The sequence below is a fragment of the Pseudomonas sp. GW822-FHT06B12 genome (assembly GCF_058799675.1).
Genome location: NZ_JBXALR010000017.1, coordinates 34,233 through 91,903 on the forward strand (window position 1 = coordinate 34,233; position 57,671 = coordinate 91,903).

Sequence of the window (57,671 nt, forward strand, 5' to 3'; positions counted from 1 at the left end):
ATATATTGTCTTCAATGTTGGTCTTAAGTGGCGCACCCCCCCCCCCCCCCCCCGTCATGGGGCCCTTCGAGGCGTCTGTTGTCGTAGATATGATGTACAAATAGGGGTTCTCGAATCGTCCAATGGGCCAGCTGTTGCGGTGTTTGAGAATTGTCTTAGAGTCATTTCCAGTGGTTGAAGATAGCCTTGGTTGCTCTTCAGTGAGTCGAAGATGTTGATAAGCGCTCACGGGGCTAACCTGTCAGGTTTACCGCATGTCAAACAAAGCGCTACGCATATTGATCGCTGATGGGCAGCATTTTCAGCGAATAAAGATAGAAAAAATGCTCAATCAACTGGGCTATTGCCGAATTGCTCCCTTGAGTTCATTTCAAGAGGTGCAGTCGGTGACCCGCACTCAAGGTCAGCCTTTTGATCTGTTGATAATTAACACCGCCCTGGTGTGCTCAACGGAATTCAATTTGTTGAAGTACTGCCATGAAAACCCTCGGATTCGCCATACGCTTATCTATGAGGGGTGGCGCACGGAATGCTCGCTGGTGTCGGTATCCGTGAGTCAGGCCATACAGGTTTGCCTGTCCCAGACGCCAGATTTCGACTCCCTCAAACGTTGCATGGATGTGGTTGATCCAGCGCCTCGCAACTCTTCATTGGAGAGGACTTCCGGGTTATTGACGGCGATTTGAGGTTCTCTATACACGGTCGTTGGCCGGCAATACCCAAAGTCACTTTTATCGTGATCCACCCATAGCAATTAAGAATCGCCTCATGTCCCTGCGGTTTCGGCCTGCTTATGGTGTGAGGATGAAACTGAAGACTTGCCTGCACCAGAACATCTCAACCCTCTTCTCGCCCGGGGGCGCTCCGAATGCTTCCGTGTGCCGACAAAAAAATACAGTTCAACTGACTACGTTATGTCTGATGGGTGTGTTTGTTTTCGAAATGGCTTTAGAGGTGAAGGCTGCTGAGTCAGTCAGCACACTTTCCAGCACACGACGCCTGCAGGATCAACAACTGGAAAGGCTTCAATCGCAAGCCTTGAAACGACCCGACGTGCTTTCCAGCTCACCTCAAGAACCGGGCGAAACCCTGGAGTTCCCGAGTGAAACGCCTTGCTTCGTTATTCACTCGGTCGAGTGGCGGGGCGCCGCGGAGTTTCCATGGCTGCCTCGTACCCCGTCGATCCAGGGGCATTGTGTGGGAGGGGAAGGGCTCGGCATCTTCAGACGTTGGGTGGCGAAGCAATTCATGGCTCGCGGGTATGTGACGACACAGGCCGGCATTCCGGCGCAGGACCTGGCCAGCGGTCGCCTGATCATCGATATCATCCCGGGCCGCATCGCAGAGGTTCAAGAGCAGCCCGACAGTCTTGGCTGGACACGTCCTGTGTTCCCGGCTGCGAAAGGTGCGTTGTTGAATGTTCGCGATCTTGATCAGGCGCTTGAAAACGTCCGTCGCCTGCCGGGGCAGGCCGTCACAGCTTTCGACCTGATACCAGGCTCGGCCTTGGGTGAGAGCAACATCGTCATACAGCATCCGCAAGACGCACGCCGTGTCTTTGGCCTATTGACCACAGACAACTCCGGTATTGACGCCACCGGCCGCAATCAGCTGGGTGCAGTTGTGGCGATTGACTCTCCGGCAGGCCTCTACGATCAGCTTCTACTCACCTACAACTCGGACGCCGAGTTCAGCAATCACACGCTCGGGTCCTACTCAAAAAGTGCGGCCTGGAATATTCCGATGGGGTATGCGTCGTTTTCTCTGGGTGCCAGCGAGTGGAGAAGCAAGCAGGAGCTGCTCAAGGATGTCGACGGCAGCAGTGTGCCATTCACCGCAAGAACCCGTCGCCTCGATGCGGGGTTCGGCTACGTGGTCTATCGCTCCAGCCATAGCAAGGGCACGTTCAACTCCCGGCTGGTGCGTCGGGAGGATCGGTCGTGGGTCAGCACAACCGAACTGCTCCAACTGCATCGGGATATCACCAGCTACGAATTCAGCTTCGCCCATCGTCAGCAGCTGACAGGCAGTACGGTGAATGTCGAATTCGGGTTGCGTGGCAGCCTGCCAGGGATGAGCGAATCGCCAGGTTCTGTCTATGAAGAACAGGACTGGAACGGGCGATATCGGATCTTCACCGCCAGGGCATCGGCCGAGACGGCATTTATCGCGGGCGGCAAACGCCTGGGTTATCAGAGCGCGGCCTTTTTCCAGTACGCGCCCGTTCCGGCGCCTCCTACCGAATACCTGCAGATCGGCGGCCGCTACACGGTGCGTGGTTTTGACGGCAATACCACGGTTGCCGGCCCTGGTGGCTGGACCTGGCGCAATGAAATCGCGACGGCTGCCTTTTGGGGGAGCCAAGTCTATACGGCTATCGATGCCGGCCAGGTATCGCCCATTGGCAGCCAGCAGCCTGGTGGACGAACACTGATCGGCAGCGCGATCGGCCTGCGTGGCAATGCAAACACCTTCGGCTACGACCTCGCGCTCGGGATGCCACTCAAGGCGCCCGTTTTCTTGCACAGCCGCACGCCATCCCTCGACTTCTCGGTCACCAGCCGCTTCTAGGCCGACTCCATCGCGCGCGACTTTCCTATCAACCCAACCATGGAGGGCACCGACACACGCCAACCTATTGCGTCAAACAGCGCCCGTGTGAACCCCACGGTCGCTTCTGCGAATCCAGACATTGAGGTCATTATGACAATAACTGTTCAACACTCTATTCAACGTAGCCGAGCGCCATCGAGGCGTACCGAACTGGCGCTGGCACTCATGGTAGCGCTGCCGATGCTGCAGCAGACTGCGTACGCACAGCCGGGGGTTGTTATCGACCCGAGCGCTTCGCAGCAACCCACGCTGTCTGCCGTCAATGGCACTCCGGTATTGAACATCGTTGCACCGAACGGCTCAGGCATTTCGCACAACACGTTCACAGACTTCAACGTGGGGCAGGCCGGGCTGATTCTCAACAACAGCAGTACCGGGACACAGACAACGCTTGGTGGGGCGATCGCTGGTAACAGCCTTCTGAACGGGAACTCTGCGGGCGTTATTCTGAACGAAGTCACCGGCCGGGCAGCCTCCAGCCTGAATGGGGTGATTGAGGTCGCGGGGCCAAGTGCGCGGGTGATTGTCGCCAACCCCAACGGCATCTCGGCCAATGGCGCGGGCTTCATCAATGCAAACCGTGTGTCACTTGTCGCCGGTAAGGCTGTGTTTGACGAGAGTGGTAATTTGTCCCGCTTCCGGACGGAGAACGGCCAGATTCATCTTGAGGGCACCGGGCTCGATACATCCGGCGCCGATGAAGTCGACCTGGTCGCACGTACCTTGCAAGTCAATGCCAAGTTGCAGGCCCAAAAACTCAACGCCGTGGCTTTGAAAGGCGAGGTGGATGCTGCCAACCCGACGATTGTCACCCAAACAGGGGCTGCCGATAGCCAACCCGAGATCGCCATTGATGTTGCTCAATTGGGCAGCATGCACGCCGACTCGATCCGTCTGGTCGGGAAGTCCGCCGGGGTGGGTGTGAATGTGGACGGTAAGGTCAAGGCTCTCACCGGTAGCTTGTCTGTCTCGTCAGACGGCAAGGTCTTGATTGCCTCCACGAGTGAAATGGAGGCAAAACAAGCACTTTCCATCGTCGGTGATATGCACAACAAGGGCCTTGTCAAAGGCGCAGGCGTTTCGATAACCGGTAACTCTGTTCAGAGTGAAAAGGCGTCATTGCTGGCGGACGGTTCACTCTCGATGGTCGGCAACTTCAGTAATAGCGGTGACGTTCGTACTAGCGGTTCGATGATTTACACCGGGTCGCTGGAGAATCGTGGCACTGTACAAAGTGGTGGCTCGATGAGTTACACCGGTTCTCTGCAAAACCATGGCACTGTCCGCAGTGGTGGGGCAATGATGATTACCACCAGCCAGGTGGTCAACGACAAGGTCATACACAGCGATAGTTCCATGAACATCGTGACCAATAATCTGCGCAATGACCAGGCAGGTTCGATCACCAGTGCAGGCCGGTTCTCCAGCGTCATCGGGAGTCGGATGAATCAAGGTGTCATGGGCGGTGGTTTCCAGCAGCCGCCAGCCAAACCGGTTGCACCGGTGACCACTACGCCGAACGTCACTCCAGGGGCAGTAGCCGGTAGCGCCTCTTCCGGTGCGGCGCCAGCTCCGCAGCAAAACATCGGAAACAGCAAGCCGAATGGCAGTACGATTGCGCAGAATCCGGCGCCAGCCATAAACCAGCCGATCACCTATCCCTCTTTCGGGTTCGCCCCCGTTCAGTGGCAAGCACCGGTTGTGACCTACCCGATGTTTACCTGGTCCGGGTATCAGCCGGTGGCCTACCCGTCGGCACCTGCCTGGAAACAGCCAAGCTACCAATTCGCACAACTGCGTTACTGGTAATTTGATTCGGTCGGGCGGGTTGATGTCTTTCGATCCGCCTGGCTCGATTTCTGCACCTGATGGTGCTTTTTGAAGCTTGCGACAGTCATGCAGGCAGAGAGTCCAAGCAGATATGTCGGAGCAAGGTAATCCGGGCGGCGCATTGAAAAGGTCGATGCGCCGCTGCCTATTGGTTACTGCTCCGCCAGTTCAGGCACCTTCACCGCCGCTGGCTTCAACACCAGCCACAACGCCCCCGCGATCAACAGCCCGCCATACAGATGCGCCATCGACAGCGGTTCATCGAGAAACAACGCGCCCCACAACACCCCGAACGGCGGGATCATGAAGGTCACGGTCATCGATTTGACCGGGCCGATCGAGCTGAGCAAACGGAAATACAGGATGTAGGCAAACGCCGTGCAGCCCAGGCCCAACCCCAGCAACGACAACCAGACACTCCAGCCACCCCAGCTAACGGGCGGTTGGCTGATGACGCTGTAGCCGAACAGCGGTAACACAAACAGCGTTGCACCGAGCATGCTGCCCAGTGCCGAGAGACGGCTGTCGAGGCCACCTTGATGGTCGAGCCAGCGCCGCGCCAGGAACCCGGCGAAGCCGTAGCAGGTGGTCGCGAGCAGGCAGGCGAGTGCGCCGATCAGTAATTCCATATCGAAAGCCACGGGACCGGCGCGGGTCAGGATGGCGACGCCAAACAAGCCGAGAGCAACCCCGGCAATCTTCGAGAGGGTGAGTCTTTCGCTGAAGAACAGGCCGCCGATCAACACGCCCATCAGCGGCGTGGTGGCGTTGAAAATCGCCGAGTAACCGGCCGGCAACACTTGAGCCGCCACCGAGTACAGGGTCGCTGGAAGACCGGAGTTGATCATCCCGAGTAGCAGCACGGTTTTGAACTTGCCACGGAAGTCCCAACTGATCCGCATCAGCGTCAGAATCACCAGCAATCCGGTGGCGGCGATCGAAACGCGGAAAAAAGCAGTGGGGATTGTGCCAATCACTGGGGCGATGATGCGCATGAACAGAAAGCTCGCCCCCCAAATAGCGGCAAGTGACAACATACGCAGAATATCGACGGGGTTCACGGCTCGTTCCTTCCTTTATCAGGGCGCAAGTGTCACCGTCGGAGCCGTCCATGGCAATGGTTGCAATGCGTAACAATTGACCTCTAAGCTCAGCCTCCAACGATAAGAACCATCCCGTAGAGGTCTCCACATGCCGCAGCCATGGCCCGCCGCCGATATTGCCCAGATGATCCTCGACGGCTTCGACGATTACCGCGAGCATTTCCGCCAGATCACTGACGGCGCCCGGGAGCGCTTCGAACGGGCGCAGTGGCAGGAAACGCAAGTCGCCTCGGCGGCGCGGATCAACCTCTATGAAGTAAAGGTCAGTGAAGTGGCGGGGCGTCTGCATGCCGCCTTCGAGGCTGATGTGTTGATGGATGTCAGCTGCTGGCCGCTGGTCAAAAGCGCCTACATCAGCCTGATCGACCTGCGTTTCGACGATGAACTGTCCGAGACCTGGTACAACTCGATTTTCTGCGGGCTGTTCAGCCACGACCTGATCAGCGACGGTTGCATGTTCATCCACACCACCCGGCCCAGCTTGCACCGGGCCCGGGCCGCGCAGACCCGCACTTACAAACCGCAAGGTCAGTTGACGAACATGCTGGCGAGCATTTTTGCCGACTACCGCTTCAGCGAAGACTACGCCGACCTTGCCGGCGACCTGCGCAGACTTGAAACACAGCTGCGCGAGAACCTGCCCGACTGGGTCTGCAAGGATCCGGAACTGAGCGTCGAGCTGTTTTCCTCGGTGCTCTACCGCAACAAGGGCGCCTATCTGGTAGGGCGGATCTTCACCACCGATGAGCAATGGCCACTGGTGATTCCGTTTTTGCACCGCGAAGGTCGGGGGATTCAGATCGACGCGTTGATCACCGATGAGTCCGAAGTGTCGATCATTTTCTCGTTCACCCGTTCGTACTTCATGGTCGATGTGCCGGTGCCGGCGGAGTTCATCGGTTTCCTCAAACGCATCCTGCCGGGCAAGCACATCGCCGAGCTGTATACCTCGATCGGTTTCTATAAACACGGCAAGTCGGAGTTCTACCGGGCGTTGATCAACCACCTGGCTAACACCGACGATCAGTTCATCATGGCGCCGGGTGTACGCGGCATGGTCATGAGTGTGTTTACCCTGCCGGGGTTCAACACCGTGTTCAAGATCATCAAGGATCGTTTCTCGCCGTCGAAGAACGTCGACCGTGCCACAGTGATCGAGAAGTACCGCTTGGTAAAAAGCGTCGACCGGGTCGGGCGCATGGCCGATACCCAGGAGTTCGCCGACTTCCGTTTTCCGCTGAGCAAGTTTGATCCGGCGTGTCTGGCCGAGTTGCTGGAAGTCGCCGCGTCGACGGTACAAGTGGAAGGCGACACGGTGCTGATCCGCCACTGCTGGACCGAGCGGCGCATGACGCCATTGAACCTGTACCTGGAAAACGCCAACGACGCTCAGGTGCGTGAAGCGCTTGAAGACTATGGTCTGGCGATCAAGCAACTGGCGGCGGCGAACATCTTTCCCGGCGACATGCTGCTGAAAAACTTCGGCGTCACCCGACATGGGCGGGTGGTGTTTTATGACTACGACGAGATTTGTTTTCTCACCGAAGCCAACTTCCGCCACATACCGCAGCCGCGTACGCCGGAAGATGAGATGGCCTCCGAGCCCTGGTATTCGATCGGGCCGCTGGACGTGTTCCCCGAGGAGTTCCCGCCGTTCCTGTTTGCCGATTCCGCGCAGCGGCGGTTGTTCGATCAACTGCATGGCGAACTGTACAACGCCGACTATTGGAAAGGCCTGCAAGAGGCGATTCGCGCCGGCAAGGTGATCGATGTGTTCCCATACCGCCGCAAAGGCCTCGATAACGAGTAGCTCTCTGCGATTGCTGCGCAATCGATCGCGAGCAGGCTCGCTCCCACATTTGACCGTGGTGCCCCCGATTTTGTGGTCGCTATAGATCCAATGTGGGAGCGAGCCTGCTCGCGATCGGCCGCGCAGCGGACGTAAAATCTGCGACAATCCGCCCCCTGCGCCACTAGACGACCTTTGCGTACCTGATGACTGACGAATCGCCTTCCATCGACAAACTGCTGAAAAACCTCGATCACGCCATGCTTGCCGACCGCCACCGGCTGCGGCGGCAGTTGCTCGAGCTGCGCCAGAAGCCCGACGACGCCAAGCTGGCCCTGTGGGTGGCGCGCATGCAAGCGTCCTGCGACCAGGTGTTGGCGCGGCGCGCCAGCCTGCCGCTGATTCGTTACGACGACAGTCTGCCGATCGCCGCCAAGCGTGACGAAATCAAGGAAGCGCTGCTCAAGCATCAGGTGCTGATCATCGCCGGTGAAACCGGCTCGGGTAAAACCACCCAATTGCCGAAAATCTGCCTGGAAATCGGTCGCGGCCAGCACGGCCTGATCGGCCACACCCAGCCACGCCGGATTGCTGCGCGCAGCGTGGCGAGCCGGGTTGCCGAAGAACTGGCCACACCGCTCGGTGCCTTGGTCGGTTATCAGGTGCGGTTCGAGGATCAGAGCGATTCCAACACCCTGATCAAACTGATGACCGACGGCATCCTGCTGGCGGAAACCCAGAACGACCGCTACCTCGAGCGCTACGACACGATCATCGTCGACGAAGCCCACGAGCGCAGCCTGAACATCGACTTCCTGCTCGGTTACCTGAAAACCCTGCTGCCGCGCCGTCCGGACCTGAAAGTTATCATCACCTCGGCGACCATTGATCTGGAGCGCTTCTCCAAGCATTTCGACGATGCACCGATTGTCGAAGTCTCGGGCCGCACCTTCCCGGTGGATACCTGGTACCGGCCGTTGACGCTGGAGCAGGACGAAGAGGGCAATCGGGTCGAAGACGACTTGACCGTGGACCAGGCGATCCTCGCCACCCTCGATGAAATTGCTGCATTCGAACGCAGCGAGCGCCGCAGTCCTGGCGACGTATTGGTGTTCCTGCCCGGCGAGCGAGAGATTCGTGACGCGGCGGACATGCTGCGCAAAGCCCAGCTCAAGCACACCGAAATTCTGCCGCTGTATGCACGCCTTTCGCCGGCCGAGCAGCAACGGATTTTCCAGTCCCATCCGGGCCGTCGCGTGGTGCTGGCGACCAACGTCGCGGAAACCTCGCTGACCGTACCGGGCATTCGTTACGTCATCGACAGCGGCACCGCACGCATCAGCCGCTACAGCTACCGCGCCAAGGTCCAGCGCTTGCCGATCGAGGCGATTTCCCAGGCCAGCGCCAACCAGCGTAAAGGTCGCTGCGGGCGGGTCGAGCCGGGTATTTGCATTCGTCTGTACAGCGAAGAAGACTTCATCGGTCGCCCGGAATTTACCGATCCGGAAATTCTGCGTACCAACCTCGCGGCGGTGATTTTGCAGATGCTCCATCTGCGCCTTGGCGAAATCACCGATTTCCCGTTTATCGAGCCGCCGGATGGCAAGGCCATCAGCGACGGTTTCAACCTGCTGCAAGAACTCTCCGCAGTCGACCGCAACAGCCAACTGACGCCGCTGGGCCGGCAACTGGCGCGTCTGCCGGTGGACCCGCGCATGGGCCGGATGCTGCTCGAAGCGGCGAAGCTCGGCAGTTTGCAGGAAGTGCTGATCGTCGCCAGTGCGATGTCGATCCAGGACCCGCGCGAGCGTCCGCCGGAGCGTCAGCAGGCCGCCGATCAGGCCCACGCACAATGGAAGGACGTGGACTCGGACTTCGCCGGGCTGGTCAATCTGTGGCGTGGCTTTGAAGAGCAACGCCAGGCCCTGACCGCCAGTCCGCTGCGTAATTGGTGCCGCAAGAATTTCCTGAATTACCTGCGCCTGCGTGAGTGGCGCGATTCCCATCGCCAGTTGAGCCTGATCTGCCGCGACATGCAGTTGAGCCTGAACAGAGAGCCGGCGGACTACCCGAAACTGCACAAAGCGGTGCTGTCCGGTTTGCTCAGTCAGATCGGCCAGAAGACCGAAGACGGCGATTACCTGGGCGCGCGTCAGCGGCGTTTCTGGATTCACCCGTCATCGGGCCTGGGCAAGAAGCGTCCGCAATGGCTGATGACCGCCGAACTGGTGGAAACCACCAAGCTCTATGCGCGCATGGTGGCGAAGATCGAGCCGGACTGGATCGAGCCGCTGGCCGGGCACCTGATCAAGAAGAACCACTTCGAACCGCATTGGGAGAAGAAGCGCGGACAGGTCGTGGCCTTCGAGCAGATCACTCTGTTCGGGCTGATCGTGGTCGGTCGCCGCCCCGTGCATTACGGGCCGATCGATCCTGTCACCTCGCGTGAGCTGTTTATCCGTGAAGCGCTGGTGCGCGGCGAGATTCAGTCGAAAGCCAAATGCCTGAGCGCCAATACCTTGCTGCTGGAACAGCTCGACGAACTGGAGGCCAAGGCCCGTCGCCGGGACATTCTGGCGGACGAGGAAACCCTGTTTGCCTTCTACGATGCGCGCTTGCCGGCAGAGATCCATCAGACCGCGACCTTCGACAGCTGGTATCGGGTCAACAGCCAGAAAGACCCGCAACTGCTGATCATGCGCGAAGAAGACGTGCTGGCCCGCGAAGCCAGCGAAGTCACTGCCGCGCATTACCCGGACACTCTGCGTCTGGGTGACCTGACCTTGCCGTTGAGTTACCACTTCGAGCCCAACCATCCCCGTGATGGCGTGACCCTGCGCGTGCCGGCACCGTTGTTGCCGGCGCTGCCGCCGGAACGCTTGGAATGGCTGGTGCCCGGTGTGATCGAAGCCAAGTGCATCGCGCTGGTGCGCAACCTGCCCAAGGCCTTGCGCAAGAACTTCGTGCCGGTGCCGGACTTCGTCAAGGCGGCATTGCAACGAGTCACTTTCGCCGAGGGCTCGTTGCCGCAGGCGCTGGGTCGTGAACTGTTGCGTATGACCGGTGCGCGGGTCAGCGACGAGGCTTGGGCCGAAGCTGCGCAGCAGGTCGAAAGTCATCTGCGGATGAACCTGGAAATCGTCGATGGCCAAGGCAAGTTCCTTGGCGAAGGCCGGGATCTGCCTGAGCTGACCGCACGTTTTGCCGAGGCCAGTCAGGCGGCATTGGCTGTCCCGCAGACGGCGAAAAGCCAACAGCCGGTGGAAGCGAAAGTCTTTGCTGCCGTCGCCGAGAAAACCCAGCAGAAGATCGCCGGGTTGTCGATGACGGTTTACCCGGCGCTGGTGGAAGAGGCGGGCACGGTCAAGGAAGGGCGCTTCTCGACCCTGGCTGAAGCCGAGTTCCAGCATCGTCGGGCGTTGCAACGTCTGCTCATGCAACAACTGGCGGAGCCGGCGAAGTTCCTGCGCGGCAAACTGCCGGGGCTCACCGAACTGGGCCTGATGTACCGTGAACTGGGGCGCATCGACAGTCTGGTGGAAGACATTCTGCTGGCGAGCCTCGACAGTTGCATTCTCGACGGCGAAGCCAGTTTGCCGCGTGACGGCGCTGGTTTGGCCTCGCTGGCCGAGCGCAAACGCGGTGCGTGGACCGAGCATGCCGAGCGTCTGGCGAAACTGACGCTGGAGACTCTCAAGCTCTGGCACGGTTTGCAAAAGCGCTTCAAGGGCAAGATCGACCTGGCGCAAGCGGTGGCCCTGAATGACATCAAGCAGCAGCTCAGTCACCTGGTTTATCCGGGCTTTGTTCGTGAAACCCCGATGCAGTGGCTCAAGGAACTGCCGCGTTACTTGAAAGCCGTCGAGCAGCGCTTCGAGAAGCTTGGCGCTCAAGTGCAGAAGGACCGGGTCTGGAGCGGTGAATTGTCCGGTCTATGGACCCAGTATCAGACCCGCGCCAACAAGCACGCCCAGGAAGGCAAGCGCGATCCACAGCTTGAACTCTATCGCTGGTGGCTGGAGGAGTACCGGGTTTCGCTGTTCGCCCAGCAATTGGGGACCAAAGTGCCGATCTCCGACAAACGTTTGAACAAGCAATGGGCTCAAGTCGAACCCTAGAATCGAGGCTTGCACAAAACCCTGTGGGAGCGAGCTTGCTCCGGGCGGCGCTCCGACGATGAGGCCATCACCTTCAACGCCTATGTTGAATCTTAGGCCGCCATCGCGAGCAAGCTCGCTCCCACATTAGGTACGCCGTTACTCTTGCGACAGGGGCCAAATGCCAATGTTTATGGCAAACTTCGCGGTTATAAACACCGCCCCCGCAGATTTGAGCCTTCGCAGCCGGGCGGATCGGAATAAAGCGATGCCAGGTCGATGCCCTTTGAGGGGATAAGGCCCTTTATGTGTTGGTACGTCGGTGCCAATGCTTTCTGCCTGAACGGATTAGAGAAACGACCATGCATAATGTCGTCATCAGCGGCACCGGCCTGTACACCCCGGCCAACAGCATCTCCAACGAAGAGCTGGTGCAGTCTTTCAATGCTTATGTAGCTCAGTTCAATGCTGACAACGCTGACGCTATCGAGCGCGGTGAAGTGCAAGCGTTGACCGAATCCAGCGCAGCCTTTATCGAAAAAGCCTCCGGGATCAAAAGCCGCTTTGTCATGGACAAGGAAGGCATTCTCGATCCAAAGCGCATGGCGCCTCGTTTGCCTGAGCGTTCCAACGATGAATGGTCGGTGCTCTGCCAGATGGCCATTGGTGCTGCCGAGCAGGCCCTGCAACGCGCCGGCAAGACCGCAGCGGACATCGACGGGGTGATCGTCGCCTGCTCCAACCTGCAACGCGCCTACCCGGCCATTGCCATCGAAGTCCAGGAAGCCCTGGGTATCGAGGGTTTCGGTTTCGACATGAACGTCGCCTGTTCCTCGGCGACGTTTGGTATTCAGGCCGCCACCAACAGCGTACAGCTGGGCCAGGCCCGGGCGATCCTGATGGTCAATCCGGAAGTTTGCACCGGTCACTTGAACTTCCGTGATCGCGACAGCCACTTCATCTTCGGTGACGCCGCCACTGCGGTGATCATCGAACGTGCCGATCTGGCCACGTCCAAGTACCAGTTCGACATTGTCAGCACCAAACTGCTGACCAAGTTCTCCAACAACATTCGCAATAACTTCGGCTTCCTCAACCGCGCGGCGGAAGAGGGCATCGGTGCCCGTGACAAACTCTTTGTCCAGGAAGGCCGCAAGGTGTTCCGTGACGTTTGCCCGATGGTCGCGGAATTGATCGCAACCCATCTGGACGAGAACAAGCTGAACGTCAGCGACGTGAAGCGTTTCTGGCTGCACCAGGCCAACCTCAGCATGAACCACCTGATCGTCAAGAAGCTGCTGGGCCGCGAAGCCACCGAAGAAGAAGCCCCGGTGATTCTCGATACGTATGCCAACACCAGCTCCGCCGGTTCGGTGATTGCGTTTCACAAGAACCAGGACGATTTGCCAGCAGGTTCGCTGGCGGTACTTAGCTCGTTTGGTGCTGGTTATTCGATTGGCAGCGTGATTCTGCGCAAGCGCTGAGTTCAAGATCGCAGCCTGCGGCAGCTCCTACACGAGAAGGGCAGAAGGCCAATCTCCGTAGGAGCTGCCGCAGGCTGCGATCTTTTTCTATCAGGCACCACACATTCGGACGCGAGGTATCAATGGCCGCAGCTGACGACACGCAACTGCTCGAACGCCTGTTGGCGGGCGAGCAGAAGGCTTTCAAAGAGTTGGTCAGCACCTACCAGGGCGCCATGCGGGCGGTGGCCTATGCCATCGTCGGTACCCGGCATGCCGACGAAGTGGTGCAGGATGCCTGGCTGTCGGTGGTGCGCAACCTGAGCGGATTCGAGGGGCGTTCCAGCCTCAAGACCTGGTTGTTGACGATCACCGCCAACGCGGCAAAAGGTCGATATAAACAAAACCGTCGGGAAGTGCTGCTCGATGACCTGCCGTCACCCCACGGCACCATCGATGATGATCGTTTCTCCCCGGGAGATGGCCACTGGCTGGTGGCGCCGTTCAGCTGGCACCAGGACACCCCTGAGGCGCTGCTCACCGAAAACGAACTGCGTGAGTGCCTGGAAAATACCTTGCTCAGCCTGTCGGAACTGCAAAGCAGCGTGCTGCTGTTGCGTGAGCGCCAAGGGCTGGAGCTGGAGGATATCTGTAATCTTCTGGAGATTTCGCTCTCCAATGTTCGGGTGCTGCTGCACCGGGCACGGTTGAAGGTGTTTGCGACCGTGGAGCATTTTGAGGAAACCGGCGAATGTTGACCTGTAAGGAACAAGTGGCGCGGTCCAGCGATTATCTCGATGGTCAGTTGAGTTTTCGTGAGCGGCTGATGATGCGTCATCATTTGATGTTTTGCCCCAATTGCCGGCGGTTCATTCGGCAGATGCGCTTGATGCAGGCGACCTTGCGCGTCATGCCCGAAAAACCGGTTCCCGATGTCGACGAACTCGCCGAACGCCTGGCCGCCGAACGTCAAAAGGGTAAAAAATAGTTTCAGGTCGCACCACCGTCATACTTCGTCTTGACCCCGCCTCGGCGGGTTTTTTTATTTCGGCAAGTGCCGGGGATGGGCGATACTCGGCGGGTCTGTAGGCAACAACCGCTGGGGAACAGGATGCCGTTACACGTTTTGGACAGTCTGTCCGCCATCGCGCCTCAAGAGTGGGATGCGCTGGTGCCCGCGACTCAGCCGTTTCTGCGTCACGCCTTTCTGGCGGCGCTGGAAGACAGTGGCAGCCTGGGGCCGCAGTCCGGCTGGCAGCCGGAGCATCTGCTGCACATCGAAGACGGTCGTCTGCTCGCGGCATTGCCGAGCTACCGCAAATGGCATTCCTATGGCGAATACGTGTTCGACCATGCCTGGGCCGATGCTTGCGAGCGCGCCGGGATCGATTACTACCCCAAGCTTCTGACGGCTGTACCGTTCAGTCCGGTCAGCGGGCCACGGTTGTTGGCGGCTACCGTGCAGGATGGTTTCGAACTGCTGAACAGCGTGCCGGGTTATCTGGAAATTGAAGGACTCTCCAGCGCCCATATCAACTTTACCGACGCCTTTACCGATGCGGCATTGGCCGAGCAACCGGGCTGGTTGCAACGCATCGGTTGCCAGTATCACTGGCAGAATCGCGGTTATCGGGATTTTCAGGACTTCCTCGACGCACTCAGTTCTCGCAAGCGCAAACAGATGCGCAAGGAACGTGAACAAGTGGCGGGGCAGGGCATCGAGTTTGAATGGCTTGAGGGGCATCAGCTCGACCAGGCACAGTGGGATTTTGTCTACGCCTGCTACGCCAACACCTATGCGGTGCGTCGGCAGTCGCCGTACCTGACGCGGGAGTTTTTCAGTCTGTTGGCCGAACGCATGCCCGAAGCCATTCGGGTGGTCCTGGCCAAACAAGGATCACGGCCGGTGGCCATGGCCTTCAGTCTGGTCGGTGGCGATAGTTTTTATGGCCGATATTGGGGCTGCCTGGCGGAGTTCGACCGCCTGCACTTCGAGACCTGTTTCTATCAAGGCATGGAGTACGCAATCGCTAACGGCTTTCAGCGTTTCGACGCTGGCGCTCAGGGCGAGCACAAGTTGATTCGTGGTTTCGAGCCGGTGATCACCCATTCCTGGCACTACTTGCGGCATCCGGGATTGAAATCGGCAGTGAAGGATTTTCTTGAGCGCGAACGTCTGGGTGTCATGGGATATGCAGAAGAGGCGAAGAGCGCCTTGCCCTACCGGCTGGGCTGACGTCAGAGGACTCTGGCGTTTTTTTGATGCTGAAAAATGACCTTCAGAATCGCAGGTCTTATGTGGGAGCGAGCTTGCTCGCGATGCAGGCGCTGAGGTAAATCAGATACACCGCGTCATCGTTCTTCGCGAGCAAGCTCGCTCCCACAGGATCTGCGTTGATCTCGACACTCAGTCGATCCCGACAAACCCACCGGTCTGGTGCTGCCACAACCGCGCATACAACCCGCCGTGGGCCAGCAGTTCGGTGTGGCTGCCGCTTTCGGCGATCCGGCCTTTTTCCAGCACTACCAGGCGATCCATCCGTGCGATGGTCGAAAGCCGGTGAGCGATGGCGATCACGGTTTTGCCCTGCATCAGGGTTTCCAGGCTTTCCTGAATCGCCGCTTCGACTTCCGAGTCCAGCGCCGAGGTGGCTTCGTCCATGATCAGGATCGGCGCGTCCTTGAGCAGCACCCGGGCGATGGCAATCCGTTGGCGCTGACCACCGGAGAGTTTCACCCCACGCTCACCGACGTGAGCATCGAAGCCAGTGCGCCCTTCAGCGTCCGACAGCAACGGGATGAATTCGTCGGCGCGGGCCTTGCGGACCGCCTCCCAGAGTTCTTCGTCGGTGGCGTCGGGTTTGCCGTAAAGCAGATTCTCGCGGATTGAACGGTGCAGCAGCGAGGTGTCCTGGGTGATCATCCCGATCCGTTCGCGCAAGCTTTCCTGGGCTACGTTGGCAATGTTCTGGCCGTCGACCAGAATCTGCCCGCTCTGCAAGTCGTAGAGGCGTAGCAGCAGGTTCACCAGGGTCGATTTGCCTGCGCCTGAAGGGCCGATCAAGCCAATTTTTTCACCGGGTTTGATGGTCAGGTTGAGGTCGCCGATGATGCCGCTTTTCTTGCCGTAGTGAAACGCCACGTGCTCGAAACGCACTTCGCCACGGGCCACTTCCAGGCGCGGTGCCGGTTCGCGGTCGGTGACGCTGATCGGTTGGGCGATGGTTTGCAGGCCGTCTTGCACCATGCCGATGTTTTCAAAGATGCCGTTGACCACCCACATGATCCAGCCCGACATGTTGACGATGCGGATCGCCAGACCGGTGGCCAGGGCAATCGCGCCGACCGAGATCAGCGACTGGGTCCACAGCCACAGCGCCAGGCCCGTAGTGCAGACGATCAGCAGGCCGTTCATGCTGGTGATGACCACGTCCATGCTGGTGACGACGCGGCCGGCCAGTTGGGATTTTTCAGTCTGCTCTGCGATGGCTTCGCGGGCGTATTGCTGTTCGAAGTTGGTGTGGGCGAAGAGTTTCAGCGTGGTGATGTTGGTGTAGCCGTCGACGATCCGGCCCATGAGTTTCGAGCGCGCATCAGAGGACACCACCGAGCGTTCTTTCACCCGTGGCACGAAGTAGCACAGCGCGCCGATGTAGCAGGCGATCCAGGTCAACAGCGGGATCATCAAGCGCCAGTCGGCTTCAGCGAACAGCACCAGCGAGCTGATCGCGTAGATCAGCACGTGCCACAACGCGTCAACGGCCTGCACCGCCGAGTCACGCAGGGAGTTGCCGGTTTGCATGATCCGTTGGGCGATACGCCCGGCGAAGTCGTTCTGGAAAAAATTCAGGCTCTGTTTGAGCACGTAACTGTGGTTTTGCCAGCGAATCATGCTGGTCATGCCGGGGCTCAGGGTCTGATGCACCAGCAGGTCATGCAAGCCGACGAATATCGGTCGCAGAATCAGTGCGACCACCGCCATCCAGGCCAGCTCGACGCCGTGGATTTTAAAAAAGTCTGCATTGGGTGTGCCTTGGGCCAAATCGATGATTCGACTCAGGTAACTGAATAACGCCACTTCGATCAGCGCGCCGATCAAACCGACGACCAACAGCGCGGCAAAACTCGGCCAGACCTGGCGCAAATAATAGGTATAGAAGGGGAGAACCCGGCTCGGCGGAGCCGCCGTCGGGGCGTCACGGAAAATATCGATCAGTTTTTCGAAACGACGATAAAGCATCAGATAAACGCCCGCGTACGGGCTCTCCTTTTTTCGATGTGAGCGGCTCGGTGATAATACCGTTGCCGCTCAGGACTCCTTGTGCAGTTTAGTCGATGCGCTTGGCCGACTTGATCAGCACCGGGTCGATGGGCACATTCTGCATGCCCTGTTTGGTGGTGGTTTGCGAGTTGACGATGACGTCGACGACGTCCATGCCTTTCACGACTTTGGCGAACACCGCGTAACCGGCATCGCGACCCGGGTCGAGGAAGTCGTTGTCCTTGACGTTGATGAAGAACTGGCTGGTGGCCGAATCCGGATCGGAGGTGCGCGCCATGGACAGCGTGCCTCGCACGTTATGCAGGCCGTTGCTGGCTTCGTTCTTGATCGGTGCCTTGGTGTCTTTTTGCGCCATCTGCGGGGTGAAACCACCGCCCTGGACCATGAACCCTGGAATCACACGGTGGAAAATGGTGTTGGTGTAGAAACCGCTGTCGACATAGGCGAGAAAGTTTTTGGTGCTGATCGGTGCCTTGACCGGGTCCAGTTCGATTTCGATCTGGCCGTTGGTGGTGTCGAGCAAGACGTGCGGAGCCTTGGCAGCGTCTGCGGCCATCAGGTTGGCGGCGAACAGAACGGAGCCTGCGACAAGGGCGATTTTTTTCAGCATGGGTCAATGATCCTGGGTAGTGGTGTCGACTGCGGTTAGAAATTCAAGCAGGGTTTGGTTGAAACGTTGCGGCTGGTCCAATGGCGTTGCGTGGCGTGAGTCTTCGATCACCACCAGCCGCGCATCGGGCAGCAGTTTTACATAGGCTTCTTTCAGCGCCACCGGTGTGTAGTCGCGGTCGGCGCTGACGATCAGGGTTGGACAGGTGACTTTCGCCAGTCGTTCCTGAACTCCCCAACCAACGATGGCATTGAAGCTGGCGAGATAAGCACGTTTGTCGTTTTTTGCCCAGCGCTCGGCCATCTTTTGCCGCAGGTCTGCCTGTTCGGGTTTGGGAAACAGCTTGCCGCCCAGGGCCGTGCCGATGGTGCGCAGACTGAGGATGCGCATCAGGCTCCAGCGCTTGAACCATTGCCAGTAATCATCCGTCGTGCGGACTTTGACCTCGGGTGCGCTGTTGACGATGCACAGGCTTTTAAGCAGCGATGGCTGATCCACCGCCAGCTGAAAACCGATCATCCCGCCCATGGACAACCCGACCAGATGCGCCGGGCCAAGGTTCAGGTGTTCGATCAGCGCGACCAGGTCGGCGCTGAAGCCGGCAATGCTGTAGCGCTCGCGGGGCTTGTCGGAGCGACCGTGGCCGCGTACGTCCGGGACGATCACCCGGTAACGGGTCGAGAGCTCCGGGACCTGTTTTTCCCAGTCCAGCGTACTCGAGCCCAGCCCGTGAACCAGCAGCAGGGGTGTGCCGTGGCCATATTCCTCGTAGTGCAAGGTGCAACCTTCGTGTTCGAAATAGGCCATGGCGCAACTCCTTGTCAGGCTTGTTCTGGTGCAGCGAAAGGCGCATCCAGCGGCGCGGTGTCGAAGGTGCGCAGCAGTTCGATGAGGATCTGCGTCGCCGGGCCCAAGGGTTTGTCCTTGTTCGAATACAGATAGAAGCTCGGGTTTCGACTGCCGCCCTGGTCCAACGGTAGCAGCTTGAGCGTACCTTCCTTCAGTTCCCGTTCAATCATGTGCCGGGGCAACCAGGCGAAACCCAGGCCGCTGCTGACAAAGGTCGCGGCGGTGGCAAGGCTGCCGACGGTCCAGCGCTGTTCAGCGCCGAGCCAGCCGACGTCCCGTGGCTGCTGCCGACCGGAGTCGCGGATCACCACTTGCATCTGGGTTTCCAGATCCTGGAAATTCAGTTCGCGGTTCAGACGATGCAGCGGGTGTTCGGGGTGGGCCACGGCCACGAATTCTACATCACTCAATTCCGCGCCAAGGTAACCGGGAATGCTGAGACCGGTGATGGCCAGGTCGGCTACGCCTTCGAGCAAGACTTCCTCGACCCCGGACAATACTTCTTCGCGCAGACGCACCCGGCAGCCGCGGCTTTGCGGCATGAACGCGGTCAAGGCGCGGACGAGGCGGGCGCTCGGGTAAGCGGCGTCGACCACCAGCCGCACTTCCGCCTCCCAGCCTTGCTCCATGTGGTGCGCCAGATCTTCAAGCTGACTGGCCTGTTTGACCAGTTGCCGCGAGCGGCGCAGCAGCACGCCACCAGCTTCGGTCAGCACTGCTTTACGGCCGTCGATGCGCAACAGCGGCACGCCGAGCTGGTCCTGCATGCGCGCTACGGTGTAGCTGACGGACGACTGCGAGCGGTGCAGCGCTTCGGCGGCCTGGGCGAAACCACCGTGGTCGACCACGGCCTGGAGTGTTCGCCATTGATCAAGGGTCACGCGGGGCGCTTTCATGATGAGCTCCTCTTGTCCTAAGCTGGCAGCTTCCATTGGAGGCTGCCGAATGAAAAAAATCTGTTGTGTGGTGCTGGCGATGCTGCCGCTGACTGCGTTTGCCTACCCCATCGATGTACAAAAAGAACTCAACGGCCTGAAAATCGACTACACCACCTATGACACCGCTCGCGATATGGGCGCCATTAAACTGAACAACTACAGCGGTAAAGCCGCCGAATGCACGGTGGCATTCCGCAATGGCCCGGAAACACCGCGTACTCGCCGCGTGAGCCTGGAGGCTGGGAAAAGCGCCGACCTCTCGGCCAGGTTCAACCGCGAAATTATCAAGCTGTACATCACCCTGACCTGCAAACCCAAATAGGGTCGTTGCACCAGCGGGGCAGATACGCTCCGCTTATAAACGAATTTATTGATGGTTTATAGCAGTTATTTGTGCTTTTTCATCGATACGACTCTGTTTAATCTCCACTCCATCGACTTACAGCATTCACCGATGGAGGCTACATCCCATGTCCCGCGTTCTGATCATCGAAAGCAGTGCCCGCCAGCAAGACTCGGTATCACGTCAGCTGACCCAAACCTTCATCAGCCAATGGAAAGCTGCGCACCCGACGGACCAGATCACCGTTCGCGACCTGGCGACCCATCCGGTTCCACACCTGGACGCCAACCTGCTGGGCGGCTGGATGAAACCTGCCGAGCAACGCAATGAAATCGAGCAGGCGTCACTGGAGCGTTCCAACGAACTGACTGACGAGCTGCTGGCCGCCGACGTGCTGGTGATGGCCGCTCCGATGTACAACTTCGCGATCCCAAGCACGCTCAAAGCCTGGCTTGACCATGTGCTGCGTGCCGGTGTGACATTCAAGTACACCGCCACCGGTCCTCAGGGCCTGCTCAACGATAAAAGGGCGTTTGTCCTGACGGCTCGCGGCGGGATCCACACCGGTAGTACGTCGGACCATCAGGAACCGTACCTGCGTCAGGTCATGGCGTTCATCGGTATCCACGACGTCACTTTCATTCACGCCGAAGGCATGAACCTGGGCGGCGACTTCCACGAGAAGGGCCTGAACCACGCCAACGCCAAGCTTGCACAGGTTGCCTGAGCCGTTAATCGCCAGATAATCACCTGATGGTTAAGTAGCTCCCGAACCCCCTTCAAGCCGGTTCGCGCATCGAACCTCCCTTTGCACTTGTTGCTCATGAGTGCTCTAGCCCGATTGAACGCTTTAGCGAGATCGGGCTTTTTTTTGTCTGCGATTTTGTGGCCGGGCATGAACCTGTGGGAGCGGGCTTGCTCGCGAAGACGGAGTGTCAGTCGACATCATTGTTGAATGACACACCGCTATCGCGAGCAGGCTCGCTCCCACAGGTTTTGGTGTGTTGTCTGATGATTCGCAGTGAATAGCCAAACCCGCTATCGTCGCCGCCATTCGAAACGAGGCGAGCATGGGCTATCTACTTTTTGTCACGCTGATTCAGGCGTTTTCCTTCAGTTTGATCGGCGAATACCTGGCCGGGCATGTCGACAGCTATTTCGCGGTACTGGTGCGGGTGTTGCTGGCGGGGCTGGTGTTTATCCCGTTGACCCGCTGGCGTCAGGTGGAACCGGCGTTCATGCGCGGGATGCTGTTGATCGGCGCGTTGCAGTTCGGCGTGACCTACGTCTGCCTGTACCTGAGCTTCCGGGTGCTGACAGTGCCGGAAGTCTTGCTGTTCACCATCCTCACGCCGTTGCACGTGACTTTGATCGAAGATGCGCTGAACCGCCGCTTCAATCCCTGGGCACTGGTGGCGGCACTGGTTGCGGTACTCGGCGCGGCGGTGATCCGCTATGACCGGATCAACCCGGACTTCTTTATGGGTTTTTTGCTGCTGCAACTGGCCAACTTCACCTACGCCGCAGGCCAGGTGCTGTACAAACATCTGGTGGCGCGCCATCCGAGCGACCTGCCGCATTATCGACGCTTTGGTTACTTCTACCTCGGCGCGCTGGCGGTCGCCTTGCCGGCGTTTCTGCTGTTCGGCAAACAGAACTTCCTGCCAGAAGCGCCGCTGCAATGGGGCGTGCTGGTGTTCCTCGGATTGGTGTCCACCGCGTTGGGCCTGTACTGGTGGAACAAGGGCGCCTGCCTGGTGAATGGCGGAACGCTGGCGGTGATGAACAATCTGCATGTGCCGGTGGGGTTGCTGATCAACTTACTGATCTGGAATCAGCATGAAGCGTTGGGGCGGCTGATGTTCGGTGGATTGGTGATTCTGGCGGCGGTGTGGATTAGTCGCTTGGGTGTACAAAAGCGGGTAGCCGCCCACTAAACCTGTGGGAGCGAGCTTGCTCGCGATGGCTGAGTGTCAGTCGACATGAATGTTGCCTGTCACACCGCTATCGCGAGCAAGCTCGCTCCCACAGGGGATATGTGTAGCTACATCGAGCACTTTTCCGGCTCGGGGATATGGCTTGCGCCGAGCACCGCTGGGAGCAAGCCGGCCCTTAGGTCTCCGCCGCTCGGCTGCTGATACAAACTCAGCCCAAACTCCGGCAACACCGCCAGCAGGTAATCGAAGATATCGCCTTGGATCCGTTCGTAATCGGCCCACGCCGTGGTGCGGGTGAAGCAATAAATTTCCAGTGGTATACCTTGGGCGGTGGTCTGCATCTGGCGGACCATGCAGGTCATGTTCGGCTGAATCTCCGGATGGCTCTTCAAGTACGCCAACGCATACGCGCGAAAGGTCCCGATGTTGGTCATCCGCCGGCGGTTGGCCGACATCGCCGCGACGTTGCCCTGGGCCTCGTTCCAGCTCTTGAGTTCGGCCTGCTTGCGACTGATGTAGTCGGTGAGCAAGCGTACCTGCGTCAATTTCTGCTCTTCGTCGTCGTGTATGAAGCGCACGCCACTGGCGTCGATGAACAGGCTGCGCTTGATCCGTCGGCCACCAGACTGTTGCATGCCGCGCCAGTTCTTGAACGATTCGGACATCAAGCGCCAGGTCGGGATCGAAACGATGGTCTTGTCGAAATTCTGCACCTTGACCGTATGCAGGGTGATATCCACCACATCACCGTCGGCGCCGACTTGCGGCATTTCGATCCAGTCGCCGACCCGTAGCATGTCGTTGCTGGTCAGCTGTACGCTGGCGACGAACGACAGCAGGGTGTCCTTGTAGACCAACAGAATCACCGCCGACATGGCACCCAGACCCGAGAGCAGCAACAGCGGCGAACGATCGATCAGGGTCGCAACGATGATGATCGCGCCGAACACGAACAGCACCATTTTCGCCAGCTGCACGTAGCCTTTGATCGAGCGGGTGCGGGCGTGTTCGGTGCGTGCATAGATGTCCAGCAAGGCGTTTAGCAGGGCGCTCAGAGCCAGTACCAGGAACAGAATGGTGAAGGACAGGGCGACGTTGCCGAGAAAAATTTGAATGGTTTTGCTCAGTTCCGGCACCAGGTTCAAACCGAACTGGATCACCAGCGACGGGGTCATCTGCGCCAGGCGATGGAACACCTTATTGTTGAACAAGTCGTTGAACCACTGCATCGCCGGTTGCCGGCCAAGCAGTTTGACGGCGTGCAGCACCACATAACGCGCCACTCGTCCGAGCAGCAAGGCGATCACCAGCAGCACCATCAGCGCCAGGCTGGAATGCACGAGCGGGTGCTGGTCGAGAGCGCCCCAGAGGTCTTGGGTATTGAGCCAGAGCTGTTTGAGATCCATGGGCTAAAACGATTCTTCTATAGGACGAGACGGGGCGATTAGAGCATTTAAGACGCATCGAGTTACGTTCAGGGACAAATCCGCTAACAAAATAGCCATTGTTTGCGTCCGTTTGCATAAAGAAACTCGGCCTTCGCGCTCGAAACCGTTACCCTATGCAGCTGATTTTTTGTATTTCTTCGAGGTAGCACCCGTGTTTTCCCAATTCGCCCTGCACGAACGCCTGCTCAAAGCCGTGGCCGAGCTTAAATTTGTCGAGCCAACGCCTGTGCAAGCAGCGGCTATCCCGCTCGCGCTCCAAGGGCGTGACCTGCGGGTGACTGCGCAAACCGGTAGCGGCAAAACCGCTGCATTCGTATTGCCGATCCTCAACCGTTTGATCGGCCCGGCCAAAGTCCGCGTCAGCATCAAAACCCTGATCCTGCTGCCGACCCGCGAGCTGGCCCAGCAGACCATCAAGGAAGTTGAACGCTTCGCGCAGTTCACCTTCATCAAGTCCGGCCTGATCACCGGCGGTGAAGACTTCAAGGTCCAGGCAGCCATGCTGCGCAAGGTCCCGGACATCCTGATCGGTACGCCGGGCCGGATGATCGAGCAACTGAACGCCGGCAACCTCGACTTGAAAGAAGTTGAAGTGCTGGTGCTCGACGAAGCCGACCGCATGCTCGACATGGGCTTTGCCGAAGACGTGCAGCGTCTGGTCGAAGAGTGCACCAACCGTCAGCAGACCATGCTGTTCTCTGCCACTACCGGCGGTTCGGGCCTGCGCGAGATGATCGCCAAAGTCCTGAACAACCCTGAGCACTTGCAGCTCAATGCCGTCAGCCAGTTGAACGACACCACCCGTCAGCAAATCATCACTGCTGACCACAACCAGCACAAAGAACAGATCGTTAACTGGCTGCTGGCCAACGAGACCTACCAGAAGGCCATCGTCTTCACCAACACCCGTGCCATGGCTGACCGTATCTACGGCCGTCTGGTGGCGCAGGAATACAAGGCATTCGTCCTGCACGGCGAGAAAGACCAGAAGGATCGCAAACTGGCGATCGACCGCCTGAAGCAGGGCGGGGTGAAGATCCTCGTCGCCACCGACGTTGCCGCTCGCGGCCTGGACGTGGAAGGCCTGGACCTGGTGATCAACTTCGACATGCCACGCAGCGGCGACGAATACGTTCACCGCATAGGTCGTACCGGTCGTGCCGGCAACGATGGCCTGGCCATCTCGCTGATCTGCCACGGCGACTGGAACCTGATGTCGAGCATCGAGCGCTACCTCAAGCAGAGCTTCGAGCGCCGCACCATCAAGGAAGTCAAAGGCACCTACGGCGGACCGAAAAAGGTCAAGGCCTCGGGCAAAGCCGTTGGCGTGAAGAAGAAAAAGGTCGACGCCAAGGGCGACAAGAAGAAAACCGGCGCCAAGGCACCGACTAAGCGCAAGATCGCCAACCGCCCGAAGACCGACGCCCTGTCGCTGGTCAGCAAGGACGGCATGGCACCGCTCAAGCGCCGCAAGCCAGAAGCGCCGGCCGCTGAATAACGCGCCACGGCGATTCACCAAAAAACCCGGACTCTGTCCGGGTTTTTTCATTTTCAGCCCATGGCGATCTTGAGATCGAGCCTGACGTCAGCGCCGTCAGGAGCCTCGTACGTGTCAATCACGACACACTCTGCAACAAATTTGTAACAAGCTTATTGACGTCAGAATGATGGCAACTTAACATTGCGCCATCATATTGATATCACTTGTCGTCTCGAGGGATCGAACATGTACCTGCACCCCCTCGGGAAGAGGTTGTGTGCGGCTTTGCCGTGTCTATTGCTGTGTTTCACCAGCGTAAACCTTGCCCACGCCGCACCCACCCCTGGTGAAACCGACCTGATCCGCGAGCGTCAGGATCGCCTGCTCGAAGAGCAGCGCCGACGTCTGGAAGAACTCAAGGAATTGCCCGGTAAGGTCGTCAAACCAACGGCTCCGGCAGCTCCAGCCGATACCCGCTGCTTCCCGATCAAAGACATCGAACTCAAAGGTGCCGATAGCCTCTCGGCCAGTGAGCGCGAGCGTTTGCTCAAGCCTTACATCGGCCAGTGCCTGGGCGTCACTCAGCTCAACGAGCTGCTAAAAGTCATCACCGATTACTACCTCGAGAAAGGTCTGGTGACCAGTCGTGCCTACTTGCCGCAGCAGGATTTGTCTGCCGGTCATTTGAAGGTGCTGGTGGTCGAGGGCAAGCTCGAAGGCATCAAAGGCGCAGACGGCAGCAAGCTGTCGGACCGTGAATTGTCCATGGCTTTCCCTGGCAAGACCGGTGACTTGGTCAACCTGCGGGAGATCGAGCAACTGGTCGATCAGTTGAACCGCTTGCCCTCCAATCAGGCGCAGATGGAACTGGCTCCCGGCAAAGCAGTGGGTGGCAGCGAAGTCCTGGTCAAGAACACCCCGCAAAAGCCTTGGCGCGCTGGCTTGTCGCGCAATAACGAAGGTCAGCGCAGCACCGGCGAGCAGCAGTGGGGCACGACCTTTGACTGGGACAATCCGCTGGGGCTGGCGGACCAGTTGGCGTTGCGCGGTGGTCACGATGCGGTGAGCGATCATAACCACACCTCCAGCAACGCCATGCTCGATTACAACCTGCCGTGGGGCTGGTGGAACTTCAACTACAGCTACAGTCACAGTGATTACCGCTCGCTGATTGCCGCCAATGGTTACGACTTCAAGCAGACCGGCGACAGCCAGACTCACCAGTTCAAGGCCGAGCGAGTGATCTATCGCGATGCCGTGAGCAAGACGTCCTTGAGCACCGGCGTGTCCCACTTGCGCAGCAACAACTTCATCGAAGGCAGCAAGCTGGCCCTGAGCAGTAACCATCTGAGCGAAGCACAGTTCGGGATCAACCACGGGCGGCGCGTCGGCTCAGCCTTCGTCAACCTCGATCTCGGCATGCAGAAAGGGATCGGCGCTTTTGATGCCCAGAGCAATGGTCACCCGGGCCCGGGCGAGCCGGATGCGCGGTACCGCAAATACACCGGCACCCTGAGCTACTTGCAGCCGTTCAAACTCTGGGGCGAGTCGTTGAGCTTCAGCAGTTTGATGACCGGCCAGCGTAGCGAGGACGTGCTGTTCAGCCCGCAGCGCACCAGCCTTGGCGGGTTGTCGTCGATCCGTGGTTACAAGGACCAGTCACTGTCCGGTGACAGCGGCGGCTACTGGCGCAACGACCTGCGCTGGAGCCGCCCGGTGAACTGGGAATGGTTGCGTCCGGTGTTCGCTGAATATGGCACCAGCCTGGGCTACGACCAGGGTGTGATCAGTCATGGCCGCTACAACGGCGAGCAACATGGGCGGATGTCGAGCGACTCGATCGAACTGTTCGCTCGTGGTCAGCACGTGTCTGCCAGCGTGACCTTCGCCCACTCCCTGGAGCGGCCGGATGCGTTGACCGAGCGCGAAGCACCGATCTATTTCCGCGTGGATTTCTCCCTCTAATTTATCGCTCTATCGAGACCTGAATATGGACGTTCGCCAACTGGCTTTTCTGGCCGGCCAGCCCTCTGCTGCCGTAATTCCACGCGAACGTTTCATGGGCATGCCGAAACGCGGCCTGGCGTTCCTCCTCGCCAACGTCATGTTCTGGCAGCCGATGTGGGCGCAGGCGGACGGCATCGTGGTCAGCGCGCCGGGCACCAGCCTGGATCGCGCCGGCAATGGCGTGCCGATCGTCAACATTGCCACGCCCAATGCGACGGGTCTCTCGCACAACCAGTTCCACGACTACAACGTCACCCTGCAGGGCTTGATCCTCAACAACGGGTCAACCCAGACCTCGGCCACCCAGCTGGGCGGGTACATCGTCGGCAACCCGAACCTGAAGAACAGCGGTTCGGCGCAAACCATCCTCAACGAAGTCAATGGCGGCAGCCCGAGCCAGTTGAACGGTTACACCGAAGTGGCGGGGCAGTCGGCGCGGGTGATCGTCGCCAACCCGTATGGCATCAGCTGCAACGGCTGCGGGTTTATCAATACCCCACGGGTGACCTTGACCACCGGCAAACCGGTGCTCGACAACGGTCGACTGGACCGCTTTCAGGTCGATCAAGGCAGCGTCTCCATCGACGGCGCCGGACTCAATGCAACCAACGTCGACCGTTTCGAAATCATCACCCGCAGCGCCAAGATCAACGCCCAGATCCAGGCCAACAACCTGACCATCGTCGCCGGTCGCAACGACGTCAATGCCGAGAGTCTCAACGCCACGGCCCGCGCCGACGACGGCAGCGCGAAACCGGAACTGGCGATCGACTCTTCGGCCCTCGGCGGCATGTACGCCGGCGCGATCAAACTGGTCGGCACCGAAGCCGGCGTCGGGGTCAAACTCGACGGTAAGCTGATCGCCAGCGGCGGCGATATCCAGCTCGATGCCAACGGCCGCCTGAGCTTGGCCGACACCTCGGCGGCCAATGGCGCGGTGACTATCAAAGCCACCAGCCTCAATGCCCAGGGACCGGTTTACGCCGGCAGCGCCCTCAACGTGCAAACCCAAGGCGACCTGAGCAACCAGCAATCCCTCGCCGCTCGCGACAGCATCAACCTGAGCGCCGGCGGCCAGTTGACCAACAACGGCGTTATCGAGGCCGGGGTCAACGCCGACACCAGCCGCAACGCCAGCGGCGACGTCAACCTCAGCGCACAGAACTTCAACAACAGCGGCAAAAGTGTCATCGCCAGCCGCAACCTGACGGTCAACACCGCGCAGACCCTGAACAACCAGGGCGGAACCCTGAGCGCGCAAAATCGCGCTCAGGTGACGGCCGGCACACTGGATAACCAGAACAAAGGCCGTGTGCTGAGTTCCGGCGGCCTGAGCGTTACGGCGAATCAACTGCTCAACGCCCAAGGTGGGCTGCTCAACAGCGCCGGAAGCCTGGACACTCATGCGGGCTATCTGAATAACAACAGCGGCGAGCTTTCCAGTCTCGACACCCTGACCCTGCAAATCGCTTCGCTGGACAACGTGGCTGGTCTGGTCTCGGCAGGCAAAGCCTTGAGCATTACCGCCAGCGCGGGGGTGAATAACCAGGGCGGCAAGCTGAGCAGTCTCGATGCGCTGAACCTGCATGCGGGTCAGGTCGATAACAGCAACGCCGGGCGGATTGTCAGTAACCGGATGCTGACCGCCAGTGTCACCGGTCTGGACCAACACAACGGCGGTCAGCTCACCAGCAGCAGCGGGCTGACCCTGGATCTGAACCAAGGGCAACTGAACAACCAGGGCGGGCTGATCAATGCGCCGCTGCTGGTGCTGAACAACCTCAAGGACGTCAACAATCAGGGTGGTGAAATCTCCAGCGCCCAGGCCTTTACTCTGGCCGCCCGAAACCTGGACAACAGCAACGGCAAACTGATCAGTAACCAAGGACTGACCCTGCGTGTCGACCAGGCGCTAAGCAACATCAAGGGGCTGATCTCCGCCGCCGGGCTCGATGCCCAGGCTGGGAGTCTGGATAACACAGACGGTGTTTTTACCAGTAAAACCGGCCTGAGCCTGACCCTCGTTGGAGCCCTTAACAATCACGCTGGTGAAGTCTCCAGCGCCACCAGCACCACGCTCAAGGCTGTGAGTCTGGATAACAGCGACGGTCAGGTCACGGGCGATGTGGCACTGAACATTGGTTTGATCGGAGCGCTGAACAACCAGAACGGCGTACTCGGTTCCGGGAAAACCGTCAGCATCAGCGCCGCCAGCCTGGACAACAGCCATGACGGAAGCCTGGTCAGTGATGACAGTCTGACTGCGCATATCGCTGGGCTGTTCGACAACCAGAACGGCAACCTGAGTGCCAAAGGCGTGGTCGATCTGCATACCGGCAGCCTCGACAACCGCAATGGCAGCCTGATCGGCAAGGATCGCCTGACCCTGCAAAGCGATTCTCTGGACAACCGCACAGGCAAGGTCCGTGCAGACAAGGATCTGCAACTCAACGTTGGCCAGCTGGATAACCGCGAGCAAGGTTTGCTCAACAGCCAGACCACGATCAACTTCAACGGCACTCATCTGGATAACCGTGGCGGCTTGCTCAGTGCGGTCGGCCCGGTGCGGCTGGACGCGGTCAGCGTCGACAACAGCGGTGGCCGCGTCTCTAGCAAAAGCGACCTGACGGCCAACATCGGGCAACTGACTAACCAGAAGGGCGAGCTGGTCGCCCAAGGGATTCTGACGCTCACTGGCAAGGGGCTCGATAACCGTAACGGCGGTTTGGTCGGCGCGACAAAAGCGCTGAAACTCAGCGTCGATGATGTCGATAACCGCGGCGGAGAAATTTCCAGTGCCGTTGACGTGAGCATCGAAGGCCAGAGCCTGAACAACAGCGATAACGGCAAGGTGCTGGCCGGGACGGATCTGGGCTTGAAAGTGGCGCAGATCATTAACCAGACCACGGGCCTGTTGTTCAGCAAGGGCGCCACGACTGTCCAAGGCAAGAGCCTCGATAACAGTGGTGGTAGCCTCGTCACCCAGCAAGGGCTGGACATCCGCCTGGACCAGGCCTTGAGCAACATCAAAGGTCTGATCAGCAGCGAAGGCACCCTGAATGCCAGCGCGGCCAGTCTCGATAGCACCAGCGGTAGCCTGTCGAGCGCTGGGGCGCTGACGGTGACAACGACTGGAGCCCTGATCAACACCAGCGGTTCGATGACCACCGATGGCGGTCTGACTCTCAGCAGTCAGAGCCTGAACAACAGCCAGAACGGCTTGCTCAGTGGCAAAAGCGCGACCCGTGTCACCACCGGCACGTTCGACAACACCCAGGGCGGTCGCTTGATCAGCGGTGACACCCTCGACCTGAGCGCAACCCAGGTCAGCAATGGTGTCGCCAGTCGTATTGCCAGCGACAAGGCACTGACTGCCAGCGTGACCGGTTTCGATCAGCAAGGTGGTGAGCTGTTCAGCAAGACTTCATTGAGCCTGGACCTGAATCAGGGCCAGTTGAACAACCGGAACGGCCTGATCAATGCGCCGTTGCTGATGTTGAAAAACCTCAAGGACGTCAACAACCAGGGCGGTGAAATCTCCAGTGCCCAGGCTTTCACGCTGGCCGCGCAAAACCTCGACAACAGCAGCGGCAAGTTAATCAGCAACCAAGGGCTGACCTTGCGCATCGATCAGGCACTGGCCAGCGTCAAAGGCCTGATCTCCGCCCAGACCCTCGACCTCCACAGCGCCAGCCTGGATAACAGCAACGGGATCATCAGCAGCCATGGCACGCTGGGAATGACGGTGCAAAACCATTGGGTCAATCAGGGCGGAACGCTGATTGCCGACGGTGACATGCAACTGAACGCCGACAACCTCGACAACACCAACGGTCAAATCGCCGGTAAATCGCAGGTCACGGCCAACATCGCCACCCTGAACAACCAGGGTGGTCAACTGATCGCCACGGGCGGGCTCCAGCTGACAGGCGCAACCCTCGACAATCGCCAGGGCGGTCTGGTTGGCGCGACCAACGCGTTGCAACTGACGGTGGGCGCTGTCGACAACCGTGGCGGTGAACTGTCGAGCAAAGCTGATGTGAGCCTGACCGGCAGTACGCTGGATAACAGCGATGGCGGTCAGGTGCTCGCCGACGGTTCGTTGGCGCTGACGGTCGATCGGGTGATCAACCGCGCCAAAGGTTTGCTGTCAGGCAAGGCCGGACTGAATCTGACGGGCAGCAGTCTGGACAACAGCGGCGGCTCGCTGACGACTCAGCAGAACCTCGCTGTCGAACTTGCGGGCGATCTGGATAACAGCCAGGGCTTGCTGAGTGCCGAAGGCACCCTCGGGGTCAAGGCTGCCAGCCTGACCAACACCTCGGGCAGCGTTTCCAGTGCGGGGGCGCTGACGCTCACCACCAAGGGCGCCGTGACCAACCAGGGCGGCGAGATCGTCACCGACACCGGCCTCACGCTCAACAGCGCTAGCCTCGACAACCGCAATAAAGGCAGCATCAGCGGTAAAGGCGCGGTACTCATCAACACTGGAGCGTTTGACAACAGTCACGCCGGGCGTCTGAGCAGTGGCGACAGCCTGAACCTGACCGCCACCCAACTGACCAATCAGGACGGTGGTCGTATCGCCAGTACCGCCGCCCTGACCGCCAGCGTAACCGGTCTGGACCAGCAAGGGGGGCAACTGTTCAGCAACACGTCGCTGGATCTGGACCTGAACCACGGTCAGTTGAACAACCAGAACGGTTTGATCAACGCACCGTTGCTGATGCTCAAGAATCTCAAGGATGTCAGCAACCAGGGGGGCGAGATCTCCAGCGCCCAGGCGTTTACCGTGGCCGCCGACAGCCTCGATAACAGCAACGGCAAACTGCTGAGCAACCAGGGCCTGACCCTGCGCATCGATCAGGCGCTGACCAACGTCAAAGGCATGATCGCCGCCGCGGCCCTTGATGTACGGGCTGCCAGCCTGGACAACAGCGGCGGTACGCTGACCAGTCGTGCCGATCTCAATCTGAACGTCGATGGTCAGCTCACTAACCAGAATCAGGGCCTGATCAACGCCACCACCGACCTGAACATCAACAGCAGCGGACTGAACAACCAGGGCGGTTCGTTGCTGGGTAGCGCCATTGCCATCGACCTTGGTGCGGCCACCGGCGATCTGAACAACAGCGCCGGTCTGATCACCACCGCCGGCACACTGAGCATCAATCACCTGCGGGACCTGACCAACCAGAACGGTGAAATCTCCAGCAGCCAGAGTGTCAACCTGAGCGCCCGCGCGCTGGACAACAGCGCAGGCAAACTGATCAGCAACAACTTGCTGACGGTCAACGCGGCCAATGTACTCAACCAGGGTGGTCTGGTATCCGGCTGGCAAGGGCTGAGCCTTAATGCGTCAAGCCTGGACAACCGCAACAACGGCACACTGTCGAGTCGTAGCGGCGATGTCGGTGTGACCGTCAGTGGCGCGATCCTCAACAGTGGCGCAGGCGCGCTGGTCAGCCAGAAAGCCTTGGCCGTCAGTGCGGCGAGCCTGGATAACAGCAACGGCGGGATTCTTTCCAGCGGCAGCAATCAGACCCTGACCGTCAGCGGTCTGCTGAACAACGCCCAGGGCGGTTTGATCGACAGCGGTGCAACCCTGGCGATGCAGGCGATGACCCTGAGTAACGCCAGCGGCACCGTCAATGCGCAACAAGCCCTCAGCTTCACCGGCACCACATTGGACAACAGCGGCGGCAGCCTGGTGGGCAACGGCGCAGTGACGCTGGACCTGCTCGGCGCCCTGACCAACACCAACGGCAAGATAGCCAGCGCCGGGCCGCTACTGGTTCAGCGCTCATCGCAAATCAACAACCAGGGCGGCCAACTCGCCAGCCAAGGCTTGATGACGCTGCTCACCGGCGGCCTCGACAACCGCAATCGCGGGACCGTCGCGGCCAACGATCAGTTGACCTTGACCACGGGCGGAGCGCTGCAGAACAGCGCCGACGGCCTGATCTACAGCCAGAATGGTGGTCTGCAAGTACAGGCCGCCAGCCTCAGCAACGCCAAGGGCACGCTGCAAAGCCAGGGCGCCCTGAACCTCACCGTGGGCGGCGATATCGACAACCAGAGCGGTCGGATCCTGGCCAAGGCCGGTGACCTGTCCATCAGCGCCGGCAACCTCGACAACCGCGGCGGTGTACTTGCCAGCCTGCAAGGTGCCTTCACTGCGCACCTGACGGGAGTCTTGAAAAACGGCTACGACCTGAACAACAACCGTCAGGGCGGCATCACCCAGGCACAGCGTTTGAACCTGACGGCCTTGGGCGGCATCGATAACTACGGCGGGCGCATCTCGGCGCAAACCGGCGACGCAGTCATCGCCACGGGCGCGGGCAACTTCGACAACCGCAACGGCGGTCTTTACGCCAAGGGCCAGGTCAACGTCACTGGCAACAACTTCGACAACAGCGGCGACAACGACGGCCAGATCGCCGGCAACCAGATCACCCTGAACCTCAACGGCGCCCTGAACAACCGCTTGGGCATCATCGAGAGCGACACGACCCTGGCGATCAAAGCCGCCAGCCTCGACAACCAGACCGGCCAGTTGCGTGCATTGGGCAGCAGCGGCAAAACCGATTTCCAGATCGGTGGTCTGTTCGACAACCGTAACGGTACTCTGGAAATCGCCAACACTGACCTGACCCTCGGCGCCGGCAGCTTCCTCAACACCGGCGGCAGCCTGCTGCATGTCGGCACCGGCACTTTCGACATCTCTACTGCAAACGTCACGGGGGCCGGCGGCACCATCGTGACCCGTGGCGGCCTGACTCTAAACGCCGATGCATTGACCAACAGCAACGTGATCCAGGCCGGACGCCTGAACGTCAACGTCAACAGCCTCACCCAAACCGCCAGCGGCCAACTGTTGGCCACCGACAGTTTCAACGGTAGCGGTGTCAACTGGTTCAATGAAGGGTTGATTGCCAGTGACGGCAACCTGAACTTGAGCCTGGGTGGTGCCTACTGGGGCGCTGGTCGTCTCAGCAGCCAAGGAGCCCTTGGCCTGAGTGCCGCGCAAGTGAGCCTCAATAGCGTTACGTCGACCATCGCGAGCGGGGGAGACGCCACGATCCATGTCGGCGGCCAGCTGGACAACGGAGGTCGGCTGACTTCCAGCGCCGGGATGACGGTCATGGCGGGCGGGGTGAGGAACTTCGGGACAATGGGGGCAGGGGGAGACCTGACGCTCACGACCGGCACATTGACCAACTACGGCGGTTATACCGGCGGCGCTTTGATTTTCAGCGGCGGCAATATGTCGTTGCGCGTTGCGGACTTGAACAACAACGATGCCAACGTTTATAGCCTGGGCAACCTGAGCATCGACCGAGATGGGCAGGGCGGCCTGGCCAACAGCATCGTTAACAGCTCTGCGTCGATTCAAAGTGACGGCAGCATGAGCCTGGCGGCGAGCACGATTCAGAATATCCGGTCGGAGCTGAATGTTGACAACAAGGGCATCTACACCGCCTCCATTACCAACACCGACTGCAACATTATGCTCAACGCCGACTGTGACGGGGGCAAGGAGCACTACGCCTGGAAAATCGTCCAGCGTGACAAACTTGAAGCCAGTGGCAGCGCTGCTTCCAGTATCGGAGCCGGCGGTAACTTGTCCATCAATGGTGGGCAATTGCTCAACCAGAGCAGCAGCATCGCCTCTGGCGGTAACCTCAACGCCACACTGAACAGCCTGACGAACAGCGGGGTTGAAACCGGCGAGACCGAAACCTCTCGGATTTTCCGCTCCGAGCGCACCAGGGATCCGGACGGTTGGTTCAATGCCGCCGGAGCTTTTACCAACCAGTACTGGTATCAGAGCAGCGGTTACACGGGCAACATCAGCGGTCTTGAGGCAGCGATGGCCAGTTTCATCGGCACAACCGAAGCCGAATTGCCTGAGCTGCGCCAAGTCACCAAACTGGTCTCTGGTGATCAAAGTTTCGCGGCGATCATCCAGGCGGCAGGTGCGGTCAACATCAATGCGCAAAACACGATAGACAACAGCGTCATACGGCCGGGCTATACCTATGTCGGCAGCGGTCAGCGAACCGACACCGGCGCTTCCAGAAGCCCGTACTCGACCCGTATCACGCTGAACCAGCAGTTGCCACCGAACCTCGCTCAGCAACAAGTCAACCCGCTGGCGCTCCCGGGCTTTAGCCTGCCGACCGGCCAGAACGGTCTGTTCCGCCTGAGCGGACAAGGCACCAGCACTCCGGCCGCCACCGGTCCGCAAAGCTGGACCATGGGCGGCGCCAGCCTTGGCGCGGCACAACGTCAACAGGCGTTACCAGCCAGCCAGGCGCGGGATATCCAGATTGGCAACATCGCCCAGGCTTCCGCCAGCTCGGTTGAGGTGATAGCGGCTGCCCGCCAGGCGGCCAATATCGATACCAGCGCCAGCGCGATCAACGCGGCGGTTCCGGGTGCGAACCCGGCCTCGGGCGCTGTGTTGCCAGGCCGTTCTGCGATCAACGATGCCATCAGCCAAGCGGCTCCTGTCGCCGGCCAACCGACTCAGCCCGGTGCCTTCACGGTCAATCGTGTCCAAGGCTTACCCGCCCGCACCGTTCCGTCCAACCCACAGAAGTACCTGATCGAAACCAACCCGGTACTGACCGACCTCAAGCAGTTCATGAGTTCGGACTACCTGCTGGCGAACCTCGGCTACGACCCGGACAAAAGCGCCAAGCGTCTGGGTGACGGCTTATACGAGCAAAAGCTGATTCAACAAGCCGTGGTCGCCCGTACCGGCCAGCGTTTCATCGATGGTCAGACCTCGGACGCGGCACTGTTCAAGTACCTGATGAACAACGCTGTCGCCAGTAAAAACGAACTCAACCTGTCGCTGGGCGTGAGCCTGACCTCTGAGCAGGTCGCGGCCCTGACCCACGACATCGTCTGGATGGAAAACGCCGAGGTCAACGGCGAGCAAGTGTTGGTGCCGGTGCTGTACCTGGCCAACGCCAACAACCGGCTGGCCGCCAATGGCGCCCTGATCCAGGGCAGCGACGTGACGCTGATCGCCGGCAAGGACCTGAACAACGCCGGCACCTTGCGTGCCAGCAACAACCTGTCGGCTGCCGCTGGCAACGACCTGGTCAACAGCGGTCTGGTGGAAGCCGGTAATCGGCTGGACCTGTTGGCGGGTAACAACCTCGTCAACAAGGCCGGTGGCATCATCGCCGGGCGTGACGTCAGCCTGACTGCGATCAAGGGCGACGTGATCAACGAACGCACGGTCACCACCCATGAAAGCGCCAGCGACTACCGCAGCGAGCAACGGGGTTTCGTCGACAGCGCAGCTCGCATCGAAGCGGCCAACAACCTGACCATCAACGCCGGACGCGATATCAACAACACCGGCGGCGTGTTGAAAAGCGGCGCCGACACCACGATCAGTGCCGGTCGTGATGTCAACATCGCCTCCGCCGAGCAGGTCGACAGCAACGAGGCCGGCCCCAACTACCGCAATCAAACCATCACTCAGTACGGCTCCAGTGTTGACGTTGGCCGTGATCTGAAAGTCGACGCCGGGCGTGACCTCACGGCTATCGCCAGCCAGATCGACGCCAAGCGCGACATCGCCATGAGCGCCACCGAAAACCTGACCCTGGCCTCGGCAGCGGACGAGCAGCACTCGTACAGCCAGAGCAAGAAGGTGAAGAGCCAGGAAGACCATGTGCAACAGGTGTCCACCACTCTCAATGCGGGCGGTAGTGTTGCGCTGAGCGCAGGTAAGGACCTGACACTTATTTCCAGCCGCATCAGCGCTGGCGACGAAGCGTATCTGGTGGCGGGCGACAACCTTCAACTGCTGGCCGCACAAGACCGCGATTACTCGCTGTATGACATGAAGAAAAAGGGCAGTTGGGGCAGCAAGAAGACCCAGCGAGATGAAGTGACTCAGGTCACGAACGTAGGGAGTGAAATCAAGACCGGTGGGGACCTGACTCTGGTCAGCGGTGGGGATCAGAAGTATCAGGTTGCGAAGCTTGAAAGCGGTAAGGACATCACGCTGCAAAGCGGTGGGGCCATCACCTTTGAAGGGGTGAAGGATCTGCATCAGGAGAGTCATGAGAAGAGCGACAGCGATCTCGCCTGGAACTCCATGGAAGGCAAAGGCAACACGGATGAAACCCTGCGTCAGAGCCAACTGCTGGCTAAAGGCAATCTGGTGATCAAAGCCGTCGACGGTCTGCACATCGACGTCAAGCAAATCGACCAGAACACTGTCAGCCAGACCATTGATGCGATGGTCAAGGCCGATCCGCAACTGGCTTGGCTCAAGGACGCCGAGAAGCGTGGGGATGTGGATTGGCGGCAGGTTAAGGAGATGCACGAGTCCTTCAAGTACAGCCATTCCGGGCTGGGCCAAGGGGCGATGCTGGCGATCATTATTATCATCACGGTGCTGACGGCGGGAGCGGCGAGTGCGGCGGTGGGGACTGCGGCTAGTGCAACGGCTGGCTCTGGAACCGCAATGGCTGCTGCCAGTTCGACGGTCGCAGCGGGCTGGGGCAATGTGGCCGCAACCGCAATGTTGACCTCAGCTGCCAGTGGTGCCGCGATCAGCACAATCAACAACAGAGGCAACGTTGGGGCTGTTCTCAAAGATGTCACTTCTAAGGAAAGCCTTAAAGGTTATGTGGTTGCCGGAGTCAGCGGTGGTATAGGGAATGCGAGCGTTGGTGTTCGACTAGCGGTTAATTCTGCGTTGAAAACAGTCGTCAATGGCGGGAAGTTCAAAGACAACCTCGCCCAGGCCGCGATCGGAATGGCCGCAGATATGCTTAGCGGGGCGATCTACGACAAGGTCGGCGATCGTTTGTTAGGTAGCGGTTTGCCGACCAAGGTTGCAGTTCACGCCATAGTAGGTGGTTTGATCGGTGAGGCGGCAGGCGGAGACTTCACTACTTCGGCGCTGGCGGCTGGAGCAAACAAAGCGTTGGTCCAACTGGTGGGGGACAAGATTTTTCCTGGCGAAGCTCATAATCAAGTGCTGGCCATGACTTCTCAACTGCTGGGTATGACTGTTGCGGCGGCGGCCGGTGGTAGTGATAAGGATCAGCAAGTAGCAGGATGGGTAGCACAGCAGGCGACGGTTAATAACTACCTGAACCACAAGGAGGTTGAGGGCTTAATAGAAGAGTCCAGAACCTGTGCCGCCACTAACACCTGTGAGCAGGTTAGAAATAAATACGCAGATTTGAATGATGCCAACGAGAAACGGCTGAAGTCGTTTTGCGACGCTGATCCAAGCGGGTGTAAAGCAGCATTTCAAGACTTGGTGGCGGATTACAACAAGACGCACGAACTCATTTCTCAAGCGCGGGTATCCGACGATATTCCGGAGGAGATGAAGCGGGTACTTGCAACTGCTCAGTTGATGAATCAAACCACTCAAATTCGCCTTGTAGAGGCTGGGATAGCGTCGGGAGCAGCGCAAGCTGCTAGCGATTTTGCAGGGCGGTTTGGTGTAGATGTCAAGCCCGAAACGGTGGGGGATTTTGCCAAGTGGTCGGCTATACTCTTTGGGGCAGGGAAGGCTGCCGGCAGCCCTCCCTCGAAAACAGCAGTTCAAGAGCTTGAGGTGGACTCTTATCAAAATTTGAAATTAAGAGAAGTGGTTGGAGATGGCCTAGAGCATGATCATATCCCTTCATTTGCTGCGTTACGTACGGCGAAGGAAACTGAGTTGGGACGTCCCCTTACTGAAGTGGAAACGAAGGCTCTATATCAAAATGCTACTGCTGTAGAGGTGCCGAGAGATGTACATATTGCGGGTACTACTTATGGCGGGAAAAATACGCCTGCGCAGATTCAGCGAGATGCGGCGGATCTCTGCGGTGCTGTTTGTCGTGATACAGACGCATTGCGAACAAGTTTAACGAGTCGAGGTTATGACTCGAAGCTTGTGGAGGAGACAGTTCAAAAAATCGTGGAAAGAAATCGTCAAATAGGGGTTATTAAATAATGAATATTTGGTCGGATTTTGTTCTGGCCCTTGGTCAAAAAGAGGCTGGGGACGTAGTAGAAAATGTGTTTCGGCGGATTGGAGAGTCTCCGAGTGTTTCAGAAACTCCAGATAGTTATAATGATCCGTTAGGGAAAACTAAGTTTTATAAATTTTATGAGTCGGGTTTGGAATTTGGATTTCGTTCTGGGAAACTGAATCATGTGCATTTTTTTGTGCAAGATCATGAGGGGTATTCAGCTTATAGGGGGGGTATGCTTGGTCGAGTCGCGCAAGTCTGGAACTGTAAAGAAGTTGTTAGAGAGTTAGGTATTGCTAGTAGAGCGGGGGAGGGTAGGGTCGATATGCTCATCGGCTATGTACATCAATGGATGAGGTATGAGTATGGGGAATATGCGCTACGTATGGAGTTTTCTCAAAATGGTGATTTGTGGAAGGCAACTTTAATATCGACATAAAGATCGCTTCTATGAGCTGGACGAAAAGAGGACACCCATTAGCCGGTCTCAAGTCAAGGCTAATAGGTGTCCCCTTTTGGGTGCAGATCAATTGCAGCTTGGAAGGCTCCACCATCGGGCCCACTCCGAAAACGAGCTTTACCCTCAAATAAATCGTACCCCGCGATGAGGTACATAGTTATCGCGGGGTACGGCGTTGAGCACCATCGTTTTGCAAAATTTTGCACGCACGGCCTGAGGCTCTTCAGCTCATCCCCGCAACGTGCGGGAACAGTGTGTGCGTTACTTCAGTGCTGCGCCCGAATCTGGCGCCCCAACACATCCATCACATCGCAGCCATCACGCAGCAGCATGGCCGCTGCGTGGGCGATTTGCTGCACGTCTGCGCCTTTGGCATGGGCAATGTCGAGGCTGGCCAGGCTTTCCATCATCTGCGTGACCGCCAGAAAGCGTGTGGCGGCGTTGCTGTGCAACACCTCCAACGGCGCCTGAGTGGCGACCAGCAGCACCGGGATGTCGCAATCATTATTGGTCATCGGCATGTGCGGGTTCATGCGTCATCTCCCGGTTGGGCGGCGTGCAGTCCGTCGATCGAAGCCTGGAGCAATGATCGGGCGGTGCCGAGCATCTGCTGGCTGGCCCAGCGTAACGAGACGATGTGTTCCGGGCGGGTGGCGGTGGGGGCTTGATGGGCGAGGGCTTCGGCGCAGCTCAGGTAGACCGAGGCGTGTTCGAGTGCGTCGAGTAACGGGATGTCGGGTTGGACAGCGAACAGGTGATGGTCGACGTGGTCGCAGCGGGCGAAGGGGGTAAATTTTGTGGTTGGATCGGTCATGGGTGTAGCTCCTTAGTGATCAAGAGCTGCCACGTGGTCGCCGTCAAACGATGGGTGGCAACTGTGCGCAGGTTGACGGACCGGTCTAAGGCACCCGGCGCACTCGAAAGTGCCCCGCGCACAGTCACCATTAAGATTTGCGTCGAGCACAGAAGTGCACGGGCAAAGTTGAAGGACAGTGCGCGCCTTAAAACCACCGAGCCGTCAAACCCGATCACGAATGAGTCGTGACAGGCGCGAGGATAGGGAGTGGGGCGAGGTCAGTCAATCGGCCCAGGTCTGACGCAGGTGGTTTGTTTGTAGGTTTGTTCCGGGACTGGCGTTGATGCCAGCGTCCCCGATGCCACAACCTCAAGCACAGCCTCATCAGGCGCAGGATTACCCGGCAGCTTCACTGCCTTCACGGTCAATCGTGTCCAAGGCTTACCCGCCCGCACCGTTCCGTCCAACCCACAGAAGTACCTGATCGAAACCAACCCGGTACTGACCGACCTCAAGCAGTTCATGAGTTCGGACTACCTGTTGGCGAACCTCGGCTACGACCCGGACAAAAACGCCAAACGTCTGGGTGACGGCTTATACGAGCAAAAGCTGATTCAACAAGCCGTGGTCGCCCGTACCGGCCAGCGTTTCATCGATGGTCAGACCTCGGACGCGGCGCTGTTCAAGTACCTGATGAACAACGCTGTCGCCAGTAAAAACGAACTCAACCTGTCGCTGGGCGTGAGCCTGACCTCTGAGCAGGTCGCGGCCCTGACCCACGACATCGTCTGGATGGAAAACGCCGAGGTCAACGGCGAGCAAGTGTTGGTGCCGGTGCTGTACCTGGCCAACGCCAACAACCGGCTGGCCGCCAATGGCGCCCTGATCCAGGGCAGCGACGTGACGCTGATCGCCGGCAAGGACCTGAACAACGCCGGCACCTTGCGTGCCAGCAACAACCTGTCGGCTGCCGCTGGCAACGACCTGGTCAACAGCGGCCTGGTGGAAGCCGGTAATCGTCTGGACCTGTTGGCGGGTAACAACCTCGTCAACAAGGCCGGTGGCATCATCGCCGGGCGTGACGTCAGCCTGACTGCGATCAAGGGCGACGTGATCAACGAACGCACGGTCACCACCCATGAAAGCGCCAGCGACTACCGCAGCGAGCAACGGGGTTTCGTCGACAGCGCAGCTCGCATCGAAGCGGCCAACAACCTGACCATCAACGCCGGACGCGATATCAACAACACCGGCGGCGTGTTGAAAAGCGGCGCCGACACCACGATCAGCGCCGGTCGTGATGTCAACATCACCTCCGCCGAGCAGGTCGACAGCAACGAGGCCGGCCCCAACTACCGCAATCAAACCATCACTCAGTACGGCTCCAGTGTTGACGTTGGCCGTGATCTGAAAGTCGACGCCGGGCGTGACCTCACGGCTATCGCCAGCCAGATCGACGCCAAGCGCGACATCGCCATGAGCGCCACCGAAAACCTGACCCTGGCCTCGGCGGCGGACGAGCAGCACTCGTACAGCCAGAGCAAGAAGGTGAAGAGCCAGGAAGATCATGTGCAGCAGGTGTCCACCACTCTCAATGCGGGCGGTAGTGTTGCGCTGAGTGCGGGCAAGGATCTGGGGTTGATTGCCAGTCGGGTGAGTGCGGGGGATGAGGCGTATCTGGTGGCTGGCGCCAACTTGACACTCCAGTCTGCCGAGGACAGCGATTACAGCTTCTACAGCAAAACCAAGAAAAGCTCATCAGGCAAGAAGAGTCAGCTCGATGAAGTTGCCAGCACGACCAACATCGCCAGCGCGGTGACCTCAGGGGGCAACAGCGTTTTGCTGGCCGGTAAAGACCTGCTGATCAAAGGCAGCGAGGTCGCGGCGGACAAAGGCGGCGTTCAACTGGTCGCGGGCAATGACGTGCAGATTGTTGCGGTCACCGACTCCAACAGCGCCCGCCATGAGAAGAGCTCCAGTAAAAGCAGTTGGGGCGGTTTGAAGTCGAGCAAGATGCAGGACCAGCTCGCTGAAACCCAAACCAAGGCAGTCGGCAGTGTTATCTCGGGCAATACCGTGGATGTCGCCGCCCGTCGTGACGCCACCATCACCGGTTCGTCCCTGGTCAGTACCCAGGATCTGACGGTACAGGCCGGGCGCGACCTGACCATCAATGCGGCTGAAAACACCTTCACACGCAATGAACTGCACAAGGAAAAGAACCGCGACCTGATGGGGATAGTCACCGCCAACAACCTGGGCCTGGATGACATTACCGGCAACCAGCACCTGTCGGTCAGCAGCCAGAACCATACCGGCAAGTCGTCTCAAACCACGTTGACGGGTAGCACTATCGGCTCCAGTGAGGGCAACGTCAGCCTCACCAGTGGCCGTGAACTGAGCGTGATCGCCAGCGACCTGGTCAGCACCAAGAACATGAGCCTGATCGGTTCCAAGGTGACCATCGCTGCCGGTATGGAAAGCGCGAGCCAGAGCAGCACCGACAAATCCAGCAGCCTGGCTGTGGGACGGGTGGTTGGCGGCGCGATTGTAGATACGGTCAATACCATTCGCAGTGCGGTCAAAGCGGCGAACAACGCCGACGATCCGCGACTCAAGGCGGTGAAGCTGGCTCAGGCGGCGATGGCGTTCAATGGTCTGGGCGGTATGGCGGCCGGTGCCGATGGTGCCGGCGCGGATTATGGGGACAAGCAAGGTTCGGCCAGTAACGGTTCGCTGATCAAGATTGGCACCGAGCTGGCGAGCACTCACAGCAAAAGCACCAGCGAGTACGACAGTCAGACCGCCAAGCAAAGCACGCTCAATGCCGGCAAAACCCTGGCGATCATCGCCGATGGCGGCGCGCCGGGAACGGCGGGTGATATTCATGTTATTGGCAGCAGCTTGAAAGCCGCCGATACCGTATTGCTGGCTAAAAACAACATCACCCTGGAAAGCGCACAAAACACGGCTAACTGGGCCAATGACAGTAGTAACAACAGAACCGCCATTGGCGTCAGCTTCAACCTCGGCGAGCAGAATGGGTTCACCCTCGACCTGGGGGCATCAATCGCCAAGAGCATGGGCACCGGTGGTTCCGTTACTCAAGTCAATAGCACTCTGGATACCGGCTCTCTCGCCCTGCACAGTGGGAATGACACCACCCTGGCAGGCGCGCAGGTGCGTGCTGATAGCATCCAGGCGCAGGTCGATGGCAACCTCACCATTACTTCGCGTCAGGACACCGAGACCCAGAAGAGCAAACAGGGCAGTGCCGGTTTCGGCGGGAGCATCTGCATTCCGCCGTTCTGCTACGGCGCACCAGTGACAGCTTCCGCAAGCCTGGCCGCTGGCAACATGAACAGCGACTACAAGGCCGTGACGGACCAGAGCGGTTTGTTCGCCGGCAAGGGTGGCTACGACATCACTGTCGGTGACAAGACCACCTTGCAGGGCGCGGTGATAGCCAGTGAGGCGTCCGCGGACAAGAACCTGCTCAGCACCGATCGTCTGATCGTCAGCGACATCAAAAATACCAGCGATATCAAGAGCCAGTCGGCTGGTTTCACGGCGTCCTATGGAAGCAACTCCGGCACGATCCTGGGCGGTAGCGTTCCGCTGTCGCTGACAGATGCGGACCACAGCAGCACCCGCAGTGCGGTCAGCGAAGGCACGATCATCGTGCGTAACGCCGAGGGTGCGAATGATCTGGTCGGGCTGAATAGGGATACCGCAAACGCCAATCAGAAGCTGGATAAGCCTGATGAAAAGGCGATGCAGGAGCGGATTGATCTTATTCAGAGCACCGTTGCGCTCTCTAACAGCATCATCAGCGAAGTAGCGAAGGCACAAAAGCAGGCCGCAGACGAAAAAGTAAATTCGGCGGCTTCCGATGAAGAAAAACAGACGGCCATTGCTGAAGCCAAACGCTGGGATATTGGTGGCGACAAACGAATCATGGCTGACGTTGCTGCCGGCCTGATCGCTGCAAGCATGGGGGGCGTGAGTGGAGGTACGGCGGTCGGTATCGTCGCCAATACCACCGCTGCTGATACCTACAAGAAAATTGGCGACTATGCCAACGATCAATTAAAAAACGCGATCAAAAACAAGGATGAAAGCTCACAAGCAGCCTGGGCCGAAGGTGGTGCAGCACGAGTCTTACTGCATACCCTGGCGGGTGCTGTGCAAGGTCTGTCTTCCGGGAATGCACTGAGTGGCGCCAGCGGCGCGGCTACGTCTGCGGCGTTGATGCCAATCATCACCGATGCATTGAAAAAGAGTGGCGTACCCGATAGTCAGTTGAAAGCTCTCTCCACTCTTATTGCAGGGAGTGTTGGGGCCGCAGCATCGGGCGGAAATACCTTAGCGCAGATATCGGCGGCCAGGACCGCAGCCAGCGTTGATTTGTATAACCGTCAGATGCACCCCGCGGAGATTCCGCGGCTTGAGGCGCAAGCGGAAGCGTTGGCCAAGGACGCAGGCATCACGGAAGCCGAGGCGGAGGCGCGCTTGGCGAGAGCATTGGTGTACTACACAGATGCGGGCTGGCGTAAGGTCGTTGACTCCAAAGCGTCGGCACCCGATGACATCACACTCAAGCATTTGGGCATTGCATTAGCGCCGTTGGCGGATACCTACGATGTCACTGCGACGGTCAACGGTTTTCCACTGCTCAGTGATAAAAAAAGCTACACCCCAGAAGAAACCGTTCGGCTGCTTCAAAATTACAGCGTCACTCACCCGGAAGCGTATGCGGATAACCGCCTTAACGGCGAATATCTGAACCCAAACTTCAATTTTTTACCAACAGTTGAGAGCTATCGTAACCAGGATTTTTATGACAAAAATCTGAATTTCCGTGACAGTCTTGGTGCCTATACTGCAGGTGTTCTGAAGGGGTCTGCACAGGGGTATTGGGATGCTACTACAGGTGCAGCTACCAATTTCTGGGCACTGGGCAATAGCCTTTTCAACCACCCCGCAGATACAACGAGCCAGATCGCAAACGGTCTATTGTTCTCGATGGCGAGCCCCGATAGGCTGTGGAGCAGCTATCGTGAGAATAAGAATGACGTAGAAATACTGACCTATCTGTATCAGCTGCAGGGCGACACAGCTGCTAGCGCGGCGGTTCGAGCCAAATATGATGCGCAGATGGCAGTCAATCTGCTGCTGCCGGAAGGTCGGATTGGAAAGCTGGCTGAGGTTGGGGCGGGTGCAAAAGGGCCTGTATCGAGTAATCTGAATCCGAGCAGTGCCTTCACAGACGCCGAAGCCGGTGCTTTAGTAGATAGAAATGTTGCAAAAGGCGCAGTTGATCTCAATGCGCAAGCCTCACTATCTGTAAGCAAAGTTACTGCTCCGATTGATTTTGATGGTCATATACTTAGTGCTGAAGTAAAGCCAAATGGCAATGTCGTTGGCGGACATTCAACAGTAACGGGTGATGTTCAAGTGATTCCTGGTACAGCCTCAACACCGAATGCGCAAGGTGTTTATAGCGCTAAAATTCAGGTGGCAGATCCAGCTAATCCAGGACAGTTTTTGCCTAAGACGAACAATGGCGGTATGTCTACACTGTTTCCCGATTCTTGGACCGCAGATCGAGTAAAAGTTGAAGTGGACGGGGCCTTCCAAAACAGAATAGTTGTAGGTAATAAATGGACCGGAACGACCCCTAGTGGTGTCCGAGTCGAGGGGTATATAAGTCCGAAAACTACTGTCTATCCAAAACTTTAGGTGCGTAAAATGAAGTTGCATTTTTCATGGGAAGAGTCAGTTGGATCTCTTTCACCGAGCTGTAGTTCAAGCGTTGTCAATAAAGACGGCGTTAGCCCGCTAGCCTGTCTCTTAACTGACGATGGAGGGCAAATATTTCTGGATACCGTGTCGTGGTTAGATGAGGGTATGAATCGAATAGAATCAGTTAAGAAGTCTAAGGTTGATTTTGCAGATTGGAGTCGCGATGCCTGGGGAGCTGAATTAACGAAGGAGCAGGTAAAAATTTACTCACTCCATGATGAAAATTATTTCGAGCTACTTAGTCTAGGCTCGTTTGAGATGGCTCTATTGGCATGGCTTAATTTTATCAAGCTGAAACCAGCGGTGGGGATGACTCAGGAAATTGAAATCTAAACTGCCATTTAGTGGAGCGCGAAAAGGGGACAGACCCTGAGAAATCTCCGCTTTTTCTTACGACAAATCAAGAACCTAGGAATTGAAGAGACCTGCACGGGTCGGCAGCTTGTATTGCACCACACAAAAACAAGATCCCGATCCCATGTAGGCCATCCGATTTTTACACAGCGCGCTCGCTCAAGCACTTCCCACTGTCCATCCTCGCCGTCTGAAAACGTTGATGTGTTGTGTCGGCGCATTACTCCGAGGTCGTCGGCTCACTCTGACAGGGCTTGGGCGTTTCATGCCGGGCCGGGCCTACCCCAAACATGCCATCAAACGAGTGGACCGGCTAATGGGCGTCCCCTTTTTGTACTTAGGGATTATATTTATGCGGAAAAGGGGACAGATTTATTTTCCGCTGATTTGCTAGGCTGAAAACTCCATGGAAGGAGGTTGCTCATGCCCAGGATGGGACGCATTGTTTTGCCGAACTACCCGCATCACGTTGTCCAACGCGGTCATAACCGTCAGGTGGTGTTTGCTGCTACCGAGGACTATCAGCGTTATCTTGCCGACCTTCGAGAACTTAAGGAGGTATTTGGGGTAAGGGTGTATGCCTACTGCCTGATGACCAATCATGTCCATTTGTTGTTGGCGCCAAGCGAATCGGTGGCAGGACTGGGGCAGCTAATGAAGGCGCTGGCGGCGCGTGCCACTCGCTACCGCAATCGGTTGGAGGGTCGTACCGGTACGCTGTGGGAGAGTCGGTACAAGTCCAGTGTGGTGCAATCCGATACTTATCTGTTGGCATGCTGTCGCTATATTGAATTGAATCCGGTACGCGCATGCATGGTAGCTGATGCGGCGGACTACCCTTGGTCGAGTTACCGGGCGCGTGTGGGCCATCTGCCTGATAGCGATTGGCTAGATACTGACGCCTGTTTTGATGTGTTGGGTGATACCAGCCTGGAACGGTACAAAAATTATGAGGGTTTTGTACGACAAGCTGTTTCCAGCGAAGAAGTAAGGCTTATTCGTGAAGCTCTACAGCGTGGACAGCTAACCGGGACGGGACGTTTTATCGATGAAGTAGAACAGATTGCGGGGATTCGAATAGAGCGTCGAGGTCAAGGCCGGCCAAGGGAAAAGCCTGGAGTGGGAAAATAAATCTGTCCCCTTTTTCCCGAAAACAATTAATAACGCAAAAGGTCGTCCTATAGATAGGGCTACAGATGCTGAATACAAGATACTTGATAATGTTTCAGATATGCTGGGTGGCAATAAAGGTGCTAGTGGAACAATAGATATCTTTAGCGAATTAAAGGTTTGTGCTAGCTGCAGTGATGCTATTTCACAGTTCAAGGCTCGCTTCCCAAATATTGATGTGAATGTGCTCGCTAATCCTAATGGTCGTAGAGTGCTGAGGGACTGATTTATGTCTGTGTTGTTGAGTTATAAGGAAGTGCAGCAAAGGATATTTTTCTATTATCCAATCTACTGTCGACTTAAGCTTAGAAAGAATAAGAGGTCGGGGTTTTCTTGGGCTGAGGGAGAGTTGGAAGTTGGGTATGCATTAAATGAAATGGACGGTAGTTTTAATAGTCCAATAGAAGAGCTTATGCTTTATACTGCTGGGCTTATGCTTTCTGCTGGCAGAGAACCTAAAGCTGCATATGATATTGCTTCGAAAGACATAAAAGAGCTAATCGATATGCATGGATTGGCAACGCTCTTAGCGCAGCTTTCAGACTCTGATGCAAAAGAAGTTAAGTTGGATTTGGAGCTTTTAGGTATTATTTGATAGTGGAAAGGAAAAGGGGGCAGATTTATTTGTGGGCGAATTTTGTTGTCGTAAATAAAACTGTCCCCTTTTTTGCTTAATTTTGTTTGCCCCAAATTTCGTTAAAGCTCAGCAGATAAAGGCGTGCGAAAAATTAGGTGTTAAGGTTGTGGATAGCGTTGAGCAACTTTTTGAATGTGGTGCAAGCAAAGGAGGTTTGTAATCATGGGGGGCTCTGCAATGATCATTTCTTCGGAGATACTGACTACGGATGAATTTCAGGGGTTTATACGTAGTGTTGGTGGTTCGATCAAATATGGCAAGTCCCCTCGGGGGGGAGTGAGTGAAGGTGAGTCGGATATATGGCTAGCGATGTTGTCAAAAGACGTTTTTGAGGATTTTTGTGATGCTGAGGATATGCTGGAATGGCAGAGCGTACTGGGAGCGGTTCCACAGACGATAATTGAGATTGGATTAGATTTTACTCAAAAATCTAGATTGATGTGTCTAGAAGTTATATTGAGTTTTGGTAAGCTCTGGAACTGTGTATTGCACGATGTAGATGACTCTGTTCTGTCTTATAACATGGTTTGTGAGAGATATAACAAGTTAGTTGGTCGATTCTAAAAAGGAAGGCATGAACTAGGATGGATCCTGAGGGGGGCCTCAGGGACAAACCACATTTCTTAAGGATTAACTAAGTTTGCTTTTGGCCGATTTTTTTTGTGTTTTTCAGATGGTGGAGAGCTTGATGCGTAATACTGAATCCGAAGCATTGAAGCCGTTATACGATTTGGCCAGTCCGGGCAAACGCTTGGCTGGATATTTTATTGATCTGTCTATTGTGTTTGTTCTGATGTTTTTGAAAGGATTGATTGGTTATATACTCATGGCGAGTAGCTCCTACGGCGTCGCGATTTTTTACAACGTGATAAATAATATTCTGCTGGTTCTCGCGATCAGCTATTTTCTGTTTTGTGATGCTCTACCGAACGGCCAGAGTGTGGGTAAACGGTTGTTGAAGATGTCCGTAGTAGGATTTCCTGTGAATACGAAGTGCACGATTTTTCAGTCGCTTTTACGAAACGCTCCGAAAGTAATGTTTAGTATTTTAGACGCGGTCTTTGTGTTTTTCGGGTTTAGGCGACGTCTCGGCGATATGCTTGCCATGACCATGGTGGTCAATGTCAAATAAATTGATTTCTGTATGGCTGTTATGAGAGAAGGGGCCGGATTTATTTGTGGATAATCGATTTTTGTTGTCGTAAATAAATCTGTCCCCTTTTTTCAGCAACAACTAATTGATAGCTTGGGCTCCAACGTTAAGGCGAACCCATTACGGCAAGAATATGAGCAGAAAGTTGCTGATCTTTCTTCTTATGCCGAAAGGATAAAGCCCGACATGACACAAGATGAGCTTCGCGGCCTCGCAACGGACGCCAACCTGGCAAGGCGACAGCTTGGTGTTGAATATAAGGATCTAACACCTGAGCCGCTTAGGGATTATATTTATGAAGTCAATCAAGCTCGCTACAACGATCCGCTAGGGCCAACCGTTGATTATTTGGTCAATAACGGTCGTACCTACACTGACATCATTCAGTCGGCAGCTCGACCAAATCCTAATGTTGATATTCTGCTCGGGAAGTTTGGTGAATGGCTACAGAAACAGCCTGAATCATATATTCAACAATATATGCACTTAATAGGGCGGTAATGATCATGGGGCATATTTATTTGCGACATAAAAATGACAGGCGATTTGTTCTGTCGTGCGATCAAAATTACAATCCGATTTCAGAAGAAGATGTTGGTCAATGCAAGCCGCGAAGCAAGGCTTTTTATGTCGGATTTCCCGGCGGGTTTGTCGGAGTCTATTCCTCAGTCGAAGGGCCTATTCTATTCGTCAATGATAGCAAGTATTTCTTTACTGATCCGTCATGGAATGTGTCGGTTCAAAGGAAAGTAGGTGTTAACGAAGTTAGCTTTGTCGGTTTAGATCAAGGCACCCTTATATTCGAATATTCAGTTGTGGAACTTGATCCGTTGGATCCTTGGTCAGAAGAGCAATTTGACGATTTCTTCATCTGGCTAACAAAGAAGCGACATGATCGAGAATTCATTGTCATGTGGACAGAGGGGATTGATTAGCACCGAAAAAGGGGGGGCGCTCAACCGGTCGGCGCAACAAGGCGTTGCAACCTATCAGCCGGTGTTTTGAAATCCAAAGTTTTGCAAAAAGCAAAAAGGGTCCCTTCTTCTCACGGCTGCTGATGAGGTGCAAAAGGAACGGGCAACGTTGTCTGCTCCTGAGACACCCCAGTCGGGCGGCAAGTAATTTTTAATGATGTACATGGAGTGTTCATGAAAAAAACTTCACTGCTAATGTTGAGCCTGATTCTGACGTTGCCAGGGTGTAAATCCAACGTCAGAGACTCTTCCCCCAGTTTGCTCAATAACGGCATCCAACTGCACCAGGACAAAGTGACCGTCGATACGCAACACGCCAAGGTCATCATGAAAGCGTCGGGTGCCATCTACCCAGTAGAGTTTTCGATCAGGCGCGCAACGGATCCTGACCAGCGAATGGATGTGCAGGGAACTGTGGCGGATACCGGCCGGGGCAAGGTGTTTGGCTGGATTGCCACGCTCAACGAAACGGTCCACAGCGCAACGTTGAAGCACTTCCCGCAGTTGGAAGTACAGGCCGACGCCGATCAACCGTTCGTGGTATCGGGTTACGCCAGAGACGAGAGCATTGGGCGTGTCTACCGATGTGGCCCGGTTAGAAGCACTTTCACACCGGAACGAAGCAAGGTTTATCTGGTGGAGTTTCAGTTTGTGGATGACCGCTGTGAACAGCATGTCTACGATGTCACTCAGTCAGAAACGCGTATTCCCGTCGCGAGCGTACCGGGCCTTTGAGGCCGGATTTGAGTCAACGCTGAGCCATCGCAACACACAGAATCCATTTGAAGAAGGAAGCACTACGTGAAACGGAATTTCTCCCTGACCCTTATCGTCCTGGCAGCAACTCTAGGTGGCTGTGCCGCCAACAAACCGGCCAACGATCCATCCTTGATTGGTTCATGGAAAGGCCTGCGGGCAGAAAACGGCAAATGCCAGTTCCTATCCTGGAACAATGACTTCAAGCCCGACGGCAGCTTCACCGTCACCTTTTTCCGGGATGCCCAGCAGACCCAGCCGATTCAAACCGAACATGGCAGCTGGTTGGCTGCCAATGGCAAGAATGAATTGAGAACTGATGGAGTGCGTTTGCCAGATGTCTACACCTACAAGTTGATCGATGCCGACACGGTGCATTACGTGAATGTGGCGTCAGACCCTTCCGGCGATTGCCAGGAAGATTATGAGTTCACTGAGCGCCGCATTCGCGGTTAAGCCAATCAGGTGTTCGGCCGCGCATTGCATGTACTGAGCCTGCCTGTACGAGCGGCCATAGAGCTGCGCGGGTGACGTACATGGGGTCGTCGCAGTAACAGCGTAACCGCTCCATGGTCGGTCGGGCTATGCGAACAAGAAAGGTGGTTCTGCCAGCAAGGGTTCGCTGATCAAGATCGGCACCGAACTGGCGAGCACCCACAACACCAGCACCAGCGAGTACGACAGCCAGACCGCCAAGCAAAGCACGCTCAATGCCGGTAAAAGCCTGGCGATCATCGCCGACGGCAGCGCGCCGCAAAGAAAAGGGGACACCCATTAGCCGGTCCTACGTCAAGATCCAAAGCCTACCCGCCCTGCTTTTTAACGGTAGGGTGTTTTCCTCGCTAAACCTGATCGGTTGAACCGGTCGAACCCTGCGAAAAAGGGGTAGATTTATTTATTGATAAACGATTTTGGTCGTCGAAAATAAATCGCCGTTCCCTTTTTTGTTTTGCTTTTTGATGAGCGAGGCGTGTTTTGGGAAAGATAGATACTATAAAAAATCTAATTAGTGTCGGGCGAGCTAAAGATGTGTTGGATTTTGTTGAAGGGGACTCTCCTTACATTTCTGAGGCGTCTTTAGGTGCTCCTCAAGAACCAGAGTTGCGGGGGCTATGGGTGATTGCAGTGCATCATTTAAGATTTGTTTCGGGATTTGGTGTTTCTTCTTCAGGAGCTTATAAAGATGGAAAGTATTTAACCGCCTTTCCTGAGGGATTTGAGAAATGGCTTCAAGCAGGAGCTCCGGGAATCGCAAGCGAAGATATTAGTGCCTATCTGAAAGATCATCCTTTGTAATAGTGCAAAGGGCGCAAAAGACTCTGGGGGGCAGTTGATGCAGGCTTTGGATCTTGACGTAGGACCGGCTAATGGGCGTCCCCTTTTTGGTCCTCTTACAGGTTAAAAGATGTCAATAATCCAGAGGCGCAAGCCGCACGGCAGGCTGCACTTGATGCGATAAAACGTATTGAAAACGCAGTTATGGGGGGTATATGAAAAAAACATTTCGTTCAATAGCCGCTGGTCTTAATAGCACGTGGCAACCCGAGGATGATCCCTCTTCTTTAACGCAATGGTATCTGTCGGTTTGCGATATACCTATTGAAGATCTTCAGATTGAGGATTTGTGCCGCGCGGTGAGGCAGGACTTATTCTCATCGGAGTTGTTGCCTTTGGTGGTTGATGTTCTTGGTAAAGACCTGCTTTCAGGTTATATAGATGATGGAGAGTTGTTGGCGGCGGTTGCGCGTTTGTCGTCATCCTATTGGAGCAATAATGTGTTACTGGCGCAGAAAATGCGCTCGATTCTGGTTAAGAATGGAGGATCTTTGGTAGATGAGCCTGATGCTGTAAAGTCTGCAAGTGTTTTGGAGAGTAAGCTAATTAGTGTTATTGGATAAGAGGCGCGTAACTGAAGCGAAAAGGGAACAGATTTGAATGGCGCTTACTTAGCAGCTAACTAGCTGATGTGACTGCAAAAAAATGAAAAAAGGCTGGCCTTGGTCTACGGTGATAGTTGCGAACACACACCCACAGAGCAAGGACCAGCCCGAGTGAATCGTAGACGTCAAATCGTCAGGCATCAACAGCAGCGCATTCGTCAACACGCCACCCACAGTAATGCTCACGCCTTCTTCAAGTTGCTCAGCGATCCAGAGCTACTGCAACGCGTTGAGTCAACGATACCCAAACATCGTCAGCGGCTGTTCCCTCCGGCCGAAACACTGTCGATGTTTTTGGCCCAGGCGATGAATGCTGATCGCTCTTGCCAGAATGCGGTGAATGACTTGTCGATCAAGCGTTCCTGCGATGGTTTAAAGCCCAGCAGCGTTCATACCGGGGCTTATTGCAAAGCCCGAGCACGGTTGCCGGTAGAGATGGTTTCGACTTTGTGCGCTCCACCGGCACATCAATGAGCAACAAGGCACCGCCGTCATGGCGCTGGATGGGGCGACCTGTGCGTCTTGTGGATGGCACCACGGTCACCCTGCCGGATACGCTGGCCAACCAAGAGGCGTATCCACAATCTCGTGGACAAAAAGCCGGATTGGGCTTTCCCATCTGCCGTTTGGTGGGAATCATTTGCCTCGCCAGTGGAGCAGTTTTAGACGTTGATGCCGGCCTTCATAAGGAAATTATGGACAGAGTGATACCTCAGAAACCGGTTCCTGGTATTCCAAGAGATCCTGACGCACCAAAAAGAGTAGATCCGGGTCAGCCAGGTTACTCGTTGGAGTTACCTAAGGTTTGGGAATCGCTGCTCGAAAAAAACTCGAGTAATGCGCGTATTTATACCCAAGATGAGTTTCTCAAGGAGTTCGGGAAATGACATTGAATAAATCGGTTTTCGATGATCTCTGGAATGGCGAAAAAAGTGTCTGCTTTTTTGTTCATTTGGGGAGATGCTTTTGGATTGTGGATGAAAAATATAATTTTTGTCTTGATGCGGAAAAAGATTATCGTGCCTACCTCGATGGTGGGGATATTACCCAGGAACAGTATGATCTTGCTTGTAAGGAATTTAGAGCGGGCGTTCTGAGAATGAATGCGGATAATTTTCCGCAGTATTTACAGAGTTCAAATGAAAAAATCCTATCTTCGTTTGAACTTGAGAGCTTTATTGGGGGTGGCGGCGATATCTTTAAGAAGGTTGAGGCACACTATTTAACGGGTGAGGCGTTAAGCTCGTCTGACTTTAAGCATGCCAATGTCATTTCTTCACGGCTTCCGAAGTTTTATATAAATTTTGATCGAAGAATATATATGCATCTGGATTATGGGCGCGCTCATGAAGACCTTGCCTATTCAGATTGGATCTCCGAGTGTGCGGATTTCAGCTTTCTGATTCCTGATAATGAACGATACTGGGTAAAGGCAGGTAATGACTATTGGAAATTTCGGTTTTTGTAACAACACTAGGAAATAGGACGCCCATTAATCAGGGAAAAGGGGACGGATTTGAATGGCACTTACTTAACCTTCTTCGGGTGCCCATTCCTCCGTACCTCGGCCCTTGCCGATCGACGTGCTTGCATCAACAAACAAATCGTACCCCGCGATAAGGTACATAGTTATCGCGGGGTACGGCGTTGAACACCATCGTTTTGCAAGATTTTGCACGCACGACCTGAGGCTCATCAGCTCCTCCCCGCAAAGTGCGGAAACAGCCTATGCGTTACTTCAGTGCTGCGCCCGAATCTGGCGCCCCAACACATCCATCACATCGCAACCATCACGCAGCAGCATGGCCGCTGCGTGGGCGATTTGCTGCACGTCTGCGCCTTTGGCATGGGCAATGTCGAGGCTGGCCAGGCTTTCCATCATCTGCGTGACCGCCAGAAACCGTGCAGCGGCGTTGCTGTGCAGCACATCCAGAGGCGCTTGGGTGGCGACCAGCAGCACCGGGATATCGCAATCGTTGTTGGTCATCGGCATGTGCGGGTTCATGCGTCATCTCCCGGTTGGGCGGCGTGCAGTCCGTCGATCGACGCCTGAACCAGTGAGCGTGCGGTGCCGAGCATCTGCTGGCTGGCCCAGCGTAACGAGACGATGTGTTCCGGGCGGGTGGCGGTGGGGGCTTGATGGGCGAGGGCTTCGGCGCAGCTCAGGTAGACCGAGGCGTGTTCGAGTGCGTCGAGTAACGGGATGTCGGGCTGAACGGCGAACAGGTAATGGTCGACGTGGTCGCAGCGGGCGAAGGGGGTAAATTTGGTGGTTGGATCGGTCATGGGTGTAGCTCCTTGGAAGTCAGAGAGCTGCCACTGGGTCGCCGTCAAACGAATGGGTGGCAACTGTGCGCAGGTTGACGGACCGGTCCAAGATACCCGGCGCACTCGAAAGTGCCCCGCACACAGTTACCATTAAGCTGTGCAGCGGGCACACAAGTGCACGAGCAAAGTTGAGGAACCATGCGCATCTTGGAATTGCCGAGCCGTCAAACCCGATCACGAATGAGTCGTGACAGGCGCGAGGATAGGGAGTGAGGCTGTGGCAGTCAATCGCCCTAAGGTCCGACGCAGGTGGTTTGTTTGTAGGTTTGTTCCGAGACTGACAGTTGCCGTGTGCGCAGATACCGATCGCCGGTTGCGATGAACGCAACTGGGCGGGATTAACAGGAAAAGCGCGCCGCTGATTTATTTACCGGCGCCTGAGCAAGGTTGTCGAAGATAAATTCGTCCTGTTTGATAGCAAAAAGGGGGCACCCATTATTAGAGGAAACCACGGCTTTCCTGCCGACTCAGAGCCTGACTTTTTATCCAGGAAAACCGTGCACCCTATCTTCGTTCGCTGAAGCCCGAAAGTGGCTTACTTCAAATCTTTTTGTGCCAGGAAAGAAACCTTCTCTTTCGGGACCAACAACAGGTTGTGATAGAGCCTTGATGGATCGAAAGCGTAGAGCTTTACGGATTTTCTGGTTACGGTACGAGCCACAAAGCGTCTCACTTTAGCCAGGCTTCGCTGTTCGTAATACTCAGGGTCAAAGCTGTTGCCTAGTACGAATATCTGATAGTCCGGAAAGTATGAGTCAAATATGTTCATCTTTTTGAAAGCTTCGATATTGGCTTTATCGTTATATTCGAGCATGACGAGCGGTCGAAACTTCAGTAGCGTATTTTTCAGGCCTTTGAGTGCTTTGGGTTCATGCCCTTCGACGTCTATTTTGACAAAGTCGATTTTATTTATAGTGCCGGCCAATGATTCGGCCCAGCTATCGCCACAGGCAAGCTGGATGACTTCGGCGCAGGATTTCTGGCCTTTGTACTCAATGCTCGAGCCACCTATATTGCCGGTCTCATCAACAAATATTTCTGCCGAAGCATCGGTGTCCGAGAGTCCGTAGTTAAAGCAGGTCACATTGTCAATGCGGTTATGTTCTATGTTTTCCTTCAACAGGTTGAAGGTGGACTTGACGGGTTCGAACGCGTAGACCCGGGCGGCATCCAGAGAAAACGACAAGGCGTGATTGCCAATATTCGCTCCGATATCCAGGACCACAGCGTTTTCAATTCTTTGCAGGATTCTGGCGACAAGCGAAAGTGGCAAACCTTCATAAATGCCCCTTTTTTTTATTTTTTGAGTGATCAGGTCATCTTTGAATGCTTTCAGCGAATGGTTGTTTTTTGTGACTACCGTCTCTGTCATTCGAATATTTGGTTGTATACCGGCCATATCCACTGCGCTGAATCCCCTCTGAATGATGGCGTAAAAGTATCATTTTGATGGCTATTTGTCATCGAGAAGAGACCGCGTTGTCTGAGTCATCTACCGCTAAAATTTGAGAGTGGCAATCAGTCAATGGCAACAAGATCAACCTGATGGCGTATGTCTCGTGAGGCACGGCTCAAGCTCCCGTAAAACCTTGGAGAGACTTGAGCACGCCTGCGTGAGGAGGTACATCAACAGGCGTAGGTCTAGCGCTTCTTCACCGCCACACACATATCCATTTCCATCACATCGGTCTTCTGGTCGTAGGAAGCATCCACCGGGTAGCGTTCGAAATTGGGGCGTTTGTCGTAGTCCAGGCCACTGGCCGGCATCCACTGAGCGCAAAGTTCGCCCCATGCCGCGGCAATCTGCAAGGCCGGACCTTTGAAGCGGGCCACCGCGTAAAGACCGCCGGGCAGGGTGGTGACGGCGAACGGGAAGGCCGCATTGAAACCCTCCGGGACCTCGACGCAAGCGTCGTAACGGCAATATGCGGCCGGGGTGACGCTTGGGTCGTCATGGCCGATGCCATAACGCACTTTGTTCAGCAGATCGTTTTCGATCATCCACGGGGCGACGGTCTCGCGCCAGAAGGTGCCGATGCCTGGGCCGTAAGGGCCGGTGTAGCGCAGGTAGGCGACGCGGGCGGGTGGCAGTTCTATCAAGGTGACGTTCATCGAAGTGTCCTTGTTGTCAGCGTCGGACCTGATAAGCGAGCCTCGCCCGACAGAGGCAAGGCTGACTCTGAGTTACTCGCAACCGCAGGATTTGGCGCTCGGTTCGTCTTCATAACGATCATGATGGCGCACCCATTTCATGCCTTGCTCTTCGTTGCGGCCCTTGGGCGTCAGGTCGAGGTAGTTATAGGCGCCGACCAGCAGGTCCAGGCCGCGAGCGTAGGTGGAGTAGGTGTGGAAGATTTCCCCGGCGTCGTTGCGATAAAACACGCTCAGCCCCGGCAGTTCACCTTCGGTGCTGGTGCTTTTATCGTAGTTGTAGGTCGCGGTGCCGTCCGCGAGTTCCTGCTCGCTGATGGTCACCTTGTAGTCGGCGTTGAAGT

At 56.9% G+C, this 57,671-nt stretch carries 44 protein-coding genes and 2 pseudogenes (1 of these 46 only partly in view); 32 read left to right on the forward strand and 14 right to left on the reverse strand.

Annotated features, from left to right (window positions below):
- The first annotated feature begins 254 nt into the window (after positions 1 to 254).
- The 3 genes from AC1RKH_RS26495 (at position 255) to AC1RKH_RS26505 (ending at position 4,422) form a co-directional block, all read left to right on the forward strand.
- Entirely contained in the window at positions 255 to 686 is a 432-nt protein-coding gene (locus AC1RKH_RS26495; protein WP_493064281.1) for a PleD family two-component system response regulator, read from the forward strand.
- A 118-nt stretch (positions 687 to 804) separates the two neighbouring features.
- Complete coding sequence (locus AC1RKH_RS26500; RefSeq protein ID WP_493064282.1) at positions 805 to 2,571, forward strand: ShlB/FhaC/HecB family hemolysin secretion/activation protein; 1,767 nt, start codon at positions 805 to 807, stop codon at positions 2,569 to 2,571.
- 222 nt (positions 2,572 to 2,793) lie between these two features.
- Positions 2,794 to 4,422 (forward strand): filamentous hemagglutinin N-terminal domain-containing protein, encoded by a 1,629-nt coding sequence (locus tag AC1RKH_RS26505; RefSeq protein ID WP_493064283.1) that lies wholly within the window; start codon positions 2,794 to 2,796, stop codon positions 4,420 to 4,422.
- Between the two features lie 173 nt (positions 4,423 to 4,595).
- On the opposite strand, the gene AC1RKH_RS26510 is transcribed toward AC1RKH_RS26505, so the two are convergent.
- On the reverse strand, positions 4,596 to 5,504 hold the full coding sequence (locus AC1RKH_RS26510) for a DMT family transporter (protein ID WP_493064284.1): 909 nt from the start codon (positions 5,502 to 5,504) through the stop codon (positions 4,596 to 4,598).
- Positions 5,505 to 5,634: 130 nt separating this feature from the next.
- Between AC1RKH_RS26510 and aceK the strand changes: the two genes are divergently transcribed.
- The 6 genes from aceK (at position 5,635) to AC1RKH_RS26540 (ending at position 15,131) form a co-directional block, all read left to right on the forward strand.
- Positions 5,635 to 7,356 (forward strand): bifunctional isocitrate dehydrogenase kinase/phosphatase, encoded by a 1,722-nt coding sequence (gene aceK / locus AC1RKH_RS26515; protein ID WP_493064285.1) that lies wholly within the window; start codon positions 5,635 to 5,637, stop codon positions 7,354 to 7,356.
- Positions 7,357 to 7,541: 185 nt separating this feature from the next.
- Positions 7,542 to 11,453: an ATP-dependent RNA helicase HrpA gene (gene hrpA, locus AC1RKH_RS26520; RefSeq protein WP_493064286.1), complete on the forward strand. Its 3,912-nt coding sequence runs from the start codon at positions 7,542 to 7,544 to the stop codon at positions 11,451 to 11,453.
- 341 nt (positions 11,454 to 11,794) lie between these two features.
- Entirely contained in the window at positions 11,795 to 12,916 is a 1,122-nt protein-coding gene (locus AC1RKH_RS26525) for a beta-ketoacyl-ACP synthase III (RefSeq protein WP_123427924.1), read from the forward strand.
- 122 nt (positions 12,917 to 13,038) lie between these two features.
- The gene (locus tag AC1RKH_RS26530) at positions 13,039 to 13,653 is read left to right on the forward strand and encodes an RNA polymerase sigma factor (RefSeq protein ID WP_493064287.1); all 615 of its coding nucleotides are present in this window, start codon (positions 13,039 to 13,041) and stop codon (positions 13,651 to 13,653) included.
- Complete coding sequence (locus AC1RKH_RS26535; RefSeq protein ID WP_123427920.1) at positions 13,647 to 13,883, forward strand: anti-sigma factor family protein; 237 nt, start codon at positions 13,647 to 13,649, stop codon at positions 13,881 to 13,883. Before AC1RKH_RS26530 ends, AC1RKH_RS26535 begins: the two co-directional genes overlap by 7 nt.
- A gap of 123 nt (positions 13,884 to 14,006) precedes the next feature.
- Positions 14,007 to 15,131 carry a GNAT family N-acetyltransferase gene (locus AC1RKH_RS26540; RefSeq protein WP_493064288.1) on the forward strand — a complete coding sequence of 375 codons (1,125 nt, stop codon included), beginning with the start codon at positions 14,007 to 14,009 and terminating at the stop codon, positions 15,129 to 15,131.
- 171 nt (positions 15,132 to 15,302) lie between these two features.
- Here AC1RKH_RS26540 and AC1RKH_RS26545 read toward each other — a convergent pair whose 3' ends face one another.
- From AC1RKH_RS26545 to AC1RKH_RS26560, 4 genes are all read right to left on the reverse strand, one after another.
- Positions 15,303 to 17,135: an ABC transporter ATP-binding protein gene (locus tag AC1RKH_RS26545; RefSeq protein WP_493064289.1), complete on the reverse strand. Its 1,833-nt coding sequence runs from the start codon at positions 17,133 to 17,135 to the stop codon at positions 15,303 to 15,305.
- Between the two features lie 88 nt (positions 17,136 to 17,223).
- Positions 17,224 to 17,787: a peptidylprolyl isomerase gene (locus tag AC1RKH_RS26550; RefSeq protein WP_123427914.1), complete on the reverse strand. Its 564-nt coding sequence runs from the start codon at positions 17,785 to 17,787 to the stop codon at positions 17,224 to 17,226.
- A 3-nt stretch (positions 17,788 to 17,790) separates the two neighbouring features.
- Positions 17,791 to 18,594 (reverse strand): alpha/beta fold hydrolase, encoded by an 804-nt coding sequence (locus AC1RKH_RS26555; RefSeq protein WP_493064290.1) that lies wholly within the window; start codon positions 18,592 to 18,594, stop codon positions 17,791 to 17,793.
- 14 nt (positions 18,595 to 18,608) lie between these two features.
- A complete protein-coding gene (locus tag AC1RKH_RS26560; RefSeq protein ID WP_123427910.1) occupies positions 18,609 to 19,532 on the reverse strand; it encodes a PA3225 family LysR-type transcriptional regulator in 924 nt (307 codons plus the stop codon).
- Positions 19,533 to 19,581: 49 nt separating this feature from the next.
- On the opposite strand from AC1RKH_RS26560, the gene AC1RKH_RS26565 reads away from it, so the two are divergent.
- The 3 genes from AC1RKH_RS26565 to AC1RKH_RS26575 all read left to right on the forward strand — a co-directional run bounded on the left by AC1RKH_RS26565 (position 19,582) and on the right by AC1RKH_RS26575 (position 21,854).
- A complete protein-coding gene (locus tag AC1RKH_RS26565) occupies positions 19,582 to 19,896 on the forward strand; it encodes a 3-phosphoglycerate kinase (RefSeq protein WP_493064291.1) in 315 nt (104 codons plus the stop codon).
- Positions 19,897 to 20,044: 148 nt separating this feature from the next.
- A complete protein-coding gene (locus tag AC1RKH_RS26570; protein WP_493064292.1) occupies positions 20,045 to 20,644 on the forward strand; it encodes an FMN-dependent NADH-azoreductase in 600 nt (199 codons plus the stop codon).
- Positions 20,645 to 20,987: 343 nt separating this feature from the next.
- Complete coding sequence (locus AC1RKH_RS26575) at positions 20,988 to 21,854, forward strand: carboxylate/amino acid/amine transporter (RefSeq protein WP_493064293.1); 867 nt, start codon at positions 20,988 to 20,990, stop codon at positions 21,852 to 21,854.
- 107 nt (positions 21,855 to 21,961) lie between these two features.
- Here AC1RKH_RS26575 and AC1RKH_RS26580 read toward each other — a convergent pair whose 3' ends face one another.
- Positions 21,962 to 23,260, reverse strand: a complete 1,299-nt coding sequence (locus AC1RKH_RS26580; protein WP_493064294.1) for a mechanosensitive ion channel family protein — start codon at positions 23,258 to 23,260, stop codon at positions 21,962 to 21,964.
- A 193-nt stretch (positions 23,261 to 23,453) separates the two neighbouring features.
- On the opposite strand from AC1RKH_RS26580, the gene AC1RKH_RS26585 reads away from it, so the two are divergent.
- From AC1RKH_RS26585 to AC1RKH_RS26600, 4 genes are all read left to right on the forward strand, one after another.
- Positions 23,454 to 24,800 carry a DEAD/DEAH box helicase gene (locus tag AC1RKH_RS26585; RefSeq protein WP_123427900.1) on the forward strand — a complete coding sequence of 449 codons (1,347 nt, stop codon included), beginning with the start codon at positions 23,454 to 23,456 and terminating at the stop codon, positions 24,798 to 24,800.
- A gap of 228 nt (positions 24,801 to 25,028) precedes the next feature.
- Complete coding sequence (locus AC1RKH_RS26590) at positions 25,029 to 26,747, forward strand: ShlB/FhaC/HecB family hemolysin secretion/activation protein (RefSeq protein WP_493064295.1); 1,719 nt, start codon at positions 25,029 to 25,031, stop codon at positions 26,745 to 26,747.
- A 25-nt stretch (positions 26,748 to 26,772) separates the two neighbouring features.
- Positions 26,773 to 38,784, forward strand: a complete 12,012-nt coding sequence (locus tag AC1RKH_RS26595; RefSeq protein WP_493064296.1) for a two-partner secretion domain-containing protein — start codon at positions 26,773 to 26,775, stop codon at positions 38,782 to 38,784.
- Positions 38,784 to 39,242, forward strand: coding sequence for a DUF6392 family protein (locus AC1RKH_RS26600; RefSeq protein WP_493064297.1), 459 nt, complete (start codon positions 38,784 to 38,786; stop codon positions 39,240 to 39,242). Before AC1RKH_RS26595 ends, AC1RKH_RS26600 begins: the two co-directional genes overlap by 1 nt.
- Positions 39,243 to 39,529: 287 nt before the next feature.
- Here AC1RKH_RS26600 and AC1RKH_RS26605 read toward each other — a convergent pair whose 3' ends face one another.
- Positions 39,530 to 39,796: a short-chain dehydrogenase gene (locus AC1RKH_RS26605; RefSeq protein WP_493064298.1), complete on the reverse strand. Its 267-nt coding sequence runs from the start codon at positions 39,794 to 39,796 to the stop codon at positions 39,530 to 39,532.
- Positions 39,793 to 40,077 (reverse strand): DUF3077 domain-containing protein, encoded by a 285-nt coding sequence (locus tag AC1RKH_RS26610; protein WP_493064299.1) that lies wholly within the window; start codon positions 40,075 to 40,077, stop codon positions 39,793 to 39,795. Before AC1RKH_RS26610 ends, AC1RKH_RS26605 begins: the two co-directional genes overlap by 4 nt.
- A gap of 606 nt (positions 40,078 to 40,683) precedes the next feature.
- On the opposite strand from AC1RKH_RS26610, the gene AC1RKH_RS26615 reads away from it, so the two are divergent.
- The 12 genes and pseudogenes from AC1RKH_RS26615 to AC1RKH_RS26670 all read left to right on the forward strand — a co-directional run bounded on the left by AC1RKH_RS26615 (position 40,684) and on the right by AC1RKH_RS26670 (position 51,364).
- Entirely contained in the window at positions 40,684 to 45,801 is a 5,118-nt protein-coding gene (locus tag AC1RKH_RS26615; RefSeq protein WP_493064300.1) for a hemagglutinin repeat-containing protein, read from the forward strand.
- 9 nt (positions 45,802 to 45,810) lie between these two features.
- Entirely contained in the window at positions 45,811 to 46,197 is a 387-nt protein-coding gene (locus tag AC1RKH_RS26620; protein WP_493064301.1) for a hypothetical protein, read from the forward strand.
- A gap of 154 nt (positions 46,198 to 46,351) precedes the next feature.
- A pseudogene (locus AC1RKH_RS26625) lies at positions 46,352 to 46,540 on the forward strand (IS4 family transposase); the annotation flags it as partial.
- A gap of 101 nt (positions 46,541 to 46,641) precedes the next feature.
- Positions 46,642 to 47,349, forward strand: coding sequence for a transposase (locus AC1RKH_RS26630; RefSeq protein WP_493064302.1), 708 nt, complete (start codon positions 46,642 to 46,644; stop codon positions 47,347 to 47,349).
- A complete protein-coding gene (locus AC1RKH_RS26635; RefSeq protein WP_493064333.1) occupies positions 47,333 to 47,614 on the forward strand; it encodes a deaminase domain-containing protein in 282 nt (93 codons plus the stop codon). The genes AC1RKH_RS26630 and AC1RKH_RS26635 overlap by 17 nt, the downstream gene beginning before the upstream one ends.
- 3 nt (positions 47,615 to 47,617) lie before the next feature.
- The gene (locus AC1RKH_RS26640) at positions 47,618 to 47,983 is read left to right on the forward strand and encodes a hypothetical protein (RefSeq protein ID WP_493064303.1); all 366 of its coding nucleotides are present in this window, start codon (positions 47,618 to 47,620) and stop codon (positions 47,981 to 47,983) included.
- Positions 47,984 to 48,202: 219 nt separating this feature from the next.
- Positions 48,203 to 48,589, forward strand: a complete 387-nt coding sequence (locus AC1RKH_RS26645) for a hypothetical protein (protein WP_493064304.1) — start codon at positions 48,203 to 48,205, stop codon at positions 48,587 to 48,589.
- 124 nt (positions 48,590 to 48,713) lie between these two features.
- Positions 48,714 to 49,157, forward strand: a complete 444-nt coding sequence (locus AC1RKH_RS26650; protein WP_493064305.1) for an RDD family protein — start codon at positions 48,714 to 48,716, stop codon at positions 49,155 to 49,157.
- 207 nt (positions 49,158 to 49,364) lie between these two features.
- On the forward strand, positions 49,365 to 49,679 hold the full coding sequence (locus AC1RKH_RS26655; RefSeq protein WP_493064306.1) for a hypothetical protein: 315 nt from the start codon (positions 49,365 to 49,367) through the stop codon (positions 49,677 to 49,679).
- Positions 49,680 to 49,684: 5 nt separating this feature from the next.
- Positions 49,685 to 50,113: a hypothetical protein gene (locus AC1RKH_RS26660; RefSeq protein ID WP_493064307.1), complete on the forward strand. Its 429-nt coding sequence runs from the start codon at positions 49,685 to 49,687 to the stop codon at positions 50,111 to 50,113.
- Positions 50,114 to 50,326: 213 nt separating this feature from the next.
- Positions 50,327 to 50,887: a hypothetical protein gene (locus tag AC1RKH_RS26665; RefSeq protein WP_493064308.1), complete on the forward strand. Its 561-nt coding sequence runs from the start codon at positions 50,327 to 50,329 to the stop codon at positions 50,885 to 50,887.
- Between the two features lie 66 nt (positions 50,888 to 50,953).
- Positions 50,954 to 51,364 carry a hypothetical protein gene (locus AC1RKH_RS26670; RefSeq protein ID WP_493064309.1) on the forward strand — a complete coding sequence of 137 codons (411 nt, stop codon included), beginning with the start codon at positions 50,954 to 50,956 and terminating at the stop codon, positions 51,362 to 51,364.
- A 126-nt stretch (positions 51,365 to 51,490) separates the two neighbouring features.
- On the opposite strand, the gene AC1RKH_RS26675 is transcribed toward AC1RKH_RS26670, so the two are convergent.
- The gene (locus AC1RKH_RS26675) at positions 51,491 to 51,679 is read right to left on the reverse strand and encodes a hypothetical protein (RefSeq protein WP_493064310.1); all 189 of its coding nucleotides are present in this window, start codon (positions 51,677 to 51,679) and stop codon (positions 51,491 to 51,493) included.
- Between the two features lie 204 nt (positions 51,680 to 51,883).
- Between AC1RKH_RS26675 and AC1RKH_RS26680 the strand changes: the two genes are divergently transcribed.
- From AC1RKH_RS26680 to AC1RKH_RS26695, 4 genes and pseudogenes are all read left to right on the forward strand, one after another.
- Positions 51,884 to 52,204 (forward strand): hypothetical protein, encoded by a 321-nt coding sequence (locus AC1RKH_RS26680; RefSeq protein WP_493064311.1) that lies wholly within the window; start codon positions 51,884 to 51,886, stop codon positions 52,202 to 52,204.
- Positions 52,205 to 52,398: 194 nt separating this feature from the next.
- Positions 52,399 to 52,806 carry a contact-dependent growth inhibition system immunity protein gene (locus AC1RKH_RS26685; RefSeq protein ID WP_493064312.1) on the forward strand — a complete coding sequence of 136 codons (408 nt, stop codon included), beginning with the start codon at positions 52,399 to 52,401 and terminating at the stop codon, positions 52,804 to 52,806.
- A 153-nt stretch (positions 52,807 to 52,959) separates the two neighbouring features.
- A pseudogene (locus AC1RKH_RS26690) lies at positions 52,960 to 53,528 on the forward strand (transposase); the annotation flags it as partial.
- A 203-nt stretch (positions 53,529 to 53,731) separates the two neighbouring features.
- The gene (locus AC1RKH_RS26695; RefSeq protein ID WP_493064313.1) at positions 53,732 to 54,316 is read left to right on the forward strand and encodes a hypothetical protein; all 585 of its coding nucleotides are present in this window, start codon (positions 53,732 to 53,734) and stop codon (positions 54,314 to 54,316) included.
- Positions 54,317 to 54,586: 270 nt separating this feature from the next.
- Here AC1RKH_RS26695 and AC1RKH_RS26700 read toward each other — a convergent pair whose 3' ends face one another.
- From AC1RKH_RS26700 to AC1RKH_RS26720, 5 genes are all read right to left on the reverse strand, one after another.
- The gene (locus tag AC1RKH_RS26700) at positions 54,587 to 54,853 is read right to left on the reverse strand and encodes a short-chain dehydrogenase (RefSeq protein WP_103316269.1); all 267 of its coding nucleotides are present in this window, start codon (positions 54,851 to 54,853) and stop codon (positions 54,587 to 54,589) included.
- Entirely contained in the window at positions 54,850 to 55,134 is a 285-nt protein-coding gene (locus AC1RKH_RS26705) for a DUF3077 domain-containing protein (protein WP_493064314.1), read from the reverse strand. The genes AC1RKH_RS26700 and AC1RKH_RS26705 overlap by 4 nt, the downstream gene beginning before the upstream one ends.
- 577 nt (positions 55,135 to 55,711) lie before the next feature.
- Positions 55,712 to 56,575, reverse strand: a complete 864-nt coding sequence (locus tag AC1RKH_RS26710; protein WP_493064334.1) for an FkbM family methyltransferase — start codon at positions 56,573 to 56,575, stop codon at positions 55,712 to 55,714.
- Positions 56,576 to 56,817: 242 nt separating this feature from the next.
- On the reverse strand, positions 56,818 to 57,288 hold the full coding sequence (locus AC1RKH_RS26715) for an AraC family transcriptional regulator (protein ID WP_493064315.1): 471 nt from the start codon (positions 57,286 to 57,288) through the stop codon (positions 56,818 to 56,820).
- 72 nt (positions 57,289 to 57,360) lie between these two features.
- Positions 57,361 to 57,671: the final stretch of a DUF899 domain-containing protein gene (locus AC1RKH_RS26720; protein ID WP_493064316.1), read on the reverse strand. 427 nt of this gene lie beyond the right edge of the window; 311 of the gene's 738 nt are visible here — the last part of the coding sequence; its start codon lies off the right edge, out of view; it ends in the stop codon at positions 57,361 to 57,363.

Coding starts and splice junctions, on each gene's coding strand:
- AC1RKH_RS26495 (WP_493064281.1), top strand. CDS start 255: ATGTCAAACAAAGCGCTACGCATATTGATCGCTGATGGGCAGCATTTT.
- AC1RKH_RS26500 (WP_493064282.1), top strand. CDS start 805: ATGAAACTGAAGACTTGCCTGCACCAGAACATCTCAACCCTCTTCTCG.
- AC1RKH_RS26505 (WP_493064283.1), top strand. CDS start 2,794: ATGCTGCAGCAGACTGCGTACGCACAGCCGGGGGTTGTTATCGACCCG.
- aceK (WP_493064285.1), top strand. CDS start 5,635: ATGCCGCAGCCATGGCCCGCCGCCGATATTGCCCAGATGATCCTCGAC.
- hrpA (WP_493064286.1), top strand. CDS start 7,542: ATGACTGACGAATCGCCTTCCATCGACAAACTGCTGAAAAACCTCGAT.
- AC1RKH_RS26525 (WP_123427924.1), top strand. CDS start 11,795: ATGCATAATGTCGTCATCAGCGGCACCGGCCTGTACACCCCGGCCAAC.
- AC1RKH_RS26530 (WP_493064287.1), top strand. CDS start 13,039: ATGGCCGCAGCTGACGACACGCAACTGCTCGAACGCCTGTTGGCGGGC.
- AC1RKH_RS26535 (WP_123427920.1), top strand. CDS start 13,647: ATGTTGACCTGTAAGGAACAAGTGGCGCGGTCCAGCGATTATCTCGAT.
- AC1RKH_RS26540 (WP_493064288.1), top strand. CDS start 14,007: ATGCCGTTACACGTTTTGGACAGTCTGTCCGCCATCGCGCCTCAAGAG.
- AC1RKH_RS26545 (WP_493064289.1), bottom strand. CDS start 17,135: ATGCTTTATCGTCGTTTCGAAAAACTGATCGATATTTTCCGTGACGCC.
- AC1RKH_RS26550 (WP_123427914.1), bottom strand. CDS start 17,787: ATGCTGAAAAAAATCGCCCTTGTCGCAGGCTCCGTTCTGTTCGCCGCC.
- AC1RKH_RS26555 (WP_493064290.1), bottom strand. CDS start 18,594: ATGGCCTATTTCGAACACGAAGGTTGCACCTTGCACTACGAGGAATAT.
- AC1RKH_RS26560 (WP_123427910.1), bottom strand. CDS start 19,532: ATGAAAGCGCCCCGCGTGACCCTTGATCAATGGCGAACACTCCAGGCC.
- AC1RKH_RS26565 (WP_493064291.1), top strand. CDS start 19,582: ATGAAAAAAATCTGTTGTGTGGTGCTGGCGATGCTGCCGCTGACTGCG.
- AC1RKH_RS26570 (WP_493064292.1), top strand. CDS start 20,045: ATGTCCCGCGTTCTGATCATCGAAAGCAGTGCCCGCCAGCAAGACTCG.
- AC1RKH_RS26575 (WP_493064293.1), top strand. CDS start 20,988: ATGGGCTATCTACTTTTTGTCACGCTGATTCAGGCGTTTTCCTTCAGT.
- AC1RKH_RS26580 (WP_493064294.1), bottom strand. CDS start 23,260: ATGGATCTCAAACAGCTCTGGCTCAATACCCAAGACCTCTGGGGCGCT.
- AC1RKH_RS26590 (WP_493064295.1), top strand. CDS start 25,029: ATGTACCTGCACCCCCTCGGGAAGAGGTTGTGTGCGGCTTTGCCGTGT.
- AC1RKH_RS26595 (WP_493064296.1), top strand. CDS start 26,773: ATGGACGTTCGCCAACTGGCTTTTCTGGCCGGCCAGCCCTCTGCTGCC.
- AC1RKH_RS26600 (WP_493064297.1), top strand. CDS start 38,784: ATGAATATTTGGTCGGATTTTGTTCTGGCCCTTGGTCAAAAAGAGGCT.
- AC1RKH_RS26605 (WP_493064298.1), bottom strand. CDS start 39,796: ATGAACCCGCACATGCCGATGACCAATAATGATTGCGACATCCCGGTG.
- AC1RKH_RS26610 (WP_493064299.1), bottom strand. CDS start 40,077: ATGACCGATCCAACCACAAAATTTACCCCCTTCGCCCGCTGCGACCAC.
- AC1RKH_RS26620 (WP_493064301.1), top strand. CDS start 45,811: ATGAAGTTGCATTTTTCATGGGAAGAGTCAGTTGGATCTCTTTCACCG.
- AC1RKH_RS26630 (WP_493064302.1), top strand. CDS start 46,642: ATGCCCAGGATGGGACGCATTGTTTTGCCGAACTACCCGCATCACGTT.
- AC1RKH_RS26640 (WP_493064303.1), top strand. CDS start 47,618: ATGTCTGTGTTGTTGAGTTATAAGGAAGTGCAGCAAAGGATATTTTTC.
- AC1RKH_RS26645 (WP_493064304.1), top strand. CDS start 48,203: ATGATCATTTCTTCGGAGATACTGACTACGGATGAATTTCAGGGGTTT.
- AC1RKH_RS26650 (WP_493064305.1), top strand. CDS start 48,714: ATGCGTAATACTGAATCCGAAGCATTGAAGCCGTTATACGATTTGGCC.
- AC1RKH_RS26655 (WP_493064306.1), top strand. CDS start 49,365: ATGACACAAGATGAGCTTCGCGGCCTCGCAACGGACGCCAACCTGGCA.
- AC1RKH_RS26660 (WP_493064307.1), top strand. CDS start 49,685: ATGGGGCATATTTATTTGCGACATAAAAATGACAGGCGATTTGTTCTG.
- AC1RKH_RS26665 (WP_493064308.1), top strand. CDS start 50,327: ATGAAAAAAACTTCACTGCTAATGTTGAGCCTGATTCTGACGTTGCCA.
- AC1RKH_RS26685 (WP_493064312.1), top strand. CDS start 52,399: ATGAAAAAAACATTTCGTTCAATAGCCGCTGGTCTTAATAGCACGTGG.
- AC1RKH_RS26695 (WP_493064313.1), top strand. CDS start 53,732: ATGACATTGAATAAATCGGTTTTCGATGATCTCTGGAATGGCGAAAAA.
- AC1RKH_RS26700 (WP_103316269.1), bottom strand. CDS start 54,853: ATGAACCCGCACATGCCGATGACCAACAACGATTGCGATATCCCGGTG.
- AC1RKH_RS26705 (WP_493064314.1), bottom strand. CDS start 55,134: ATGACCGATCCAACCACCAAATTTACCCCCTTCGCCCGCTGCGACCAC.
- AC1RKH_RS26710 (WP_493064334.1), bottom strand. CDS start 56,575: ATGGCCGGTATACAACCAAATATTCGAATGACAGAGACGGTAGTCACA.
- AC1RKH_RS26715 (WP_493064315.1), bottom strand. CDS start 57,288: ATGAACGTCACCTTGATAGAACTGCCACCCGCCCGCGTCGCCTACCTG.